This is a genomic window from Burkholderia seminalis DSM 23518 (assembly GCF_902832885.1).
Lineage (GTDB): Bacteria > Pseudomonadota > Gammaproteobacteria > Burkholderiales > Burkholderiaceae > Burkholderia > Burkholderia seminalis.
Genome location: NZ_CADFDK010000010.1, coordinates 107,654 through 164,767, shown reverse-complemented (window position 1 = coordinate 164,767; position 57,114 = coordinate 107,654). Strand labels below are relative to the sequence as shown.

At 68.8% G+C, this 57,114-nt stretch carries 49 protein-coding genes and 1 pseudogene (2 of these 50 only partly in view); 28 read left to right on the top strand and 22 right to left on the bottom strand.

Annotation, left to right across the window (positions count from 1 at the left end; translation table 11 throughout):
* The 8 genes from HWX00_RS26710 to HWX00_RS26675 all read right to left on the bottom strand — a co-directional run.
* A protein-coding gene (locus HWX00_RS26710) for a DUF4118 domain-containing protein (protein ID WP_034190775.1) crosses the window boundary here: on the bottom strand, positions 1-1,027 show its beginning. Its footprint begins 1,817 nt before the window's first position; only the first 1,027 of its 2,844 coding nucleotides appear in the window; the start codon lies at positions 1,025-1,027; its stop codon lies beyond the left edge, outside the window.
* Between the two features lie 152 nt (positions 1,028-1,179).
* Positions 1,180-1,761, bottom strand: coding sequence for a potassium-transporting ATPase subunit KdpC (gene kdpC / locus HWX00_RS26705; RefSeq protein WP_049036776.1), 582 nt, complete (start codon positions 1,759-1,761; stop codon positions 1,180-1,182).
* A 25-nt stretch (positions 1,762-1,786) separates the two neighbouring features.
* Positions 1,787-3,871, bottom strand: coding sequence for a potassium-transporting ATPase subunit KdpB (gene kdpB / locus HWX00_RS26700; RefSeq protein WP_175028912.1), 2,085 nt, complete (start codon positions 3,869-3,871; stop codon positions 1,787-1,789).
* A gap of 46 nt (positions 3,872-3,917) precedes the next feature.
* Positions 3,918-5,723 carry a potassium-transporting ATPase subunit KdpA gene (gene kdpA, locus HWX00_RS26695; protein ID WP_124609483.1) on the bottom strand — a complete coding sequence of 602 codons (1,806 nt, stop codon included), beginning with the start codon at positions 5,721-5,723 and terminating at the stop codon, positions 3,918-3,920.
* Complete coding sequence (gene kdpF / locus HWX00_RS26690) at positions 5,720-5,812, bottom strand: K(+)-transporting ATPase subunit F (protein ID WP_006752209.1); 93 nt, start codon at positions 5,810-5,812, stop codon at positions 5,720-5,722. Before kdpF ends, kdpA begins: the two co-directional genes overlap by 4 nt.
* Before the next feature lie 300 nt (positions 5,813-6,112).
* Positions 6,113-7,087, bottom strand: a complete 975-nt coding sequence (locus HWX00_RS26685; RefSeq protein WP_069705567.1) for a quinone oxidoreductase family protein — start codon at positions 7,085-7,087, stop codon at positions 6,113-6,115.
* A 177-nt stretch (positions 7,088-7,264) separates the two neighbouring features.
* Positions 7,265-7,657, bottom strand: coding sequence for a methylglyoxal synthase (locus tag HWX00_RS26680; RefSeq protein ID WP_034190770.1), 393 nt, complete (start codon positions 7,655-7,657; stop codon positions 7,265-7,267).
* A 56-nt stretch (positions 7,658-7,713) separates the two neighbouring features.
* On the bottom strand, positions 7,714-8,493 hold the full coding sequence (locus HWX00_RS26675) for an SDR family oxidoreductase (protein ID WP_034190769.1): 780 nt from the start codon (positions 8,491-8,493) through the stop codon (positions 7,714-7,716).
* 207 nt (positions 8,494-8,700) lie between these two features.
* Here HWX00_RS26675 and upp point away from each other — a divergent pair, with 207 nt between their 5' ends.
* The 13 genes from upp (at position 8,701) to HWX00_RS26610 (ending at position 20,131) form a co-directional block, all read left to right on the top strand.
* The gene (upp, locus tag HWX00_RS26670) at positions 8,701-9,351 is read left to right on the top strand and encodes a uracil phosphoribosyltransferase (RefSeq protein ID WP_006478229.1); all 651 of its coding nucleotides are present in this window, start codon (positions 8,701-8,703) and stop codon (positions 9,349-9,351) included.
* A 217-nt stretch (positions 9,352-9,568) separates the two neighbouring features.
* Entirely contained in the window at positions 9,569-10,297 is a 729-nt protein-coding gene (locus tag HWX00_RS26665) for a YebC/PmpR family DNA-binding transcriptional regulator (protein WP_034190768.1), read from the top strand.
* Between the two features lie 105 nt (positions 10,298-10,402).
* Complete coding sequence (purD, locus tag HWX00_RS26660) at positions 10,403-11,683, top strand: phosphoribosylamine--glycine ligase (RefSeq protein ID WP_034190767.1); 1,281 nt, start codon at positions 10,403-10,405, stop codon at positions 11,681-11,683.
* A 119-nt stretch (positions 11,684-11,802) separates the two neighbouring features.
* On the top strand, positions 11,803-12,726 hold the full coding sequence (gene hemF / locus HWX00_RS26655; protein WP_034190766.1) for an oxygen-dependent coproporphyrinogen oxidase: 924 nt from the start codon (positions 11,803-11,805) through the stop codon (positions 12,724-12,726).
* The gene (locus HWX00_RS26650; protein ID WP_376698793.1) at positions 12,717-13,466 is read left to right on the top strand and encodes a nicotinate-nucleotide adenylyltransferase; all 750 of its coding nucleotides are present in this window, start codon (positions 12,717-12,719) and stop codon (positions 13,464-13,466) included. The genes hemF and HWX00_RS26650 overlap by 10 nt, the downstream gene beginning before the upstream one ends.
* A 4-nt stretch (positions 13,467-13,470) precedes the next feature.
* Complete coding sequence (rsfS, locus tag HWX00_RS26645) at positions 13,471-13,920, top strand: ribosome silencing factor (RefSeq protein ID WP_034190765.1); 450 nt, start codon at positions 13,471-13,473, stop codon at positions 13,918-13,920.
* Between the two features lie 18 nt (positions 13,921-13,938).
* The gene (gene rlmH / locus HWX00_RS26640; protein WP_006484265.1) at positions 13,939-14,409 is read left to right on the top strand and encodes a 23S rRNA (pseudouridine(1915)-N(3))-methyltransferase RlmH; all 471 of its coding nucleotides are present in this window, start codon (positions 13,939-13,941) and stop codon (positions 14,407-14,409) included.
* A gap of 51 nt (positions 14,410-14,460) precedes the next feature.
* On the top strand, positions 14,461-15,093 hold the full coding sequence (locus tag HWX00_RS26635; protein ID WP_034190764.1) for a Maf family protein: 633 nt from the start codon (positions 14,461-14,463) through the stop codon (positions 15,091-15,093).
* 8 nt (positions 15,094-15,101) lie between these two features.
* The gene (gene rng / locus HWX00_RS26630) at positions 15,102-16,571 is read left to right on the top strand and encodes a ribonuclease G (protein WP_034190763.1); all 1,470 of its coding nucleotides are present in this window, start codon (positions 15,102-15,104) and stop codon (positions 16,569-16,571) included.
* A gap of 127 nt (positions 16,572-16,698) precedes the next feature.
* Positions 16,699-17,034, top strand: a complete 336-nt coding sequence (locus tag HWX00_RS26625; RefSeq protein ID WP_034190762.1) for a YggL 50S ribosome-binding family protein — start codon at positions 16,699-16,701, stop codon at positions 17,032-17,034.
* Positions 17,035-17,301: 267 nt separating this feature from the next.
* Complete coding sequence (locus HWX00_RS26620; protein ID WP_034190761.1) at positions 17,302-18,264, top strand: PRC-barrel domain-containing protein; 963 nt, start codon at positions 17,302-17,304, stop codon at positions 18,262-18,264.
* Positions 18,261-19,523, top strand: a complete 1,263-nt coding sequence (locus HWX00_RS26615) for an MFS transporter (RefSeq protein ID WP_175028911.1) — start codon at positions 18,261-18,263, stop codon at positions 19,521-19,523. The genes HWX00_RS26620 and HWX00_RS26615 overlap by 4 nt, the downstream gene beginning before the upstream one ends.
* Positions 19,524-19,564: 41 nt before the next feature.
* The gene (locus HWX00_RS26610; RefSeq protein ID WP_034190759.1) at positions 19,565-20,131 is read left to right on the top strand and encodes an FUSC family protein; all 567 of its coding nucleotides are present in this window, start codon (positions 19,565-19,567) and stop codon (positions 20,129-20,131) included.
* A 56-nt stretch (positions 20,132-20,187) separates the two neighbouring features.
* Here HWX00_RS26610 and HWX00_RS26605 read toward each other — a convergent pair whose 3' ends face one another.
* Entirely contained in the window at positions 20,188-20,568 is a 381-nt protein-coding gene (locus HWX00_RS26605; protein ID WP_034190758.1) for an RcnB family protein, read from the bottom strand.
* A 93-nt stretch (positions 20,569-20,661) separates the two neighbouring features.
* Positions 20,662-22,413: a lipid A export permease/ATP-binding protein MsbA gene (gene msbA, locus HWX00_RS26600; protein ID WP_034190757.1), complete on the bottom strand. Its 1,752-nt coding sequence runs from the start codon at positions 22,411-22,413 to the stop codon at positions 20,662-20,664.
* 225 nt (positions 22,414-22,638) lie between these two features.
* Here msbA and HWX00_RS26595 point away from each other — a divergent pair, with 225 nt between their 5' ends.
* From HWX00_RS26595 to HWX00_RS26585, 3 genes are all read left to right on the top strand, one after another.
* Positions 22,639-23,391 carry a glycosyltransferase family 2 protein gene (locus tag HWX00_RS26595; RefSeq protein ID WP_034190756.1) on the top strand — a complete coding sequence of 251 codons (753 nt, stop codon included), beginning with the start codon at positions 22,639-22,641 and terminating at the stop codon, positions 23,389-23,391.
* Between the two features lie 123 nt (positions 23,392-23,514).
* A complete protein-coding gene (locus HWX00_RS26590) occupies positions 23,515-24,357 on the top strand; it encodes a glycosyltransferase family 2 protein (protein WP_034190755.1) in 843 nt (280 codons plus the stop codon).
* Between the two features lie 136 nt (positions 24,358-24,493).
* Positions 24,494-25,774, top strand: coding sequence for an O-antigen ligase family protein (locus HWX00_RS26585; RefSeq protein WP_034190754.1), 1,281 nt, complete (start codon positions 24,494-24,496; stop codon positions 25,772-25,774).
* Between the two features lie 133 nt (positions 25,775-25,907).
* On the opposite strand, the gene HWX00_RS26580 is transcribed toward HWX00_RS26585, so the two are convergent.
* From HWX00_RS26580 to dnaE, 3 genes are all read right to left on the bottom strand, one after another.
* The gene (locus HWX00_RS26580) at positions 25,908-27,086 is read right to left on the bottom strand and encodes a glycosyltransferase family 9 protein (protein ID WP_175029269.1); all 1,179 of its coding nucleotides are present in this window, start codon (positions 27,084-27,086) and stop codon (positions 25,908-25,910) included.
* 163 nt (positions 27,087-27,249) lie between these two features.
* Entirely contained in the window at positions 27,250-28,335 is a 1,086-nt protein-coding gene (locus HWX00_RS26575) for a glycosyltransferase family 9 protein (protein WP_069705572.1), read from the bottom strand.
* Between the two features lie 307 nt (positions 28,336-28,642).
* Complete coding sequence (gene dnaE, locus HWX00_RS26570; protein ID WP_175029268.1) at positions 28,643-32,176, bottom strand: DNA polymerase III subunit alpha; 3,534 nt, start codon at positions 32,174-32,176, stop codon at positions 28,643-28,645.
* Between the two features lie 216 nt (positions 32,177-32,392).
* Between dnaE and HWX00_RS26565 the strand changes: the two genes are divergently transcribed.
* Positions 32,393-33,247 (top strand): sulfurtransferase, encoded by an 855-nt coding sequence (locus tag HWX00_RS26565; protein ID WP_034190750.1) that lies wholly within the window; start codon positions 32,393-32,395, stop codon positions 33,245-33,247.
* Positions 33,248-33,266: 19 nt separating this feature from the next.
* Positions 33,267-34,160, top strand: a complete 894-nt coding sequence (gene gluQRS / locus HWX00_RS26560; RefSeq protein WP_175029267.1) for a tRNA glutamyl-Q(34) synthetase GluQRS — start codon at positions 33,267-33,269, stop codon at positions 34,158-34,160.
* 174 nt (positions 34,161-34,334) lie between these two features.
* Here the strand turns inward: gluQRS and HWX00_RS26555 are convergent, their stop codons facing one another.
* From HWX00_RS26555 to purT, 4 genes are all read right to left on the bottom strand, one after another.
* Positions 34,335-35,840 (bottom strand): DEAD/DEAH box helicase, encoded by a 1,506-nt coding sequence (locus HWX00_RS26555; RefSeq protein ID WP_462477492.1) that lies wholly within the window; start codon positions 35,838-35,840, stop codon positions 34,335-34,337.
* A 465-nt stretch (positions 35,841-36,305) separates the two neighbouring features.
* Positions 36,306-36,686, bottom strand: coding sequence for an MliC family protein (locus HWX00_RS26550; RefSeq protein WP_034190747.1), 381 nt, complete (start codon positions 36,684-36,686; stop codon positions 36,306-36,308).
* A gap of 86 nt (positions 36,687-36,772) precedes the next feature.
* The gene (locus HWX00_RS26545; RefSeq protein ID WP_006497052.1) at positions 36,773-36,958 is read right to left on the bottom strand and encodes a DUF6726 family protein; all 186 of its coding nucleotides are present in this window, start codon (positions 36,956-36,958) and stop codon (positions 36,773-36,775) included.
* Positions 36,959-36,976: 18 nt separating this feature from the next.
* Positions 36,977-38,191: a formate-dependent phosphoribosylglycinamide formyltransferase gene (gene purT / locus HWX00_RS26540; RefSeq protein WP_175029266.1), complete on the bottom strand. Its 1,215-nt coding sequence runs from the start codon at positions 38,189-38,191 to the stop codon at positions 36,977-36,979.
* Positions 38,192-38,404: 213 nt separating this feature from the next.
* Here purT and HWX00_RS26535 point away from each other — a divergent pair, with 213 nt between their 5' ends.
* Positions 38,405-38,950, top strand: a complete 546-nt coding sequence (locus tag HWX00_RS26535; protein ID WP_034190745.1) for an META domain-containing protein — start codon at positions 38,405-38,407, stop codon at positions 38,948-38,950.
* Between the two features lie 3,087 nt (positions 38,951-42,037).
* A pseudogene (locus tag HWX00_RS37420) lies at positions 42,038-43,582 on the top strand (DNA translocase FtsK); the annotation flags it as partial.
* A gap of 110 nt (positions 43,583-43,692) precedes the next feature.
* Here HWX00_RS37420 and HWX00_RS26525 read toward each other — a convergent pair.
* Positions 43,693-44,943 carry a lactonase family protein gene (locus HWX00_RS26525; protein WP_175029354.1) on the bottom strand — a complete coding sequence of 417 codons (1,251 nt, stop codon included), beginning with the start codon at positions 44,941-44,943 and terminating at the stop codon, positions 43,693-43,695.
* Positions 44,944-45,107: 164 nt separating this feature from the next.
* Here HWX00_RS26525 and HWX00_RS26520 point away from each other — a divergent pair, with 164 nt between their 5' ends.
* Together HWX00_RS26520 and HWX00_RS26515 are read left to right on the top strand one after the other, a co-directional pair.
* The gene (locus HWX00_RS26520) at positions 45,108-46,937 is read left to right on the top strand and encodes a glycoside hydrolase family 15 protein (protein ID WP_034190742.1); all 1,830 of its coding nucleotides are present in this window, start codon (positions 45,108-45,110) and stop codon (positions 46,935-46,937) included.
* Between the two features lie 233 nt (positions 46,938-47,170).
* Positions 47,171-48,643, top strand: a complete 1,473-nt coding sequence (locus HWX00_RS26515) for a polyhydroxyalkanoate depolymerase (RefSeq protein WP_034190741.1) — start codon at positions 47,171-47,173, stop codon at positions 48,641-48,643.
* Between the two features lie 81 nt (positions 48,644-48,724).
* On the opposite strand, the gene HWX00_RS26510 is transcribed toward HWX00_RS26515, so the two are convergent.
* Positions 48,725-49,357 carry a TetR/AcrR family transcriptional regulator gene (locus tag HWX00_RS26510; protein ID WP_049031880.1) on the bottom strand — a complete coding sequence of 211 codons (633 nt, stop codon included), beginning with the start codon at positions 49,355-49,357 and terminating at the stop codon, positions 48,725-48,727.
* A 156-nt stretch (positions 49,358-49,513) separates the two neighbouring features.
* On the opposite strand from HWX00_RS26510, the gene rsxB reads away from it, so the two are divergent.
* On the top strand, positions 49,514-50,515 hold the full coding sequence (gene rsxB / locus HWX00_RS26505; RefSeq protein ID WP_175868154.1) for an electron transport complex subunit RsxB: 1,002 nt from the start codon (positions 49,514-49,516) through the stop codon (positions 50,513-50,515).
* Complete coding sequence (gene nth, locus HWX00_RS26500; RefSeq protein ID WP_034190738.1) at positions 50,512-51,156, top strand: endonuclease III; 645 nt, start codon at positions 50,512-50,514, stop codon at positions 51,154-51,156. Before rsxB ends, nth begins: the two co-directional genes overlap by 4 nt.
* 80 nt (positions 51,157-51,236) lie before the next feature.
* On the opposite strand, the gene HWX00_RS26495 is transcribed toward nth, so the two are convergent.
* Positions 51,237-52,166, bottom strand: a complete 930-nt coding sequence (locus HWX00_RS26495) for a DMT family transporter (RefSeq protein WP_175027527.1) — start codon at positions 52,164-52,166, stop codon at positions 51,237-51,239.
* Between the two features lie 177 nt (positions 52,167-52,343).
* On the opposite strand from HWX00_RS26495, the gene HWX00_RS26490 reads away from it, so the two are divergent.
* Positions 52,344-52,811, top strand: a complete 468-nt coding sequence (locus HWX00_RS26490; RefSeq protein WP_376698792.1) for a DUF1841 family protein — start codon at positions 52,344-52,346, stop codon at positions 52,809-52,811.
* Positions 52,812-52,898: 87 nt separating this feature from the next.
* On the opposite strand, the gene HWX00_RS26485 is transcribed toward HWX00_RS26490, so the two are convergent.
* Positions 52,899-53,258, bottom strand: a complete 360-nt coding sequence (locus HWX00_RS26485; RefSeq protein WP_034190735.1) for a c-type cytochrome — start codon at positions 53,256-53,258, stop codon at positions 52,899-52,901.
* 40 nt (positions 53,259-53,298) lie between these two features.
* Entirely contained in the window at positions 53,299-53,658 is a 360-nt protein-coding gene (locus HWX00_RS26480) for a c-type cytochrome (RefSeq protein ID WP_011885616.1), read from the bottom strand.
* A 244-nt stretch (positions 53,659-53,902) separates the two neighbouring features.
* Here HWX00_RS26480 and HWX00_RS26475 point away from each other — a divergent pair, with 244 nt between their 5' ends.
* The 3 genes in view from HWX00_RS26475 to HWX00_RS26465 are tightly spaced (at most 58 nt apart) and all read left to right on the top strand, a layout consistent with a single transcriptional unit that may run on beyond the window.
* The gene (locus tag HWX00_RS26475) at positions 53,903-54,745 is read left to right on the top strand and encodes an AAA family ATPase (protein WP_021158556.1); all 843 of its coding nucleotides are present in this window, start codon (positions 53,903-53,905) and stop codon (positions 54,743-54,745) included.
* A 25-nt stretch (positions 54,746-54,770) separates the two neighbouring features.
* Entirely contained in the window at positions 54,771-55,946 is a 1,176-nt protein-coding gene (locus tag HWX00_RS26470) for a vWA domain-containing protein (RefSeq protein WP_034190734.1), read from the top strand.
* 58 nt (positions 55,947-56,004) lie between these two features.
* A protein-coding gene (locus tag HWX00_RS26465) for a benzoate/H(+) symporter BenE family transporter (RefSeq protein WP_034190733.1) crosses the window boundary here: on the top strand, positions 56,005-57,114 show its 5' portion. The gene runs 102 nt beyond the window's last position; only the first 1,110 of its 1,212 coding nucleotides appear in the window; the start codon lies at positions 56,005-56,007; its stop codon lies off the right edge, out of view.

Below are 57,114 nucleotides of genomic sequence, written 5' to 3'. Positions count from 1 at the left end.
CCGCGACGATCTTCGACACGTTGCGCACCTTCGCATAGCCGATCAGCGCGGCCACCGCGTCGGCGCCCGCGAGCGTGGCCGTTTCCGCGCCGAGCTCGGCGGCGAGCTTCAGCGCATCGAGCGTGCGCTGCCGCCGCGCGTCGGGCAGCCGCTGCAGGCGCGGCGTCTCCACGTACACGGCAAGCCAGTCGGCCTTCAGGCTCGCGGCGAGCCGCGCGGCCGCGCGCACGAGCGTCGGCGCTTCGGCGCCCGGCCCGACGCACACGAGCAGCCGCTCGCGCGCCTGCCAGATGCGCTGGATCGAACGGTCGGCGCGGTATTCGCGCATTTGCGCATCGACCCGATCCGCCGTGCGGCGCAGCGCGAGTTCACGCAGCGCGATCAGGTTGCCCTTGCGGAAGAAGTTGCGCACCGCGCGCTCGGCCTGCTGCGCGAGATAGACCTTGCCGTCGCGCATCCGCTCGAGCAGCTCCTCGGCCGGCAGGTCGACGAGCGTGACCTCGTCGGCCGCGTCGAACACGCGGTCGGGCACGGTCTCCCACACGCGGATGCCGGTGATCGCGCCGACCACGTCGTTCAGGCTTTCGAGATGCTGGACGTTGACGGTCGTATAGACGTCGATGCCCGCGTCGAGCAGTTCGTAGACGTCCTGCCAGCGCTTCAGGTGCCGCGCGCCCTGCACGTTCGAATGCGCGAGTTCGTCGACGAGGATCAGTTGCGGCTGGCGGGCAAGCGCACCGTCGAGGTCGAATTCGGCGAGCGTGCGGCCGCGATAGTCGATGCGCGCGAGCGGCAATACGTCGAGGCCGTCGAGCAGCGCGGCGGTCTCGCCACGGCCGTGGGTCTCGACGATGCCGACGACGACGTCGACGCCTTCCTGCAGGCGCTGGCGCGCGGCCTGCAGCATCGCGTAGGTCTTGCCGACACCGGCCGACGCGCCGAAGAAGATCTTGAGCTGGCCGCGCCGCTGCTTTTCTTCGTCTCGCTGCAGCTTGTCGAGGAGTTGGTCTGGATCGGGACGGTTCATGCGTCAGGAAAGCGGAGCGCCCGGATGCGCGCGAGTACGAGCATTGTTGTGCCAAATCGCCGCAAAAGGCAAAGACGGCGCATGCGCCGTCGGGAATGAATGCGTCCGGCGCGGGTCATGCCGCGCCGGACGCCGGTCGTCGGGTACCCGAATCAGTGCGCGGCCTGCGCCGCGTCGAGCGCGAGGTTCAGCTTCAGCACGTTCACGCGCGGCTCGCCGAGCACGCCGAACTGGCGGCCCGTCGTGTTCGCGGCGACCAGCTGCGCGACCGCGTCCGGCGTCAGGTTGCGCGCCTTTGCAACGCGTTCGACCTGGTATGCGGCCGCAGCCGGCGTGATCTCCGGATCGAGACCGCTCGCCGACGCCGTCACGAGGTCGACCGGCACAGGCTTCGACATGTCGGTCCCGGCGTCGCGCAGCGCGGCGATGCGCCCCTTCACCTGGTCGGCGAGCGACGGATTCAGCGGGCCGAGGTTCGAGCCGCCGGAGCCGGTCGCGTTGTACGGCATCGGCGCGGTGGCCGACAGCCGGCCCCAGAAATACTTCGGCGCATCGAACGACTGGCCGATCAGCGCGGAGCCGACCGCCTGGCCGTTCTTCTCGATCAGGCTGCCGTTCGCCTGCGACGGGAACACGGCCTGGCCGAACACGGTCATCACGGCCGGGTAGGCCAGGCCCGTCACGGCGGTCAGGACCACAAAGAGCACGACGAGCGGGCGAATCAACGTTTTCATGATGTTTCCTTCAAGGACGGCCGGCTCAGGCCCAGCCGAGTGCGGCGAGCGCCATGTCGATCAGCTTGATGAACGGGAACGGCAGCAGCACGCCGCCGAGACCGTAGACCAGCAGGTTGCGGCGCAGCAGCGACGCGGCACCGAGCGGCCGGTACGTGACGCCCTTCAGAGCGAGCGGGATCAGCGCGACGATGATCAGCGCGTTGAAGATCACCGCCGACAGGATCGCGGACGCCGGCGACGTCAGGTGCATGATGTCGAGCACGCGCAATTGCGGGTAGGTCGTCACGAACGCGGCCGGGATGATCGCGAAGTACTTCGCGATGTCGTTCGCGATCGAGAACGTCGTCAGCGAGCCGCGCGTCATCAGCATCTGCTTGCCGATCTCGACGATCTCGATCAGCTTCGTCGGGTTCGAGTCGAGGTCGACCATGTTGCCGGCTTCCTTCGCGGCCTGCGTGCCCGTATTCATCGCGACGGCCACGTCGGCCTGCGCGAGCGCCGGCGCGTCGTTCGTGCCGTCGCCCGTCATCGCGACGAGCCGCCCGGCCGCCTGGTGCTCGCGGATCGTCGCGAGCTTGGTTTCCGGCGTCGCTTCCGCGAGGAAGTCGTCGACGCCCGCTTCCGCCGCGATCGCCGCGGCCGTCAGCCGGTTGTCGCCCGTCACCATCACGGTCTTGATGCCCATCTTGCGCAGCTCCGCGAAGCGCTCCTTGATGCCGCCCTTCACGATGTCCTTCAGCTCGATCACGCCGAGCACGCGCGCCGCCCCTTCGTGCAGGTCGGCCACGACGAGCGGCGTGCTGCCGCGGCGCGCGACGTCGTCCACCGCGCGGCGCACGTCTTCCGGGAAGCGGCTGCCATGCGCCTCGACGTAGCGGCGGATCGCGTCGGCCGCGCCCTTGCGGATCTCGCGGCCCGGCAGGTCGACGCCGCTCATCCTCGTCTGCGCGGAAAAGCCGAGGAACGTCGCGTGCAGTTGCGCCATGTCGCGCTGGCGGATGTTGAAGCGCTCCTTCGCGAGCACGACGATGCTGCGGCCTTCCGGCGTTTCGTCGGCGAGCGACGACAGTTGCGCGGCGTCGGCCAGCGCTTCCTCGGTCACGCCCAGCGCCGGCACGAACGTCGACGCCTGGCGGTTGCCGAGCGTGATCGTGCCGGTCTTGTCGAGCAGCAGCACGTCGACGTCGCCGGCCGCTTCCACCGCGCGGCCCGACGTCGCGATCACGTTCGCCTGCATCATCCGGCTCATCCCCGCCACGCCGATCGCGGACAGCAAGCCGCCGATCGTCGTCGGGATCAGGCACACGAGCAGCGCGACGAGCGCGGTGATCGTCACCACGTGGCCGGCCTTCATCGCATCGACCGAGAACATCGAGAACGGCAGCAGCGTCGCCGTGGCGAGCAGCATCACGATCGTCAGCGCGACCAGCAGGATCGTCAGCGCGATCTCGTTCGGCGTCTTCTTGCGCTTCGCGCCTTCGACCATCGCGATCATCCGGTCGAGGAACGCCTCGCCCGGGTTCGCGGTGACCTTGACGACGATCCAGTCGGACAGCACGCGCGTGCCGCCCGTCACCGACGAGAAGTCGCCGCCCGATTCGCGGATCACCGGCGCGGATTCGCCGGTGATCGCCGATTCGTCGACCGACGCGACGCCGTCGACGACCTCGCCGTCGGCCGGGATCACGTCGCCGGCCTCGACCAGCACGACGTCGCCCTTACGCAGATCCGACGCGGTCGTGACGCGGATCGGCGACTTCGGATGCGGCTCGTTGAGCTTCTTCGCCATCACGTCCTTCTTCGCGCTGCGCAGCGACGCGGCCTGCGCTTTCGAGCGCCCTTCGGCAAGCGCCTCGGCGAAGTTCGCGAACAGCACGGTGAACCACAGCCACAGCGCGATCGCGAGGATGAAGCCCGCGGGCGCCTCGGCCTGGCCGGCGAGCGCCGCGATCCACAGGATCGTGGTCAGGATGCTGCCGACGTACACGCAGAACATCACCGGGTTGCGGAACTGCGTGCGCGGCGTGAGTTTCTTGAACGAGTCCACGATCGCCGGGCGCAGCAGCGCCGGATCGAACATGGACCGTGTTGCGGAATGTTGAGTCATTGCGATCTCTTCAATCTCTTCAGTCTTTTCAACGTGTCGCCGCGCGTCATGCGCCCAGCCACATCATCAGGTGCTCGACGCCCGGGCCGAGCGCGAGCGCCGGCACGTAGGTCAGCGCGCCCACCAGCAGCACGGTGCCCAGCAGCAGCACGACGAACAGCGGACCGTGCGTCGGCAGCGTGCCGCTCGTCACCGCGATGCGCTTCTTCGCGGCGAGCGAACCGGCGATCGCCAGCACCGGCACGATCGTGCCGAAGCGGCCGAACCACATCGCGATCGCGGTCATCCAGTTGTAGAACGGCGTGCCGACCGTCAGGCCCGCGAACGCGCTGCCGTTGTTGTTCGCGGCCGAGCTGAACGCGTACAGGATTTCCGAGAAGCCGTGCGGGCCGGGATTCGCGATGCCGGCCTTGCCCGCATCGGCGAGCACGGCGATCGACGTGCCGACCAGCACGAGCAGCGGCGTGAGCAATACGACGATCGACACCATCTTCATCTCGTACGCCTCGATCTTCTTGCCGACGTACTCCGGCGTGCGGCCGATCATCAGGCCCGCGACGAACACCGCGAGCAGCGCGAACACGAGCATCCCGTAGAGGCCCGAACCGACCCCGCCGTAGACCACCTCGCCCAGCTGCATCAGCAGCATCGGCACGAGGCCGCCGAGCGGCGTCAGCGAATCGTGCATCGTGTCGACCGCGCCGCACGACGCGGCCGTCGTCGCGACCGTGAAGATGCCGGTCTGCGCGATGCCGAAGCGCGTTTCCTTGCCTTCCATGTTGCCGCCCGGCTGCAGCGCGCTTGCCGACTGATCGACGTGCAGCGCGGCGAGCGTCGGGTTGCCGCCCTGCTCGGCATTCACCTCGACGCCGATCGCGATCACGAACGCGACCGTCATCGCCGCGAGCACCGCGATGCCCTGCCGGCGGTCGCCGATCATGCGGCCGAACACGAGACACAGCGCGGCAGGAATGATCAGGATCGCGAAGATCTGGATGAAGTTCGCGAACGGCGTCGGGTTCTCGTACGGATGGGCGGAGTTCGCGTTGAAGAATCCGCCGCCGTTGGTGCCGAGCATCTTGATCGCTTCCTGCGACGCGACCGGACCCATCGCGAGCGTCTGCCTGGTCAGCGGCGTCGGCACCGTGACCGCATTCCCCTTGTCGTCCTTCACCGGATTGCCCTGCGCGTCGAGCTTCGGCGCCGCGTAGGTGCTCGTCTGCAGCACCGGCACGTCCTGGTAGGCCTTCATGTTCTGGATCACGCCCTGGCTCATCAGCAGCGCGGCGATCACGACCGACATCGGCACGAGCACGTACATCGTCACGCGCGTCAGGTCGACCCAGAAGTTGCCGATCGTCTGCGCGGTGTGACGTGCGAAGCCGCGGATCAGCGCGATCACGACGACGATGCCGGTCGCCGCCGACAGGAAGTTCTGCACGGTCAGGCCGAGCATCTGCGTCAGGTAGCTGACGGTCTGCTCGGGCGTGTAGTCCTGCCAGTTCGTGTTGGTGACGAAGCTGACGGCCGTGTTGAACGCGCCGTCGACCGTCATCGCGCCGAATTGCTGCGGGTTGCCGGGCAGGAGGCCCTGCAGGCGCAACAGGCCGTAGAGGAACAGCGCGCCGAGCGCGTTGAACGCGATCGTCGCGATCGCGTACTGTTTCCAGTTCATCTCGCTGCCGGCATCGACGCCGGCAATGCGGTACAGCGCGCGTTCGAGCGGCCCGAACACGCGCACGACGCGCGAGCTGCCGTCCATCACCGCGCTCAGGTAGCGCGCGACCGGCACGGCCGCCGCGAGCAGCACGACGATGAACAGCAGCGTCTGCAACAGGTTGTTCGCGTTCATTCGATGTCCTCCGCGCGCAGCAGCGCAAAGACGAGATACGCGAACAGCAGGGCCGTCGAGGCGCCCGCCAGCCAAAGCATCCAGGTCATGCCCGCCCCCCGCGACCGTATTGCACGAGCTTGTCGCAACCGGCAACCAAGCCGAGGATCAGCGTGGTGAAGAGCACCAGAGCGCCGATGAAAACCCCATCCATTTTTGTGTTCTCCGTCGTCGAAATCAGACGACTAGAACCTTATGGGAACGCACGTAAAGGACGGGTCAAAGGTATCGGGGCGGATATAAAAAACGTGTAAACACGCGGACGAAGCGAACCGGAAGGCGGGACGGGCGGCGCCGGGGCGCCGCCCGCGAGGGCGCGTGCCGGCGCGGCGCCGGCACGGAGAATCGGGTCAGGGAACGAGGATCGTCGAGCCGGTGGTCTTGCGCGCTTCGAGCTCGGCATGCGCGCGGCCGACTTCCGCGAGCGGATAACGCTGGTTGATGCTGGTCTTCACCTTGCCCGACAGGATCACGTCGAACAGCTCGGCGGCCGCGGATTCGAGATCGGCGCGCTTCGCGATGTACGAGAACAGCGTCGGTCGCGTGAAGAACAGCGACCCGCGCGACGAGAACTCCTTCGAATCGATCGGCGGCAGCGGGCCCGACGCGTTGCCGAAGCTGACGAAATAACCGAGCGGCGCGAGGCAGTCGAGCGAGCCGATGTAGGTGTCCTTGCCGATCGAATCGTAGACGACCGGCACGCCCGCGCCGTGCGTGATCTCCTTCACGCGCTGCGTGAAGTTCTCGCGCGTGTAGACGATCGGGTGATCGCAGCCGTGCGCCTTCGCGAGCGCGGCCTTTTCGTCGGAACCGACCGTCCCGATCACGGTCGCGCCGAGCGCCTTCGCCCACTGGCACACGAGCAGGCCGACGCCGCCGGCCGCCGCGTGGATCAGGATCGTGTCGCCGGCCTTCACCGGGTACGTGCGACGCAGCAGGTAGTGCGCGGTCAGGCCCTGCAGCATCACCGATGCCGCATCGTCGTAGCCGATGCCGTCCGGCAGCTTCACGAGCCGCCCGACCGGCATCACGCGCTCCTGCGCATACGCGCCGGGCGGCTGCCCGACATACGCCACGCGGTCGCCGACCTTGAACGCGGTCACGCCGTCGCCGACGGCCGTCACCTCGCCCGCCGCCTCCATCCCGAGGCCGCCGGGCAGCGGTTGCGGATAAAGGCCGGTGCGGAAATACACGTCGATGTAGTTGAGCCCGACCGCGTGCTGCCGGATGCGGACTTCGCCCGCCTGCGGCTCGCCGACCTCGACATCGACCCACTTCATCACCTCCGGGCCGCCCGGCTGGTCGTATCGGATTGCTTTCGGCATCGTTTCGCTCCTCGTCTGTCTATCGGTCAGGAAAAAATCCGGGTCGCCGATGCGCGGGCCGGCCGGTTCATCCAGGAACCGGGCTGCGGGTGCGCATCGAGACGCACGATTCTCGCGCGTTGCCGCCGTGCGTGCATGGCCCTGCCGCCGGCAGGGGCAATCGGGCGCGGCCCGCGCCTAGCACACGTCCTGCATGGTGCGCGCCAGGTCGTCGAGCAGCATCCGCGCGGTGGCGACGTTGGTCGCGACCGGCACGTCGTGCACGTCGCACGCGCGCACGAGCGCGGTGATGTCGGGATCGTGCGGCTGCGCGGTCATCGGATCGCGCAGGAACACGACGATGTCGACGCGGCCCTCGGCCAGTTCCGCGCCGATCTGCAGGTCGCCGCCGAGCGGGCCCGACAGCTTGCGCTCGACCTCGAGCCCGTGCGCGGCCGCGATGCGGCCGCCCGTCGTGCCCGTCCCGACCAGCCGGCATTGCGCGAGCGTCGCGCGGTATTCGCCCGCGAGCGCGACGATCTCGTCCTTCTTCGCGTCGTGCGCAATCAATGCGATGCGGGGTTTGCTCATCTCCAGTTCCTTCGTCGTCCGGTTGTTGTCGTGATCGTGAATCGAAAAGCCGCGCGTCAGAACGTGCCCGGATACGCGCCGCCGTCGAGCAGCCAGTTCTGCCCGGTGATGTAGCCGGCATGCACGCTGCACAGGAACGCGCATGCCGCGCCGAATTCGGCGCGCGTGCCGAGGCGGCCGGCCGGGATGTCCTTCGTGCGCCGCGCGCGCAGGTCGTCGACCGTCACGCCCTGCGCCCGCGCCGAGGCGGCGAGCGTGGTCGCGATCCGGTCGGTGTCGAACAGCCCCGGCAGCAGGTTGTTGATCGTCACGCCCTGGCCCGCGACCTTGCGCGACAGCCCCGCGACGAAGCCGGTCAGCCCCGAGCGCGCGCCGTTCGACAGCGCGAGCACGTCGATCGGCGCCTTCACGGCGGAACTGGTGATGTTGACGATGCGGCCGAAGCGGCGCGCGATCATCCCGTCGAGGGTCGCGCGGATCAGCTCGATCGGCGTCAGCATGTTCGACTCGAGCGCGCGGATCCAGTCGTCGTGCGAGAAGTCGCGGAAGTCGCCGGGCGGCGGGCCGCCGGCATTGTTCACGAGAATGTCCGGTTGCGGGCACGCGGCGAGCGCGGCCGCGCGGCCTTCCGGCGTCGTGATGTCGCACGCGACCGGGGTGATCGACACGTTCGACGCCGCGCGGATCTCCTCCGCGGTTTCCTCCAGCGTGTCGCGCGTGCGCGCGACGATCACGAGGTTCACGCCCTCGGCGGCCAGCGCTTCCGCGCAGCCGCGACCGAGCCCCTTGCTCGCCGCGCATACGAGCGCGGTCTTTCCTTCGATACCGAGATCCATCGTCGACTCCCTGGTGGCGACGCGCGCCGGGACGGCCCCGCCGCGCCGGTGGACGGGCGAACGGGCGGGCGCGGCGCGCGGATTGTCGTGAGACGTCGATAATATCCGGATCATGCGGCGCGCCTTGGTAAAATTGCGGCCATAAGCGGCGGCCGGCGTTCGCCCGCCGCCGCCCCGATCCCCTTTTGCCGCCAAGGCGCCTCCGTCATGAAACAGGACAGCCGTTTCCCGAACCTCTTCATCACCGATCACCCGCTGATCCAGCACAAGCTCACGCACATGCGCGACAAGGACACGTCCACGCGCACGTTCCGCGAACTGCTGCGCGAGATCACGCTGCTGATGGGCTACGAGATCACCCGCAACCTGCCGATCACGACCAAACGGGTCGAAACCCCGCTGGTGGCAGTCGACGCGCCCGTGATCGCGGGCAAGAAACTCGCGATCGTGCCCGTGCTGCGCGCGGGCATCGGGATGTCGGACGGCCTGCTCGACCTGGTGCCGTCCGCACGCGTCGGCCACATCGGCGTGTATCGCGCCGAGGACCACCGCCCGGTCGAATACCTGGTGCGCCTGCCGGACCTCGAAGACCGCATCTTCATCCTGTGCGACCCGATGGTCGCGACCGGCTATTCGGCCGTGCATGCGGTCGACGTGCTCAAGCGCCGCAACGTGCCGGCCGCGAACATCATGTTCGTCGCGCTGGTCGCCGCGCCCGAGGGCGTCCAGGTGTTCCAGGACGCGCACCCGGACGTGAAGCTGTTCGTCGCGTCGCTCGATTCGCACCTGAACGAGCACGCGTACATCGTGCCGGGCCTCGGCGACGCGGGCGACCGCCTGTTCGGCACCAAGAACTGAGTGCCCGCACGGCCGCGCGGCGCGCGGTCCGGTCCGCGACGGCCTGCCCGGCCGTTCGGCCAGGCGCGGCGGCCCCGAACCGGCGGTCGCCGCGTGATAAAATCACGATCCACTCGATACGCGCGGCCCCGCGGCTTCATGCCCGCCGACACGGCCGCCGACTCAACGACACACTGAAACAATCGCCCGCGCCGCGCGCCCGGGCACGGAGAAAGGTATGGCTGGTCATTCGAAATGGGCCAACATCAAGCATAAGAAGGCAGCGGCCGACGCGAAGCGCGGCAAGATCTGGACCCGCCTGATCAAGGAAATCCAGGTCGCGGCGCGCCTCGGCGGCGGCGACGTCAACTCGAACCCGCGCCTGCGCCTCGCGGTCGACAAGGCGGCCGACGCGAACATGCCGAAGGACAACGTCAAGCGCGCGATCGATCGCGGCGTCGGCGGCGCGGACGGCGCGAACTACGAAGAGATCCGTTACGAAGGCTACGGCATCAGCGGCGCGGCGATCATCGTCGACACGCTGACCGACAACCGCACGCGGACGGTCGCGGAAGTTCGCCACGCGTTCTCGAAGTTCGGCGGCAACATGGGCACCGACGGCTCGGTCGCGTTCATGTTCGATCACGTCGGCCAGTTCCTGTTCGCGCCCGGCACGTCGGAAGACGCGCTGATGGAAGCCGCGCTCGAAGCCGGCGCGAACGACGTGAACACGAACGACGACGGCTCGATCGAAGTGCTGTGCGACTGGCAGGAATTCTCGAAGGTGAAGGACGCGCTCGAAGCCGGCGGCTTCAAGGCCGAACTCGCCGAAGTGACGATGAAGCCGCAGAACGAAGTCGAATTCACCGGCGACGACGCGGCGAAGATGCAGAAGCTCCTGGACGCGCTCGAGAACCTCGACGACGTGCAGGACGTGTACACGAACGCCGTCATCGTCGAGGAATGAGATGCCGGCCGCCGCTCGCCTGTCGCGGGCGGCGGCCCGACCGATTCCGCGGCCGGCGCGCCTGAGCGTGCCGGCCGCCCTGTTTTCTAGTCTGCGGGGAATCCCATGAAACTACTCGTCGTCGGTTCCGGCGGCCGCGAACATGCGCTGGCGTGGAAGCTCGCGCAGTCGCCGCGCGTCCAGATGGTCTACGTCGCGCCCGGCAATGGCGGCACGGCGCAGGACGAGCGTCTGAAGAACGTCGATATCACGTCGCTCGACGCACTCGCCGATTTCGCGGAAAGCGAAGGCGTCGCGTTCACGCTCGTCGGGCCGGAAGCACCGCTCGCGGCCGGCATCGTCAACCTGTTCCGCGCACGCGGCCTGAAGGTCTTCGGCCCGACCCGCGAAGCCGCGCAGCTCGAAAGCTCGAAGGATTTCGCGAAGGCGTTCATGAAGCGCCACGGCATCCCGACGGCCGACTACGAAACCTTCGCCGACGCGGCCGCCGCCCACGCGTACATCGACGCGAAGGGTGCGCCGATCGTCGTGAAGGCCGACGGCCTCGCGGCCGGCAAGGGCGTCGTGGTCGCGATGACGCTGGAAGAAGCGCACGCCGCCGTCGACATGATGCTGTCGGGCAACAAGCTCGGCGATGCCGGCGCGCGCGTCGTGATCGAGGAATTCCTCGACGGCGAGGAAGCGAGCTTCATCGTGATGGTCGACGGCAAGCACGCGCTGGCGCTGGCTTCGAGCCAGGACCACAAGCGCCTGCTCGACGAAGACCGCGGCCCGAACACCGGCGGCATGGGCGCGTATTCGCCCGCGCCGATCGTCACGCCGCAGATGCACGCACGCGTGATGCGCGAGATCATCATGCCGACCGTGCGCGGGATGGAGAAGGACGGCATCCGCTTCACGGGCTTCCTGTACGCGGGCCTGATGATCGACAAGGACGGCAATCCGCGCACGCTCGAGTTCAACTGCCGGATGGGCGACCCGGAAACGCAGCCGATCATGGCGCGCCTGAAGAGCGATTTCTCGAAGGTCGTCGAGCAGGCGATCGCGGGCACGCTCGACACGGTCGAGCTCGACTGGGACCGTCGCACCGCGCTCGGCGTCGTGCTGGCCGCGCACGGTTATCCGGACGCGCCGCGCAAGGGCGACCGCATCAACGGGATCCCGGCCGAGACCGAGCAGGCCGTGACGTTCCATGCGGGCACCACGCTCGGCGACGGCGACAAGCTCGTGACGTCCGGCGGCCGCGTGCTGTGCGTGGTCGGCCTTGCCGATTCCGTGCGCGAAGCGCAGCAGCATGCGTACGACACGATCAACCAGATCAATTTCGAAGGCATGCAGTACCGCCGCGACATCGGCTTCCGCGCGCTCAACCGCAAGAGCGCGTGACGTCGCAATCGCCGCCCCGCCCCCGCGCGGCGGCGGCTCCTCTGCCGGGGTTCGATAGAATGCCCGGCAGAGGCCTTTTTTTACGGCCCCCGCTTCGGGCGGGGGCGCCCAGTCCAGACATGACCGATTCGACCTACGACGTGGCGCGCGTGCGCACGTACCTCCAGGGCCTGCAAACACGCATCGCCGACGCGCTCGGTGCGCTCGACGGCACGCCGCTCGCGACCGACACGTGGCAGCGCGGGCCGGCCGAACGCCTGCGCGGCGGCGGCTGCACGCGGATTCTCGAAGGCGGCCGCGTGTTCGAACGCGCGGGGATCGGCTTTTCCGACGTCGCGGGCGACGCGCTGCCGCCGTCGGCGAGCGCGGCGCGCCCGCAGCTCGCGGGCCGCGGCTTCGAGGCGCTCGGCGTGTCGCTGGTACTGCACCCGCGCAATCCGTACTGCCCGACCGTCCACATGAACGTGCGGATGCTGATCGCGACGAAACCGGGCGAGGCGCCCGTGTTCTGGTTCGGCGGCGGCATGGATCTGACACCCGTTTACGGTTTCGAGGACGACGCGCGGCATTTCCACCAGACCTGCAAGGATGCGCTCGACCCGTTCGGCGCCGAACTCTACCCGCGCTTCAAGAAATGGTGCGACGAGTATTTCTTCCTGAAGCACCGCAACGAAATGCGCGGCATCGGCGGGATCTTCTTCGACGATTTCTCCGAGCCCGGTTTCGAACGCTCGTTTGACCTGATGCAAAGCGTCGGCGATGCGTTCCTGCAGGCCTACCTGCCGATCGTCGAGCGCCGCGCCGGGCTGCCGTACGGCGAGCGCGAGCGCGACTTCCAGGCGTATCGCCGCGGCCGTTACGTCGAATTCAACCTCGTGTTCGACCGCGGCACGCTGTTCGGCCTGCAAAGCGGCGGCCGGACCGAGTCGATCCTGATGTCGATGCCGCCGGTCGCGAACTGGCGCTACAACTGGCAGCCCGAGCCGGGAACGCCCGAAGCGCGCCTGTACAGCGACTTCATCGTGCCGCGCGACTGGGTGTGAGCCCGCGCGCCCCGCTGCCCCAAGGAAAGGACGCGTTTCTGGACACCACCGCCCGCCCCGCCCCGCTGCCGCGTCGTATCGGCTTGCTGGGCGGTACTTTCGACCCGATCCACGACGGCCATCTCGCGCTCGCGCGCCGGTTCGCCGAGTTGCTCGGCCTGACCGAACTCGTGCTGCTGCCCGCCGGGCAGCCGTACCAGAAGCGCGACGTGTCGGCCGCCGAGCACCGGCTCGCGATGACGCGCGCGGCCGCCGGCTCGCTGTCCCTGCCGGGCGTGACCGTGACCGTCGCCACCGACGAGATCGAGCACGCCGGCCCGACCTACACGGTCGAGACGCTCGCGCGCTGGCGTGAGCGCATCGGTGCGGATGCCTCGCTGTCGCTGCTGATCGGCGCCGACCAGCTCGTGCGGCTCGACACGTGGCGCGACTGGCGCAAGCTGTTCGACTTCGCGCACATCTGCGTGTCGACGCGCCCGGGTTTCGACCTGGGCACCGCGCCGCCGGACGTCGCGCGGGAAATCGCCGCGCGGCAGGCCGGCGCCGACGTGCTGAAGGCCACGCCGGCCGGCCACCTGCTGATCGATACGACCCTTTCGTTCGACATCGCCGCGACCGACATCCGCGCGCACCTGCGCGAATGCATCGCGCGCCATGCGCAAATGCCCGATGCGTCGGCCGAGCATGTGCCGGCCGCCGTATGGGCCTATATTCTTCAACATCGCCTCTACCATTCCTGAATCCATGGATATTCGCAAACTGCAGCGCGTGATCGTCGACGCCCTCGAAGACGTCAAGGCGCAAGACATCAAGGTGTTCAACACCAGCCACCTGACCGAACTGTTCGACCGCGTGGTCGTCGCATCGGGCACGTCCAACCGCCAGACCAAGGCACTCGCCTCGAGCGTGCGCGACAAGGTCAAGGAAGCCGGCGGCGACATCGTCAGCTCCGAAGGCGAAGACACCGGCGAATGGGTGCTGGTCGATTGCGGCGACGCGGTCGTGCACATCCTGCAGCCGGCCCTGCGCCAGTACTACAACCTCGAGGAAATCTGGGGCGACAAGCCCGTGCGGATGAAGCTCGGCGGCGACAAGGGCCCGAACGGCTTTGCCACGGCCAGCGAAGGCGACGAGGACGACGAGGAAGCCGCGCCCGCACGCCCGGCGCGCAAGACGGCCGCCCGCCGCCGTTAAGCCGTCACGCGTGTTCCGATGAAGCTTTTCATCCTCGCGGTCGGCCACAAGATGCCGGGCTGGATCGCATCCGGCTTCGACGAATACACGAAGCGGATGCCGCCCGAGCTGCGCATCGAGTTGCGCGAAATCAAGCCCGAACTGCGTTCGGGCGGCCGCAGCGCCGAAAGCGTGATGGCGGCCGAGCGGCAGAAGATCGAAGCCGCGCTGCCGAAGGGCGCGCGCCTCGTCGCGCTCGACGAGCGCGGCCGCGACTGGACCACGATGCAGCTCGCGCAGGCGCTGCCCGGCTGGCAGCAGGACGGCCGCGACGTCGCGTTCGTGATCGGCGGCGCCGACGGGCTCGATCCGGAACTGAAAGCGCGCGCCGACGTGCTGCTGCGCATCTCGAGCATGACGCTGCCGCACGGGATGGTGCGCGTGCTGCTCGCCGAACAGCTTTACCGGGCGTGGAGCATCACGCAGAATCACCCCTACCACCGCGCATGACGTGTCGTCCTCGAGACGCGCGCCGCGCGCGCACACCGAGATAACGACACCATGCCGTCCAGCACGTCCCCCGCGCTTTTCCCGATCCTTTACCTCGCTTCGCAAAGCCCGCGCCGCCAGGAGCTGCTGCAGCAGATCGGCGTTCGCTTCGAACTGCTGCTGCCGCGCCCCGACGAAGATGCCGAAGCGCTCGAGGCCGAGCTGCCCGGCGAAGCCGCCGACGCCTACGTGCGGCGCGTGACCATCGCGAAGGCCGAGGCCGCGCGTGCGCGCCTCGTCGCGAGCGGCAAGCCGGCCGCGCCGGTGCTGGTCGCCGACACGACCGTGACGATCGACGGCGCGATCCTCGGCAAGCCGGCCGACGCGAACGACGCGCTCGCGATGCTCATGCGCCTCGCGGGCCGCGAACACGCGGTGCTGACCGCCGTCGCCGTGATCGATGCCGGCGGCGAACTGCTGCCGCCCGCGCTGTCGCGCTCGTCGGTGCGTTTCGCGGCCGCGTCGCGCGACGCCTACGCGCGTTACGTCGAAACCGGCGAGCCGTTCGGCAAGGCCGGCGCGTATGCGATCCAGGGACGCGCCGCCGAATTCATCGAGCGGATCGACGGTTCCCATTCGGGTATCATGGGTCTGCCCCTTTTTGAGACCGCGGCGCTGTTGCGCACCGCGCGTGTCGCCTTCTGAAGCCCACCATGAACGAAGAAATCCTGATCAACCTCACGCCGCAGGAAACGCGGGTCGCACTCGTGCAGCAAGGCGCGGTGCAGGAGCTTCACGTCGAGCGCACGCTGTCGCGCGGGCGGGTCGGCAACATCTATCTCGGCAAGGTCGTGCGCGTGCTGCCGGGCATGCAGTCGGCGTTCATCGACATCGGCCTCGAGCGCGCGGCATTCCTGCACGTCGCCGATATCTGGCATCCGCGCCTCGCCGGCGAACCGCAGTCGGGCACGCCGCACCAGCCGATCGAGAAGATCGTGTTCGAAGGCCAGACGTTGATGGTCCAGGTGATCAAGGATCCGATCGGCACGAAGGGCGCGCGGCTGTCGACGCAGGTCAGTATCGCGGGCCGCACGCTCGTCTACCTGCCGCAGGAGCCGCATATCGGCATCTCGCAGAAGATCGAGAGCGAAGCCGAGCGCGAGGCCGTGCGTGCGCGCCTGACGGCCGTGATCCCGCCGGACGAGAAAGGCGGCTACATCGTGCGCACGATCGCCGAGGATGCGACCTCCGACGAACTGGCCGGCGACGTCACGTACCTGCGCAAGACGTGGGCGACGATCGTCGCGCAGGCGCAGCGCTTGCCGGCGACGAGCCTGCTGTACCAGGATCTCGATCTCGCGCAGCGCGTGCTGCGCGATTTCGCGAACGACGACACGACGCGCATCCAGGTCGATTCGCGCGAGACGTACCAGCGCCTCGCGGAATTCGCGGGCGAGTTCACGCCGGCCGTGAGCCCGAAGCTGCACCACTACACCGGCGAGCGGCCGCTGTTCGACCTGTACAACATCGAGACGGAGATCCAGCGTGCGCTGTCGCGCCGCGTCGACCTGAAGTCGGGCGGCTACCTGATGATCGACCAGACCGAGGCGATGACGACGATCGACGTGAACACGGGCGGCTACGTCGGCGCGCGCAACTTCGACGACACGATCTTCAAGACCAATCTCGAGGCCGCGCATACGATCGCGCGCCAGCTGCGGCTGCGCAATCTCGGCGGGATCATCATCATCGACTTCATCGACATGGAGAACGCCGAGCATCGCGACGCGGTGCTGTCGGAGTTGAAGAAGGCGCTGTCGCGCGACCGCACGCGCGTGACGGTCAACGGCTTCTCGCAGCTCGGGCTCGTCGAGATGACGCGCAAGCGCACGCGCGAATCGCTCGCGCACGTGCTGTGCGAGCCGTGCCCGACCTGCCAGGGCAAGGGCCAGGTCAAGACGTCGCGCACCGTGTGCTACGACATCCTGCGCGAGATCCTGCGCGAGTCGCGGCAGTTCAATCCGCGTGAATTCCGCGTGATCGCCGCGCAGCAGGTGATCGACCTGTTCCTCGACGAAGAGTCGCAGCATCTCGCGATGCTGATCGACTTCATCGGCAAGCCGGTATCGCTGCAGGTCGAGTCGAATTTGAGTCAGGAGCAGTACGATATCGTGCTGATGTAGCGCTCCGCCCCTGCGCCGCCGGCATCGCCGCGCGGCGTCCGGATGCGGTGCCCGGGCCGCTCGCGCCTGTCGCGCCGGCGCCCGCCGCCGCCCTTTCATTCACCCCTTTTCGCATTCATCACCCACCATGAGCCAAGGCCACAACCGCCGCCAGCGCAAGAAACTCCATATCGGCGAGTTCCAGGAACTCGCGTTCAACGCCACCGCGCACTACCGCAACGACATGACCGATCTCGCGCGCGGCGAACTGATCGACGCGTTCATCGACTTCGTCGAGGCGAACGGGCTGATGACCGTCGCATCCGCGGACGAAGGCATCGGCGCCTACGTGATCTCCGGCGCGCCGCGCGGCACGACGACCGACGCCGATCGCGAGCTCGTGCGCGGCTGGCTGGCCGCCCGTCCGGAACTGACGGACGTCAAGGTCAGCGATTTCACCGACGCGTGGTATCCGGACGCCTGACCTTCCGGTTTCCTGCGCCGCGCATCGGGCCATGCGCGGCGCCCGCATCGTCGCCGATGACCGGGCGCCGCGGCGCCGCGCTTCGCTTCACCTCGCCCGCCACCGATCCCTTCCTTTTCCCGACGGTCAGCCTGCGACAAGCCGTCGAAATCGGTCCTGAAAGCAAGACACGTTAAACTCTCACCTCGCGTGGTGCGCCGCCCGCACCCGCCATCCATCGCCAGCCGCGTGCCCTCGGGCCGCCCCCGACCCATGGAGTGAGTGTCAATGAGCGGCGGACTTCCGTTTCCCGCATCCCGCAAGTCGTTGCCGTCCTCGACGGTCTTCCTGATTCTCGCCGCCGTCGCGCTGCTGTCCGGCTGCGGGCTGCTGCCGGTCCAGAACCCGCCCGCGCCGATCAGCGAGGCGCTCGTCGAGCCCATCGAGGAAACCGCCGGCGAGCCGCTGACGATGCCGCCCGTGCCGGCGCCGACGCAACCCGAGGCACCGGAAGCACCGAAGAAGCCGCACCGCGAAGTGACGCGGCCGAAGCCCGTGCAGCGGCCCGAATCGCCGACACCGCCACCGCCGCCGCCCCCGCCGATCGTCGCGACGCGCCCGCTCGACCGCACCCAGATCCACGCGCTGCTCGACAGCGAAGTCGCGCGCCGCAACGGCAAGGTGGTCGGTCGCGCGGTCGACATGGTGGTGGACGGAAGCGGCAAGCCGCGCGAGATGATCGTCAACCTGCAGGGCTTCATGGGCGTCGGCGACCGCAAGGTCGTCTTCCCGTGGAACGTGTTCCGCTTCACGCCGGGCGGCAAACAGGAGCCGATCGTGCTCGACGTGCCGTCGGGCGACCTGCCGCCGGCCGCGCGGCCGAAGGCCGTGCCGCTGTCGGGTTCGGCCGCGGCGTCGCCCGCGACGCGGCTGCCGATGCTCGACAGCGACGTCGAGCGCCCGAACGGCACGAAGATCGGCCGCATCGTCGACGTGCTGATCGACCGCGCCGCGCAGCCGCAGGCGGTCGTGCTCGACCTCGGCGGCCTCGTCAACACCGACCGCCGCTCGATCGCCGCGAGCTGGGGCGCGCTGCGCTTCGTCACGCGCGACAAGGCGCTGCACCCGCAGCTCGACCTGAACGACGCGCAGATCAAGGCGTCGCCGCCCTACGCGGCCGACAAGCCGGTCGTCGCGGTCTACCCGCCCGTCGCGCCGGCCCCGGCTTCCTCTGCGAGTGCTGCCCGATGACGATCAAGCATTCCGTCAGCGTACGCAGTCTGCGGTCCCTCGACTGGCTCAACTTCTTCGTTGCAAACGTTCAAACCGGCTTCGGCCCGTTCATCGCGTCCTACCTCGCATCGCACAAGTGGACGCAGGGCGAAATCGGCATGGTGCTGTCGATCGGCACGATCAGCGCGATGGTCAGCCAGGTGCCGGGCGGCGCGGCCGTCGATGCGCTGAAGAACAAGAAAGGCGCGGCCGCCTGGGCGATCGCGGCCATCATCCTGTCGGCGGTGCTGCTCGCGTCGAGCCCGACGATCGTGCCGGTGATCGCCGCCGAGGTATTCCACGGTTTCGCGAGCTGCATGCTCGTGCCGGCGATGGCCGCGATCTCGTTCTCGCTCGTCGGCCGCGCCGACCTCGGCGACCGGCTCGGCCGCAACGCGCGCTGGGCATCGATCGGCAGTGCGGTCGCGGCAGGCCTGATGGGGCTCACCGGCGAATACTTCTCCGCGCGCGCGGTGTTCTGGCTGACCGCCGTGCTGGCGCTGCCCGCGCTGTTCGCGCTCGCGATGATCCAGCCGACCCACGAAGTGATCCCGCAATCGTCGAAGCCCGACGATCACCACGACGAAACCGGCGAACGCGAAACGCTGCTCGAACTGCTGCGCGACCGCCGGATGCTGATCTTCGCGGCGTGCGTCGTGCTGTTCCACCTGTCGAACGCGGCGATGCTGAACCTCGCGGCCGGCGAAGTCACGGCCGGGATGGGCGAAAACGTGCAGCTCGTGATCGCCGCGCGCATCATCGTGCCGCAGGCGATCGTCGCGATGCTGTCGCCGTGGGTCGGCCGCTCCGCGCAACGCTGGGGGCGCCGGCCGATCCTGCTGCTCGGCTTCTCCGCGCTGCCCGTGCGCGCGCTGCTGTTCGCCGGCGTGAGCAGCCCGTACCTGCTCGTGCCGGTGCAGATGCTCGACGGCATCAGCGCCGCCGTGTTCGGCGTGATGCTGCCGCTGATCGCGGCCGACGTCGCGGGCGGCAAGGGCCGCTACAACCTGTGCATCGGGCTGTTCGGGCTCGCGGCCGGAATCGGCGCGACCCTCAGCACGGCCGCGGCCGGCTACGTCGCCGATCACTTCGGCAACGCGGTCAGCTTCTTCGGGCTCGCGGGCGCCGGCGCGCTCGCGGTGCTGCTGGTCTGGCTCGTGATGCCCGAAACGCGTGTCGCAAACGGCGAGGCGGCAACCGACGAGCCGGCTGCCGCCTCGCCCGAACAGGCGCACTGAACGCGGCGCGCCGCCGTTACCCGCTTCTTGGCCGACTCACGATGGATACGATCAGGACACTCAACGAAGCCCGCCAGCAGATCCAGCAGTCGATCTTCGATCTGTTCAAGGGGCTGTCATTCAGCGAACGGCTCGCGCAAGGCGGGCTGATGGCGCTCCAGGCCGTCTGCGGCGCGTGCCTCGCGTATGCGATCGGCCGCGCGATGCATACCGAGCAGGCCGTATGGGCGGCGATCACCGCGATCGCCGTCACGCAGCACAACTACTCGGACACGATGTCGCTGTCGCGCGACCAGTTCATCGGCGCAATGGTCGGCGGCATGCTGGGCTTCGCCGGTGCGGCGGTCGGCGGCGATCGCCTCGTCACGTATGCGATCACGGTCGCGGTCGTGATCGTCTGCTGCTGGTGCCTGAACGTCGGCAGCGCGGCACGGCTCGGCGGCGTGACCGCGACGATCGTGATGCTGTTCCCGGGCAACGGCCCGCTGTGGGACATCCCGCTGGTGCGGCTCGGCGAAGTGACGCTCGGCACCGTCTGTGCGCTGGGCGTGTGCTGGGTGATGTCGAGAATCGAGCGGCGCTGGTTCCGCCGCGCGCAAGCGAAGTGACGCGGCTGCCCGGCGCGCATCGCGGCATCGCGATACGTGCCGGGCGCTCGGCAAGGTCAGTCGCCGATCCGCAGCACGATGCCGGAACCGATCTGCACCAGCAGGTGATCCCCGCCGACGCCAACCCATTGATAGCCGCGCGGCGGCGGGCTCAGGCGATAGCCGCGCCAGTCGTCGATCACGTACTGGCGATCGCGGAATTCGGGGGGAAGCCGGTCGCCCTTGTGCCACTCGCGGCGCGGCTGGTCGGCCCAGCGCGGCGGCACGTCGTCCTCATGGCGCATCTGGCCGGGCGGCATGTGTTTCGGGCCGTGGCCATGCTGCATGCCGTGGCCGCCCCGGTCGTCGTGGTTGCCGTGGTCCTGCGCCATCGCGGCCGGCGCGGCGCAACCCGCCGCGATCATCGCGGCCAGCATCATCCCGTGCATCTTCCTCATCGCGCTCCCCTCCGTGTCGTCACGTCGAACGAAACCACTCGAACTGCCCGATGAAGACTAGCACACGGCACCGCGCGGCCGCATGACCGCGCGTTACGCGGCCTGCTGCTGGTACTGGATCCGGTGCAGGTGCGCGTAGAGGCCGCCGTGGCGCAGCAGTTCGTCATGGCTGCCCTCCTCGACGATCTTGCCTGCCTCGAGCACGAGGATGCGGTCCGCACGCTCGATCGTCGACAGCCGGTGCGCGATCACGAGCGTCGTGCGGCCTTCCATCAGCCGTTCGAGCGCGGCCTGCACGTGGCGCTCCGATTCCGAGTCGAGCGCCGACGTCGCTTCGTCGAGGATCAGGATCGGCGCGTCCTTGTAGATCGCGCGCGCGATCGCGAGCCGCTGGCGCTGGCCGCCGGACAGCCGCATCCCGTTGCCGCCGACGAGCGTGTCGAGGCCCTCGGGCATCGCGGCGACCGCATCGGCGAGGTTGGCGGCCTCGAGTGCGGCCTGCACGCGCGCGCGATCGGGCGTCTGCCCGTACGCGACGTTCGCGGCGATCGTGTCGTTGAACAGCACGACGTCCTGGCTGACCATCGCCATCTGGCCGCGCAGCGCATGGAGGTCGTAGTCGGAAACCGGCACGCCGTCGACCAGGATCGCACCGTCGGTCGGGTCGAAGAAGCGCGGCAGCAGGTTCACGAGCGTCGTCTTGCCGCTGCCGGACGGGCCGGCCAGCGCGATCATCTCGCCCGGCGCGACCTTGAACGAGATGCGGTCGAGCGTCGGCCGTTCGGCCGCGCCGTAGTCGAACGACACGTTGCGGAATTCGATCTCGCCGCGCGCGTGCGCCAGCGGCCGGCCGCCGCCCTGCGGTTCGGCCGGCTCGTCGATCAGCCCGAAGATCAGCTCGGCGGCCGTCATCCCGCGCTGCAGCGGCTGGTTGACGTCGATCAGGTGCTTGAGCGGCGAGATCACCAGCAGCATCGACGTGACGAACGCGACGAAACCGCCGACCGTCGTCTGGTCGTTCGACGACTGCACGACCGCGATCGTGATCACGACCGCGAGCGCGATCGACGCGAGGAACTGCGTGAGCGGCTGCGCGAGGCCGCCCGAGATCGTCATGCGCATCGCGTAGCCGCGCAGGCGCTTGCTCATCGTCGTGAAGCGGTCCATCTCGTACGCTTCGCCGTTGTGCACCTTGACGACCTTGTAGCCGCCGACCGTCTCCTCGACGATGTACGACAACTCGTTGGTGAGCGTCTGGTGCTCGCGGTTCAGGCGGCGCAGGCGGCGGTTGATCTTGCTGACGAGCCAGCCGATGCCGGGCAGGATCACCGCGACGATCAGCGTGAGCCGCCAGTTCAGGTAGAACAGATAGCCGAGCAGGAAGATCACGGTCAGCGAATCGCGCACGAGCGTGACCATCACGCCGGTCAGCACCGACAGGATCTGGTTGACCTCGAACACGATCGCGTTGATCACCGTGCTGGCGGTTTCGCGCTGGAAGAACGACGCGCCGGTGTGGAGCATCCGCTGGAACATCTCGAGCCGTAGTTGCAGCAGGATGCGGTTCGATACGTAGTTGAGCAGGTAATTCGACGTGTACTGCGACACGCCGCGCACGAGCGCGAGGCCGATCACCGCGATCGGCACGTACCATTTCGCGTTGTCGCTGCCGTGCGCGCCGAAACCGTGGTCGAGCAGCGGCTTGAGCAGCGCCGGGATACCGGCCTCGGTGGCCGCGACGACGCCCATCGTCATCACGGCGAGCACCACGATGCCGATCAGCGGCCGGATGTACGGCCACAGGCGCTTGAGGACCGTGACCGGCGAGGTGCCGGTGCCGTCCATCGGTTTGCGAAGTGTGTTCTGGGTTTCCAAGGCAATCCTTCTTGAGCCGCGATGCGGCGCCCGGCGCGTGGCCGCCCGGGCGTTCGCCCCTGTCGGGCGGGTGCCTAAAAGGGCTCAACATTATAGCCGCACCGCCCCCGCCGGCACGGGCAGGGACGATGCGGCCCGCGGCCGGGCCGCGGGTATACTGCCGCTCACCGTTTTCACCGCCTTTCCGACGATTTCATGGCTGAACCCTCCCTCGGCGTCGCCCTCATCGCCCTCAACGCGTCCGCGCGGCTCGCGCAGTGCCTCGGCGCGCTGTCGTTCGCCGACGACGTCGTCGTCATCGACGGCGGCAGCACCGACGATACCGTCGCGATCGCGCAGGCGCACGGCGCGCGCGTGATCGTCGAGCGCGACTGGCCGGGCTTCGGCCCGCAGAAGAACCGCGCGCTCGACGCGCTCGGCACCGACTGGATCCTGTCGCTCGACACCGACGAAGTCGTCACGCCGGAACTCGCCCGGTCGATTCGCGACGCGATCCGCGCGCCGGCCGCGCAGGTCTATGCGGTCGACCGGCTGTCGAGCTTCTGCGGCCAGTGGATCCATCACAGCGGCTGGTATCCGGACTGGGTGCCGCGCCTGTTCCGGCGCGGCACCGCGCGGTTCTCGGACGACCTCGTGCACGAGCGCCTCGTGTTCGACGGCGCCGCGCAGCGCCTGGCCGGCAAGCTGATGCACTATTCGTACGAGGACTTCGAGACCGTCGTGCGCAAGCTCGACGCGTATTCGACGGCCGGCGCGCGCCAGCGCCGCGCGGCCGGCCAGCGCGGCGGCTTCGGCAAGGCGCTCGCGCGCGGCGCGTGGGCGTTCGTGCGCACCTACGTGCTGCGGCGCGGGTTCCTCGACGGTCGCGCCGGCTTCATGATCGCCGTATTCAACGCGGAAACCGTGTATTACCGCTTCCTGAAGCTCGGCCACGAAGCCGCGCGCTGAGCGCCCGCCCCGCACACCGCCGGCGTGCGGGCGGCCCGGCGTTACAATGCCGGGCTGCCCGCGCCGCGCGTGCCCGCCCGAAGGCGCCGCCGCCCGCCACGACGACCACCGAATCCGACCGCCATGTTCTCCATCATCATTCCGACCTGGAACAACCTGCCGTACCTCAAGCTCGTCGTCGACAGCCTGCGCCGCCACTCCGCGTACGATCACCAGATCATCGTGCACGTGAACGACGGCTCGGACGGCACGCTCGACTGGGTGCGCGGCGAAGGCATCGAACACACCGCGTCACCGGCCAATATCGGCATCTGCCATGCGGTGAACCTGGCCGCCGCCCGGGCGACGCGCGATTACGTCGTCTACATGAACGACGACATGTTCTGCTGCCCCGGCTGGGACACGGCCCTCGTGCGCCGTATCGAGCAGATGCCGACCGATCTCTTCATGCTGTCGGGCACGATGGTCGAGCCGGTCGACACGCGCAACCCGTGCGTCGTCGTCAGCAATTTCGGCCGTGACGCCGAGCAATTCGACGCGGCGGGCCTCGTCGCCGCGACGCCGAAGCTCGCCCGCGCGGACTGGCTCGGGTCGACCTGGCCGCCGACGCTCGTGCACCGCGACTGGTGGAACCGCATTGGCGGCTACAGCAGCGAACTGTCGCCCGGCATGAGCAGCGACAACGACTTCTCGATGAAATTCTGGGACGCCGGCTGCCGGATCTTCCTCGGCGTCGGCGACAGCCTCGTCTATCACTTCCAGCAGAAAAGCACGGGCAAGATCGTCAAGAACGACGGCCGCCGCCAGTTTCTCAATAAATGGGGCATGACCCAGGCGACGTTCGACCGCTACTACCTGCATCGCGGCGAGCCCGCCGGCCCGAACATCACGCTCGACACGCCGGCCGTGGAAGGCCGCCTGAAGCGCGCGCTGCTGCGCTCGCGGATCAAGCGCGCCTTCAGCTGATCGGGCCCCGAAAACGGCACGGAAACCCGTCCCGCTTCGCGTATACTTTGCGGTTCGTCCCGAATCTCCCGTCGGGACGCGCGGCGACGTGCAGCAGGATGTCCGCCAGCCGCATTCGTCCATTCGACAGGTTCCGATGCTTTCGTTTTCCGCTCCCGCCTCGCGGCGCCTGACCGCCGCACGCGCATTCGCCGTTGCCGCGCTCTGCATGGTGCCCGTCTCGACCGCGCTGACCAATGTGTTCTGCGGGCTGTTCGCCGCCGCGCTCGTGATCTCTCCCGAATTCTGGCGCAACCTGCGCTCGTTCTTCACCGATCCGGCTTCGCTCGCGGCACTGCTGATCCTCGCGGCGCTCGCCGTCAGCGTCACGTATACGATCGCGCCGCACAACAAGGCATGGAACTGGGTCGCGAAGTACGACAAGCTGCTGTTGCTGCCATTTGCCGTGCTCGCGTTCCGTCATTCGAACTGGGCGCCGATCGTGCAGCGCTGCTGGTTCGGCACGCTGTGCGTCATCCTGTTGCTGTCGACGACCAACTATCTCGGGTTGACCGCGATCGGGCCCGCGTATGCGTCCGCGCTGCCGGTATCGCGCGCGTGGGTGTTCAAGAACCACATCGCCGCCGGCATGTTCGGCGCACTGCTGTTCTACCAGGCTGCGGATCTCGCGCTGGCGGCTCGCACGGCGCTGTCGCGCATTGCCTATGCGGTTGTCGCCGCATGGACGCTCGTCAACGTGTTCGTGATGCTGCAGGGACGCACGGGGCAGGTCATCGCGCTACTGCTGATTCTCGTTGTCGCGGTGCGTTTCGTGCTGTTGCTGCGTCGGCAGTCGGCGCTGCGCGCCGGGCTGGCCGCCGGCGTGCTCGTCCTGTCCGGCATTGCACTGGTCGTCGCAGCGTGTACGGTTCACAACGGCCGGCTCGCGGAGGTCGTGACGGAAGTGCAGCAATATCGGCAGAGCGATGCCGTCACGTCATCCGGCCTGCGCCTCGAATGGTACAAGAGAGGGCTCGAGCTGTTCAGCCAGCGCCCCGTGATCGGCTACGGTGCGGGCGGCCTCGAGGTCGAGTTCCAGAAGCTCTCGGCCGGCAAGACGGCGGCCGAAGGCCAGCTCACGTCGAACCCGCACAACGAATACCTGCTGATGGCCGTCCAGCTCGGCTCGGTCGGCCTGCTGCTGTTCGTCAACCTGATCGTGCAGATCGCGCGCGGCAGCCGCGCGCTCGATCCGCGCTCGCGGCACCTGCTGCTCGGGTGGCTCGCGATCTTCGCGATCGGCAGTCTCGCGAACTCGCTGCTGCTCGATTTCGCCGAAGGGCACCTGATCGTGCTGCTGGCCGGCATCCTGCTCGGTTGCGGCGAACGCAGCGAGGCGTTGCCGCGCGAAACGTCGGCGATCCGGCGCAGCGCGTAACGCATGACGAAACGGGTTCCGCTGCCGGCCCGCTCCGGCGGCAGCGCCCGCACATCACGCCGACGCGAGCGGGCTGCGCCGCCTCGGCACGGCGCCCCTTCGAAAGCGGAAAAGCGCGCGCCTCGCGCGCGCGTCAGTCGGACCCGGCGCGAGGCAGTCGCGACGTGTCGACGATCGCGTGGGCCACACCCGGCGGATTCAGCCCGAGCATCTCGGCCGCCGCGGCCTTCACGCGCTGCGCGCCGAGATTGGCGAGGCAGTCGCTGCGGCTGTCGACCTTGCGCTCGCAGCCTTCGTGCCGGCACGGCACGCAATCGCCCTCCCCCTGCAGCAGCCATACATTCCCGTGCCGTCCCGAGCCGCGCAACGGCCAGGGATTCTCGGTCGCGGGCCAGTGCTGCGGCCACGGCCCCCAGCGCACCGGATCGGACGGGCCGAACAGCGCGATCGTGTCGGTGCCCGTCGCGGCCGCCACGTGGGTCGCGCCAGTGTCGGGCCCGATGAAGAGCCGCGCGCGCCGCACGAGCTCCGCGCTCTCGCCGAACGTCAGCCGGCCGACCAGGTTCAGCACGTCGCCGCCCGCTTCGGCCGCGACCTGCTCCGCATACTCGCGTTCGCTGTCCGCCGGCCCGCCCGACAGCGCGACCGCGAAGCCGTGCTCGCGCAGCCAGCCGATCATCTCGACCCAGCCGTCGAGCCGCCATTGCTTGTAGCGGAACATCGGATACGGATGCAGGACGACCAGCGGCTGGCCGGCGCGAATCGCCGGCGACTCCGCGAGCCGCGCGTCGAAGCGCGCGCGCCGCGCGGGATCGTCGCCGATGCCGGGCGCAACGACCTCGGACACCGGCTCGATGCCGATCACCGGCGCGAGTGCGAGCGTGCTGACGACCGTATGCGCGGATGCGTGATGATTGATCGCGATCCCGTTCAGCATCATTCGCGTGAGCCATGTGACACGATCCGGATCGACGAGGCCGACCCGCTTGCGGCCGGCGAACCAGCTGTAGAAACGCGGCCGGTCGGAACTCAGCGCCGCGCACGCGAGATCGTAGCGGCGCCACATCGACAACGCGTCGCGCAGCCGCTCGCGGAATCCCGCTCGCTGCGCGACGACGATCACGCGGCGTACGTCGGGATTGTGCTCGAGCACCCCCTCGGTGCCGCGAAATACCAGCATGTCGATCTGCGCATCCGGCCAGCGGGCCTTCAGCGAACGGACGAGCGGCGTCGTCAGCAGGACGTCGCCGATCCGGCGCGGCGCGGCAACGAGGATGGTTCTGGGCGGGCGGGCAGAAGAAAACAGGGCCACGGCGATCGATCTGTCTAGCTGGCTGAACAAGGCTGGCAATGTACAGGATTTTGCCGCAGCCGGCGCAGCGTGGCGCACCGGCCGTGCATGCCGTCCTGAAACGGCCCTGATGCGGCCCCGCCGGCGGGCCGCGCCCACCGTCAGCGCCGTACGGGTGCGCCCGCTACGACGCGATCGTCGCGATCGCGGGCGCGGCGGCAGCCGGCTGCTCGTGTCCCGCAGCAGCCACCGGCTCGTCGCGATGGCCGGCCCGCGGCAGCAGATGGCGCACCGCCCGCTCGACCGCGTCGACGCCGATCGCGTCGACGGTCGCGCCGGCGCGCAGGATCACATGCGGCACGCCGAGCGGGTGCCAGCGCAGGTATTTCTCGGGGCGGTCCTCGAACAGCGCGGCGACCGGCACGCCGAGCGCCGACGCGAGATGCACGGGCGCGCTGTCGGCCGACACGATCACGTCGAGCAGGCTCGCGGCAGCCATCAGTTCGGCAACCGACGACGGCGCCACGTGCCGCGCATTCACGTCGCGCCACGCATCGTCCTCGCCGCACGTGCCGATCGCCGGGTCGCGGAACACGATCACGTCGGCGCACGGTGCAAGCCGCAGGCCGAGGTCGCGCCAGCGGTCCGCGGGCCAGCGGCGCTCGACCGCCTTGTTCGACACGAACAATCCGACGCGCGGCTTCGTGCGCGCGCCGAGCAGGCGGTACCACGTGTCCTGCAGCGTACGGTCGGGATGAACCGACAGTTCGAGGCGGTCGAGATCGGCACGGCCCAGTTCGGGCACCAGCCGGAAACCCGACAGCGCCTCGTGACACATCTGCCGCTGCGCAACGTGCTCGGGCTTGCGATCGTCGAATTCGCTGTCGGCATCGTGCCAGCGGCAATCCTTCGCGCGAAGCTGGCGCGCGAACTGCATGCTGCTGCGATGCATGCCGCCGTTCGGGACGACCACGAGGTCGAACCGCAGGCGACGCAGGCGGCGCACGAGCCGCAGCCGGTCGAAGAATGCGCGCATCCGCCCGGGACGGTCGTTGCGCTCGCACTGGCGGCTGTACACGTAGGTGTGGACCGCGTGCACGTCCGGGTTGCCGGCCAGCGCGGCCGCGTTGTAGCGGTTCGCGACCACATGGAGCTCCGCACCGGGCCAACGCGCCTTCAGCGCGCCGAGAAATGCCGTTGTACACAGCATGTCGCCGAGAAAATCGATCCGGATCACGAGGATCCGCCGCGTCGGGTTCCGATTGGCCATGGTCATGTGGTGACAGTCAGTTTTTTATCGTCGCGACGGGCCGTTCCACGGCATCCCGATCCAGGGTGATCCTGTCGCGCGTCCCGCAGACCGCCCCCGTGCATGCACACGACACACGACGGCGGTGCCGTTCGCCGCGCGAACCCGCGGCAGGCGCCGCATACATGCGGCCAGCGCGCGATTGTATAGCGTCCGGATGACCGGCCCAAGGCCCGATTACCCTCGGATGAAAGAAAACGGCCCGCCGCACCGCGCGATGGCGATGCGCCGGGCCGTCTGTCGCGACAGCCGTCTAAACAGGACGCGATCAGTACGTGATTTCGACGACGCTGCCGTCGAACGCCGCGCGCAGTTCCGCGAGCAGCACGTCGCTCGGCTTCACGCGCCACGCGTCGCCCAGACGCATTTCGCCTTGCGCCCGCGCATTGCTGTACTGGATCTGGACCGCGAGCCCGTTCGGCAGCGGCGCCTGCGGGCGACGGCCGCCATCGCGCCCGCCGCCGCGCGGCGCCGGCGCTTCGACCGCGGTCGCGGCCGCCGGATCGTCCTTCGACACGTGCGGCTCGAGCACGCGGCGCAGCGCGACCGCGTCGGCGTTGCCGTTCATCGTCAGCCGCACGGCCTGCGCATAACGGCTGCGTGCGCGTTCGAGATCCATCACGGTATCGGCCGTGAAGCGGATGCCGCCGGTGAACGCGTCATTGCGCGCCTGCCCCTGCACGATCAGCAGTTCGTCTTCCTTGAACAGCGCCTTGTTGGCCTCGAACTGTTCGTTGAAGATCGTGATCTCGCACTGGCCCGACCCGTCGTCGAGCAGCGCGATCAGCATCTTGCCGCGCTGGGTCATCTGCGTGCGCAGCGACGCGATGATGCCCGCGACGAGCTTGTCGCGCCCTTCCTTCAGGTCGCCGACCTTCTGCCGCACGAAGCGGCGCACTTCGTCACGATATGCGTCGAACAGGTGGCCGGACAGGTAGAAGCCGAGCGCCCCCTTTTCCTCCTGCAGGCGGCGCTTGTCGTCCCAGGCGGGCTCGTCGACGAGCGCATGCGCGTGCGGCGACTCGGCGCCCATGTCGAACAGGCCGGCCTGCATCGCGTTCGCCGCGGCCTGGTCGGCCGCTTCCATCGCGAGCGGCACCGACGCGATCAGCTGCGCGCGGTTCGCATTCAGCGAGTCGAACGCGCCGGCGCGGATCAGCGCCTCGACCGTGCGGCGATTGACGACGCGACGGTCGATCCGTTCGCAGAAGTCGAACAGGTCGGTGAACGCCTTCTCCTCGCGAGCGCGCAGGATTTCCTCGATCGCGTTCTGGCCGCTGCCCTTCACCGCGCCGAGGCCGTAGCGGATCGTGCGCGAACGCTTGCCGTCGGCTTCGGCGACCGGCTCGAACCGGTAATGCGACTGGTTGATGTCGGGCGGCAGCACGGCGAGGTTGTTCACGACGCAGTCGTCGAACAGGATCTTCACCTTGTCGGTGTCGTCCATCGCGAGCGTCATGTTGGCCGCCATGAATTCGGCCGGATGGTGCGCCTTCAGCCACGCGGTGTAATACGCGAGCAGTGCGTAGGCAGCCGCGTGCGACTTGTTGAAGCCGTAGCCCGCGAACTTCTCCATCAGGTCGAAGATCTCGTCGGACTTCTCGCGCGAGAGGCCGTTCTTCGCCGCACCCTCGGCGAAGATCTCGCGGTGCTTGACCATCTCCTCGGGCTTCTTCTTGCCCATCGCGCGACGCAGCAAGTCGGCGCCGCCGAGCGAGTAGCCGCCGATGATCTGCGCCATCTGCATCACCTGCTCCTGATAGACCATGATGCCGTAGGTCTCTTTCAGGACAGGTTCGACGCGCGGATCCGGATACTCGACCTTCTCGCGGCCGTGCTTCCGTGCGCAGAAACTCGGGATCAGGTCCATCGGGCCCGGACGGTACAACGACACGAGCGCGATGATGTCCTCGAAGCGGTCGGGCTGCGCATCCTTCAGCATGCCCTGCATCCCGCGGCTTTCCAGCTGGAACACCGCGACCGTGTTGGCCTTCTTCAGGATCTGGAACGAAGCCGGATCGTCGAGCGGCACCTGCGCGAGCGACCAGTCGGCCTTCGACGGATCGAGGCGGCGAATGTAGCGCTCGGCCCAGTCGAGGATCGTCAGCGTCGTGAGACCCAGAAAGTCGAACTTCACGAGGCCGACGGCTTCGACGTCGTCCTTGTCGTACTGGCTGACGACACCGCCTTCGTCGCCCTGCGTGTACAGCGGGCAGAAATCGGTCAGCTTGCCGGGCGCGATCAGCACGCCGCCCGCGTGCATCCCGACGTTACGCGTGAGGCCCTCGACGCGCTGCGCGAGATCGAGCAGTTGGTGGACTTCGTCCTCGTGGTCGTAGCGCTCCTGAAGCTGCGGCTCTTCCTTCATCGCGTCGGCGATGGTCACGTGCTTGCCCGGCTTGAACGGGATCAGCTTCGCGACGCCGTCGGTGAACATGTAGCCGAGGTCGAGCACGCGGCCGATGTCGCGCACGGCCGCCTTCGCGGCCATCGTGCCGAAGGTGGCGATCTGCGACACGGCGTCCGCGCCGTATTTTTCCTTCACGTACTGGATCACGCGATCGCGGCCGTGCTGGCAGAAGTCGATGTCGAAGTCGGGCATCGACACGCGTTCCGGATTCAGGAAGCGCTCGAACAGCAGGTTGTAGCGCAGCGGATCGAGATCGGTAATGCCGAGCGCATACGCGACCAGCGAACCGGCGCCCGAGCCGCGGCCCGGGCCGACCGGCACGCCGTTGTTCTTTGCCCAGTTGATGAAGTCCGCGACGATCAGGAAGTAGCCGGGAAAGCCCATCTTCGTGATGGTCCCGCACTCGAATTCGAGGCGCTTGTAGTAGGTGTCGCGCTGCGCGTCGCGCTCGGCTTCGACCGGATACAGCTGCGCGAGACGGGTCTCGAGCCCTTCCTTCGACAGCTGGACGAGGTAGTCGTCGAGCGACATGCCGTCGGGCGTCGGGAACAGCGGCAGCTTCGGCTTGCCGAGCTCGAGCTTCAGGTTGCAGCGCTTCGCGATCTCGACCGTGTTCGCGACCGCCGACGGCAGGTCGGCGAACAGCGCGACCATGTCGTCCTGCGTGCGGAAGTACTGGTCGGTCGTGAACCGCTTCTGGCGCCGCGGATTCGCGAGGATGTCGCCTTCCGAGATACACACGCGCGCTTCGTGCGCGGTGAAATCGTCGTCGGTCATGAACTGCGTCGGGTGCGTCGCGACGACCGGCAGCTTCAGCGCCGCGGCGAGCGTCGCGGCCTGCTGGATGTACGCCTCCGCGCCCGGCTGGCCGTAACGCTGCAGCTCGATGTAGAAGCCGCCCGGGAATACCTTCGCCCAGCGCTCGGCGTGACGGCGCGCGGCGTCCTCGTTGCCGGCGGCCAGCGCGAGCCCGATGTCGCCCTGCTGCGCGCCCGACAGCGCGAGCAGCCCCTGCGAAAGCGGGCCGTCGAGCCAGCTCGCGTCGAGTTCCGCGCGGCCGCGGTACTGGTTCGTGAGCCATGCCTTCGACAGCAGCTCGCAGAGATTCAGGTAGCCGACCTTGTCCTTGACGAGCAGCAGCAGCCGCGACGGCTTGTCGCGATCGTCGGGATTGGCGATCCAGACGTCGCAGCCGGCGATCGGCTTGATGCCCTTGCCGCGGGCTTCCTGGTAGAAACGGACGAGGCCGAATGCGTTGCCGAGATCGGTGAGCGCGAGCGCGCCCTGACCGTCCGCGGCCGCCGCCTTGACGATGTCGTCAATGCGCACGATGCCGTCGGCAATCGAGAATTCGGAGTGAACGCGAAGATGGACGAAGCGGGGATCTGACATGGGCGCTATTGTAGCCGCCCCGCCGCGCAGGCTGCCCAAAAAATCCCCGCGCCGGCCGTTCGGCCGATGCGCGCGGCGACACGTCGCGCGGCCGGCCGGACAGCCGGGTGCCGATGCCCGCGCGGTTTGCGGGATAATACGGGTTTTCGAATCAACGCCCCGGCTTCGCACCCTATTTTGCGGGCCGCCGTGCGGCCGTTTTCCCGTCGGACCATCATGACCATCGTCAACCTCGCCGCCTACCACTTCGTGTCGCTCGACGCGAACGAACAATGGCGCCCGCTCGTCACCGCCCGCTGCAACGAACTCGGCCTGCGCGGCACGATCCTGCTCGCCCCGGAAGGCATCAACCTGTTCATCGCCGGCACGCGCGACGCCACCGACGCGTTCATCGCGTACCTCCGCCACGATCCGCTGTTCGAAGGCAAGTTCGCGTCGCTGCAGTTCAAGGAAAGCCTGTCCGACTCGCAGCCGTTCCGCCGCATGCTCGTGCGCCTGAAGCGCGAGATCATCACGATGAAGAAACCCGCGATCAAGCCGGAGCTCGGCCGTGCGCCGTTCGTCGACGCGCACACGCTGAAGGCGTGGCTCGACCGCGGCCACGACGACACGGGGCGCCCGGTCGTGATGCTCGACACGCGCAACGCGTTCGAGGTCGACGTCGGCACGTTCGACAACGCGCTCGATTACCGGATCGACAAGTTCAGCGAATTCCCCGAAGTGATCGACGCGAACCGCGCCGACCTCGAAGGCAAGACGGTCGTGTCGTTCTGCACCGGCGGCATCCGCTGCGAGAAGGCCGCGATCCACATGAAGGAAATCGGCATCGAGAACGTGTACCAGCTCGAAGGCGGGATCCTGAAGTACTTCGAGGAAGTCGGCGGCGCGCACTATCACGGCGACTGCTTCGTGTTCGACTACCGCACCGCGCTGAACCCGCAACTCCAGCCGACCGAGAACGTCACCTGCTTCGCGTGCCGCGCGGTCGTCACGCCGGAAGCGCAACAATCGCCGAGCTACGTGCCCGGCAAGTCGTGCCCGGCCTGCGCGCAGGCAGCCAGCGCCGCGTAAGCGCGCAACCGGCGTTCCGATGAACGACTATCGCGGCCGCTTCGCGCCGTCGCCCACCGGCCCGCTGCACTTCGGCTCGCTGGTCGGCGCGCTCGCGAGCTGGCTCGACGCACGCGCGCACGGCGGCGCGTGGCTCGTGCGCATCGAGGATCTCGACGGTCCGCGCACGGTACCCGGCGCGGCCGACGACATCCTCGCGACGCTCGCGCATTTCGGCATGACGCCCGACGAACCGCCCGTGTGGCAAAGCACGCGCGACGCGGCCTACACGGCCGCGCTCGAACAGCTCGTCGCGGCAGGGCTCGTCTATCCGTGCGGCTGCACGCGCAGGGAAATCGCCGATTCGCTGCGTGCCGCGCACGAACGCCACACGACGCTCGCGTACCCGGGCACGTGCCGCACCGGCCTGCACGGCAAGCCCGCGCGCGCGTGGCGGCTGCGCGTGCCGGACGGCGGCGACGCGATCGTCGCGTTCGACGACCGCTGGCAGCACACGCAATCGCAGAACCTCGCGACCGAAGTCGGCGATTTCGTGCTGAAGCGCGCGGATGGCCAATGGGCCTATCAGCTCGCGGTCGTCGTCGACGACGCCGCCGCGCGTATCACGCATGTCGTGCGCGGCGCCGACCTGCTCGATTCGACCGCGCGCCAGATCCATCTGCAACACTGCCTCGGGGTGCCGACGCCACGGTATCTGCACGTGCCCGTCGTCGTCGATGCAAACGGCGAGAAACTCAGCAAGCAGACGGGCGCGACCGCGCTCGAACGCGCAGCCCCGCTGCCCGCGCTGCAGGCCGCGGCAGCGCACCTGGGCCTCGCGCCCGACGGTGCGCTGCCCGGCGCGACGCTGGAGGCGTTCTACGCCGCCGCGACGGCAGCGTGGGCGCGGCGCTTCGGCCCGCCGGCCGGCTGACGCGCGTGCAGCGAGCCGGCTTCGCGGCAATCGCGGCCGGCGCCCCATGACGGATGCGTCGCCTGCCGCGCCACGATCCCCCAGCCGCACCCCCAATGAAAAACGGGCACATGCTTGTCGCATGCACCCGCTCGTCCGGCAGCGCTCGCGCGCCGCCCCTGCCTTCCGCCGACCTTACGCCGACGGCTTGCGCGGCATCCCGAACCCGCCGAGCAGCGCCGCAACCTGACGCTTCGGCCCTTTCTTCTCGGGCTGTTGCGCGGGTTGTGCGTCGTCCGCCTGCTTCGCCGGCGCCGACGGCTCATACGGCTTCAGGAAGAAATCATCGACCGGCGCTTCGTGGCGACGGTGATGACCGCCGCGCTCGGAACCGCCCGACCGGCGCCCCGATGCGCCGCGATGCTCGTCGCGATCGCGACGGCCGCCTCGTTCGCCACCGCGTTCGCTGTTGCGATCGCCGCCACGGTCACCACCGCGCTCGCCGCCGCGGTCGTCGTGACGATGGCGCGCCGGCTTGTCGAGCGTGAGCGTCTGCACGTCGAGCGGACGCTTGATCAGCTTCTCGATATCGGCAAGCTGCTTGCGCTCGTTCGGGCTGCACAGCGACAGCGCATCGCCCGTCGCGCCCGCGCGGCCGGTACGGCCGATCCGGTGCACGTAGTCTTCCGCGCTGAACGGCAGGTCGAAGTTGATCACGGCCGGCAGCTCGGCGATGTCGAGGCCGCGCGCGGCCACGTCGGTCGCGACCAGTGCCTCGATCTCGCCGCGCTTGAACGCGTCGAGTGCCTGCATCCGCTCGATCTGCGTCTTGTCGCCGTGAATCGCCGACGCGACGACACCGTCGCGCTCGAGATTGCGCGCCAGGCGGCTCGCGCCGATCTTGCTGTTGCAGAACACGATCACCTGTTTCAGGCCGCGATCGCGCAGCAACTGCACGACGGCCGCCTGCTTGTCGCCTTCGGCGACGTCGTAGACGATCTGCGTGACGTTCGCGTTCGTCGAGTTGCTGCGCGCGACCTCGATCGTCTGCGGGCTGCGCAGGTAGGTCGACGCGAGCTTCTTGATTTCAGGCGAGAACGTGGCCGAGAACAGCAGCGTCTGGCGCTCCTTCGGCAGCAGGTTCAGGATGCGCTGCAGATCGGGCAGGAAGCCCATGTCGAGCATCCGGTCGGCTTCGTCGAGCACGAGGATCTGCACCTGGCCGAGGTTCGCGGTCTTCTGCTGCACGTGGTCGAGCAGGCGGCCCGGTGTCGCGATCAGGATCTCGACGCCGCGGCGCAGCTCCGCCGACTGCGGGTTCATGTCGACGCCGCCGAACACGACCGCGCTGCGCAGCGGCGTGTGCTTCGCATACGCGTGCACGTTCGCGGCGACCTGGTCGGCGAGTTCGCGGGTCGGCGTGAGGATCAGCGCACGCACGGGGTGGCGCGCCGGTGACGCGCTCGTGTTGGCCTGCGGCAGCAGGCGCTGGATGATCGGCAGCGAGAAGCTCGCGGTCTTGCCGGTGCCCGTTTGCGCGGCGCCCATGACGTCGCGGCCGGCGAGCACGACCGGAATGGCCTGCGCCTGGATCGGCGTCGGCGTCGTATAACCCTGCTCCGCAATGGCTTTCAGGATATCGGCGGCAAGGCCGAATTGGTCGAAGGTTGCGTCGACGGGCTTGGCGACAGAATCGGACATGGTGGCGTTTCGCTCAAAAGGCGCGGCGGGGACATCGTGCGTCAGGCCGGCCGGGCCTGCGCTCATCACAATTCGGAAATAGACGGAGCCGCGGCGCGCCGCGCGGCGCCGCTCTGGCGCTTGGGACCGGTTCAATGCGAACGCTGGACGCCAGGCCGTGCGGACTCCGTTCGGCGCGAATGCCGGCGGAAAGGGCCGTATTGTAGCACTGTGCGGCCGTCTGTCCGTGACAACGCCGCGAACGGCCGCACCGGCGGTTCGCGCGGCCGGCCGGTACAGGCCCGCGCGGGGCGACGGACGGCCCGCGCGGGCTATCCCGATCGGCCGGCGGCAATATCAGGGGACTGATCGCGGAGTGTCGCGTCCGGAGGCCCGCCGCCTGCCCGCGGAACGGGCGAACGGGCGGCCAGGCCCGGCAGCCGGTCGATGCGAGCGGCGCGTACGGTCCGCGACCGCGCCCGGCGCTCAGCCCTTCTTCTTTTTCTTCTCGACCTGCGCGCAATCGCCCAGCAGCGGCGGCGAATTCGGGTCGGCGATCTCGTCGCGCAGCGTCGCTTCCTTGCCCTTCGTCCACCACGTATAGCGGCCGGCCTGGTAGCGCGCGCCCGACGCCGACACGGTGTCGACGAACAGCATCTGCTTCCCGTTGACCGGCACGAGCGCGAAGCTCTGGCCGTTGCCCGCGAGCCAGTACGACACGCGCACGGGCTGCTTCTGGTTCGCGCACTGGTAGACGGCCTGCTGGCGCGCATCGGCATCGATTTCCTCGACGGTCAGCTGCGCGGCGTGCGCGACGGAAACGGCAGTGCCCGCAAGCGCGAGCGCGGCAAGGGTGTGGCGAATCATGCAGGTCCTCTCACGAGACGGGTGGAAGCGCGCCCTCCCGGGGCGCGCGATTACTGTTGACGGGCGAGCGCCCCGGCTGGCGGGGATCAGGGATCGATGACGTCGGCGCACGCGTCGGTCGGCGCCGCCGCGACGTGGCCGACGAGCGGCACGATCTTGAGCCCGGCCGAAGCCACCCGGCACGGCGCGGCCGCGAGGCCGCAACCCGCGAGACTCGCGACGAGCGCCAGCGCGGCGCCCAGCTTGCCGATACGCAACCACCTCGACGCCATCGCCCTCTCCTCGTTCCGTCAGCGGGCCGACACGGGCCGGACGGCCGCGGCGGCGCGCTTCGCGCGTTCGCGGGCTTCGTCGACGGTCGCGCCGGTCGCCAGCGCGACGCCCATGCGCCGCTTCGCAAAACTTTCCGGCTTGCCGAACAGGCGCAGGTCCGCGCCCGGCACCGCGAGCGCGTCGCGTACGCCTTCGAACGCGATCCCGCGCTCGTCGAGCCCGCCGTAGATCACGGCCGACGCGGCCGGGGTCCCGAGCGCCGGATCGACCGGCAGCCCGAGAATCGCGCGCGCATGCAGCTCGAATTCCGACTGGCGCTGCGACGCGAGCGTGACGAGGCCCGTATCGTGCGGCCGCGGGCTCACTTCCGAGAACCACACGTCGTCGCCGCGCACGAACAGCTCGACGCCGAACAGCCCGCGCCCGCCGAGCGCCTCGGTGACCTTGTGCGCGATCTCGCGCGACTTCTCGAGCGCCACCGCGCTCATCGGCTGCGGCTGCCACGATTCGACGTAGTCGCCCGCGACCTGCACGTGGCCGACCGGCTCGCAGAAGTAGGTGCGCGTGGCGAGCGTCGCCGGATCGATCGCGCGCACGGTCAGCTGCGTGATCTCGTAGTCGAAATCGATGAAGCCCTCGACGATCACGCGGCCGTGGTTCACGCGCCCGCCCGCCATCGCGTAGTCCCACGCGGCCTTCACGTCGGCGCCGGTCTTCACGACCGACTGCCCCTTGCCCGACGACGACATCACGGGCTTCACGACGCATGGCATGCCGATCTTCGCGACCGCCGCGCTGAAGGCCTCGAACGAATCCGCGAACGCATACGGCGACGTCGGCAGGCCAAGCTCCTCGGCCGCGAGCCGGCGGATCCCTTCGCGATTCATCGTGAGCTGTGTCGCGCGCGCGGTCGGGATCACCTCGGCAAGACCGGCCGTCTCGATCGCCGCGAGCGCGTCGGTGGCGATCGCCTCGATCTCCGGCACGATCAGGTGCGGACGCTCGGCCTCGACGATCGCACGCAGCGCGGCGGCGTCAGTCATGTCGATCACGTGCGCGCGATGCGCGACCTGATGGCCCGGCGCATCCGGATAGCGGTCGACCGCGATGACTTCGACACCGAGACGCTGCAACGCGATGATGACTTCCTTGCCGAGCTCGCCCGCGCCGAGCAGCATGACGCGCGTGGCCGAGGGTGAAAGCGGCGTACCGAGCCGCTGACCGATCTGCATGTGATTTCCCGCTTCTGGTGGAGGACGAAAACGGCTCCGATGTTAACACGCGCGATGATGCCGGTTGGGGGCGTTTCGACGCGCCGGCGCCCGACCGCGCACGACGCGCAGGCACGCTGCGAACGTTTTCATGCGTGAAGTGTCGGCTCGCCTGCCGCGGGGCGGGTGCGTTACTCTTACGCCTTGATCAGAATCCGATGAGGAACGAGGCTCATGTCCCACCTGTCCGCCGCCGCACGCGCACGCACCGGCCTGCTTCGCCCGTTGCGCGCGCCGCTCTGCGCGTTGACGCTTGCCACGCTTCTCGCCGCCTGCGCGATGCCGACCCATCCCGATTCCGCCGCCCCCGCGCCCGACCCGTACAACCCGGCCGCCGTCCAGCTGCTCGACGACACGAGCTGGGAACTCACCAGCTGGACGAATGCCGACGGCACGCCGCGCGCGATCCCGCACGGCGACAACGGCGAGCCGATCAAGCTCGCGCTGTCGACCGAGTCGGGCATCCGGCGCGCCAGCGGGTTCTCGGGCTGCAACCGCTACACGGGCACCTACGCGATCAAGAACGGCCTGCTGAGCTTCGGGCCGCTCGCCGGCACGCGGATGGCCTGCCCGAATTCGCTCGGCGGCCAGCTCGAGCGCGCGTACCTCGACGCGCTTGCGCACGTCGACAAGACCGGCGTGCAGATGCGCGAGCCGCAGCAATTGCAGATCGTGACCAGCGCCGGCGCAACGCTCGTTTTCACGCACCGGAGCCCTTGATGCATCACGCACGCGAAGGCCGGCCGACCGCCTTCGCGTCGCGTGTCGCGCGCGTGTGCCGACCGCACGCGCCGCACGGCGTGAACCGAATTCACGTCGCCCGGGAATCTTGTTCGCCGGCCGGTTAAACTCGGCGGGTCGCGCCTCGCGCGCCCCTCCCTACTCCTGTTTCAAAGCATGCACACGGTAGTCTTCGGCTGGTTCGGCATCTCCGCCGTCTGGTTCCTCCTTCTCTTCTGGCGTCTCGTGCAGGCGATGCTGCCCGGCGGCGGCGGGCTCGCCGGCCGCGGCTCGATCCGCCTGTGGCTCGGCTTCGTCGCGGTATTCGTCGCGAGCTGCACGCTGACGAGCCCGCTGTCGGGCCCCGACACGAACGCGCTCGGCCATGCGTTCTCGGCGGGCTTCGCACACGTACTCGGTCCGATCGGCACGCCGGTCGCGATGGTCGTCCTGTTCTTCGCCGGGTTGCCCTGGCTGACCGGCATCGGCTGGCGGCAGTTCGCCGCGTGGGTCGACACGTCGTTCGGCGTCAAGCTGTCGCGCGACGGCGGCGACGACGACGCGCGCGGGATCGCCGACCTGCCGCGCAGCGCGCTGCATCGCGACGACGACCTCGTGCAGCCAACCACCGCGCATACCGTCAACTCGATGGCGCCGCGCCAGAACGGCCGGTATTCACGCCCGACGCTGTGGAAACCCGATCCGCAGGCGCGGCCGAAGCCGCGCGGCAAGATGCCGCCGCGGCCGCACACGGAACCCGTCGCGCCGTCGGGCTGGCTGAAGCCGACCGTGCCGCAGCGCACGCCGGTGGCGCCCGCCGCGCCGATTCCGGCCGGCGCGATGCCGCCGCCGACGACCGGCAGCACCGCGAGCCTCGCGCGCGCGGCAGCCAACTCGCAAGTGCCGCGCCCCGATCCGGCCCCGCTTCCTGTCGGATTCGAACCCGTCCGGCCGCGGCCGACTGCCGTGCGACCGGCCACCGCCGCGCTGAAACAGACGCCACCGCGTGCGACGGTCACGCCGCGCCCGGCCGCCGCGCCACCGCAGCGTCCGCCGGCACGCCCGGTCGCGGGAACGGCCGCAGCCGGCGTGTCGCCGGACACGACGCGACGCCGTCCGGTGCCGTCGACGCCGGCGCGCGCGCCGCTCTATGCCTGGACTGAAAAACCCGCGACGCCGATCACGCCGGCGCCGAGCGTTCACGACACGCTGCGTTCGATCGAAGCCAGCACCGCGCAATGGGCCACACTCGGCGGCGCACAGTCGACCGATGCGACGCACGCCGCGACGGCCGCCGCAGCCGCGGCTGGAATGGCTGCGACAGCAGGCAGCGTCGCCGCGCCGGCAGCGGCGGCCGTGTCGAACGCATTCGTTTCGGCAACGCACGGTATCGCGGCCCGTGACACTGGTGCTCGGGTCCAGCACGATGCCGCGCCCGCACGCGACGACAGCGCGCCGATCGTACTGGATGCGTTCATGCCGGCGGAGCCCGGCATCCCCGCGACGATTGCCGATTGGGCCACCCCGGCGCTCAACGGCGCCGCACCGCACGCGCTGCCGAATGCTGACACGGGCGCCGGCAGCGACGATGCCGTGTCGTCGCATCAAACCGACGATGACATCCGTCACGTCGACGCTGCGCCCGCCGCACACGCACCTGCACCTGCACCTGCACATGGGATCCCGCCGGCGCCGTCGTTCGACGCCCCGGTCAATCTCGCGCCGTGGGAGGACCTCGGCCGCCCGTCGGTTTCCGCGTTCGAAGCATCGCCCGCGCATCCGATCGCTGAATCACCGGCAGACGCAACGCAACCGGAGCCGGCCCACGCCGCCTTCGCGCAACAAGCTGACGAAGCAGCGGTCGACGAAGCCCCCGCACGCAATCCGGCAGCATTCTCCGATACCGCCGCCCCGGCGATCGAACGCCCTGCATCGGCTTACCTGCCACCGGGTGTCGATGGCGCACATGACGACCTGAAGCCCGCCGGTGGCATCGCGCCGTTCGCGGCGCTCCCCTCTTCGTCGATCGCTGCGACATCGGCACGCGCCATGACCGGAACGACGCCGATTACGGCAACGTCGGCACGCCCTGCATCGAACCTCGTTCCGGAGGCCGCCCAACCGGCAGGGGCGGAGCGTAGTGCATCGCTGTCGGCCATCGCTGAAGGCGGCACGCCCGTCACGCATTGGGCGCCGCCGGTGCAACCCGCAACGACACCTGCGGCGGCTTCCGCGGAATTGCCTGAATCGCCGACGATTCAACCGTTTGCCGCGACACCGACCGCTTCTGCCGCGGCTGCGTCGCCGTTCGTCGGCACGGCCCTCGGTTCGACCGCACCGGTACCTGCCTCCGCTCCGGGTGTTGCGCCCGTCGCCGCCATACCCGCCGCGACACCATCGACGGCCGGCATGACCGGCACGGCATCGGTTTCGCCGTCGCAACCGGCCGTATCGGCATCGACCGGCGCCTCCGTTGCGCCGGCAGCGCCGATCGGTGTCCCGGACATGAGCTACGGTGCGTTCGGCCGCGCATCGATGCCCGAGACAACCGCCACGCCCGCCGCGGCACCGTCGACGACCGGCGCGCCGGGTTCGGCCGCGCAAGCGCCCGCGGCACCGGCGCCCGTGAGTTTCACGTCCGCCCCGCTTGCGGCACAACCGTCCGTGCCGACACCGGCGCTCCAGGCCGGCACGGCAACCTCGTCGAGCGGCACGGCAATCGACGGATCCGGCTCGTTCGGCGCAACCGCCGCGCAACCGGCAACCCGCCTTCCCGTGCCGCCGGCCGCTTCCGCTGCGGTCGGATCGCTCGCCTCCATCGGTGCAGCGGCCGCGTCGCCGACTCCGTCGGTCGCTGCCACGCCGGCCGCCACCACGACGTTCACGACGGCGCCCGCCCCCGCCGCGTCGCCGGCAAGCTGGTCCGTGCCGAACGACGTGTCCGCGGCGCCGCAACCGGCCGCCCCGCTCCCGGGCGCAAGCCTGTCAGTGCCGGCAGCGATCGTTGCTGCGCCGGCGCTCCCGGTTGCCCCGCCGACCGGCGCAACCGCCGCCGTGACGGCCGAGCCGGCCGCAACCGACACCGCAGCCCCCGACGCCCCCGTGCGCCAGCCGCGCCCGAACGCGTTCGAATTCCACGCACCCGCGTCGTTCAGCGTCGAACTGCCGACGCTCGACCTGCTCGAGCCCGCATCCGACGACGTCGAAACGATCACCGAGGAACATCTCGCGCAAACGGCCCAGGTGATCGAACAGCGGCTGCAGGAATTCAAGGTGCCGGTGACGGTGGTCGGCGCCTCGGCCGGCCCCGTGATCACGCGCTTCGAGATCGAGCCGGCGCTCGGCGTGCGCGGCAGCCAGATCGTCGGGCTGATGAAGGATCTGTCGCGCGGCCTCGGCCTCACGTCGATCCGCGTCGTCGAGACGATTCCCGGCAAGACCTGCATGGGCCTCGAGCTGCCGAACGCGAAGCGCCAGATGATCCGCCTGTCGGAAATCCTCGCGTCGCGCGAGTATCAGCATTCGCAATCGCAACTGACGATCGCGATGGGCAAGGACATCACGGGCCGCCCGGTCGTCACGGATCTCGCGAAGGCGCCGCACATGCTCGTCGCCGGCACGACGGGTTCGGGCAAGTCGGTCGCGATCAACGCGATGATCCTGTCGCTGCTGTACAAGGCGACGCCGGAAGACGTACGGCTCATCATGATCGACCCGAAGATGCTGGAGCTGTCCGTCTACGAAGGCATCCCGCACCTGCTCGCGCCGGTCGTCACCGACATGAAGCTCGCGGCGAACGCGCTGAACTGGTGCGTCGGCGAAATGGAGAAGCGCTACCGGCTGATGTCGGCTGTCGGCGTGCGCAACCTCGCGGGTTTCAACCAGAAGATCCGCGATGCGGAAGCGAAGGAGAAGAAGATCGGCAACCCGTTCTCGCTGACGCCCGAGGATCCCGAGCCGCTGTCGAAGCTGCCGCTGATCGTCGTCGTCATCGACGAGCTGGCCGACCTGATGATGGTCGCCGGCAAGAAGATCGAGGAGCTGATCGCACGCCTCGCGCAGAAGGCGCGCGCGGCCGGCATCCACCTGATCCTCGCGACGCAGCGTCCGTCCGTCGACGTGATCACGGGCCTGATCAAGGCGAACATCCCGACGCGCGTCGCGTTCCAGGTGTCGTCGAAGATCGACTCGCGCACGATCCTCGACCAGATGGGCGCGGAGTCGCTGCTCGGGATGGGCGACATGCTGTTCCTGCCGCCGGGCACCGGTTATCCGCAGCGCGTGCACGGCGCGTTCGTCGCCGACGAGGAAGTGCACCGGATCGTTGAGTATCTGAAGCAGTTCGGCGAGCCGCAGTACGAGGAAGGCATCCTCGACGGCCCGGCCGCCGACGGCGCGACGCAGGACCTGTTCGGCGAAGCGCCGGACGCGGAAGCCGATCCGCTGTACGACGAAGCCGTCGCGTTCGTCGTGCGCACGCGGCGCGCGTCGATCTCGTCGGTGCAGCGGCAGTTGCGCATCGGCTACAACCGCGCGGCACGCCTCGTCGAGCAGATGGAAGCGGCCGGGCTCGTGTCGGCGATGGGCATCAACGGCAGCCGCGAGGTGCTGGTGCCGGCCGCGGCCGACTGAGCGCGGCGGCGGCCGAACGGCCGCCGTCGACCGATACGGGCGCACCGGGAAACCGGGCGCACCGAAAAAAACGGGCGCTGCATCCGCAGCGCCCGTTTCATTTACCGCATTTACATCGACTGCACCGGCACCAGTTTGAAATCGACCGGCTTGCCGACCGCGACCTTCTGCGGATTCGCGCCGAGCTGCCCCGTTTCGACATCGCGGCTGAACACGTAGAACGTGTCGCTGTCCTGGTTGCCGACGATCAGCCACTTGCCGGTCGGATCGATCAGGAACTCGCGCGGCGTCTTGCCGAGGCTCGACTGGCGGCCGACCTGCTTGAGCCGGCCGTCGGCCTGGTTCACCGAGTAGATCACGAGGTCGTTCGCGTCGCCGCGGTTGCTCGCGTACAGGAAGCGGCCGTCCGGCGACAGGTGGATCGCGCCGCCGCCGACCTTGCCCTTGAAGCCCGGCGCCGTCATCGACACCGTCTGGACCGGCGTCAGCTTGCCGTCGTGATAACCGAGCACCTCGACCGACGCGTTGAGCTCGCTCGTCACGTACGCGAACCGGCCGTCGGCGCCGAACACCATGTGACGCGGGCCCGAGCCGGCCTTCACCGGCGTGTAGCGCGTGTCGGTCGGGCTGATCAGCCCGCGGCTGCCGTCCACCGTGTAGCGGTAGCCGTAGATCTTGTCCGCGCCGAGATCCTGCACGAACAGGTAGCGGCCGTCCGGCGAAAACACCGTCGAATGCACGTGCGCGCCGTCCTGACGGCCCTTCACGGGCCCGGTGCCTTCGTGGTGCACGGCCAGCACGGCCTCGCCGAGCGCACCGTCGTCGCGCAGCGGAAACACCGCGAAGCTGCCGCCCGGATCCTTCGCGACCGAGTAGTTGGCCGTCACGAGATACTTGCCGTCCGGCGACAGCGCGAGATAGCAAGGATCGTTCCCTTCCGACGACACGCGGTCGATGAAGCTCAGCGCGCCCGTCTTCGCGTCGAAGCGGAACGCGCTGACGCCCCCGCGCTGCGACGCCGGCCCGTCGTCGCCGGGCAGTTCGTTGACCGCGTAGACGGTGCGACCGTCGCGGCTCGGCAACAGATACGACGGATTCACGGTCTTCGCCGACGATACGGGCGCAACGCTGCCATTTTTAGTATCGAAGCGGTAAACATAGATCCCGTCGCTGCCGCCGCCCGTGTAGGTGCCGACCAGCAGGTTGTAGACGCCGTCGGCCGGTGCGGGCGATTGCTGCGCAAATGCATGGGTCGCGGACAGGGAAAGCACGATCGCGAAACCTTTCATCCAGTGAGCGAGCCTAAGCGGGAACCCTCGTGTCGAAGCGTGTGCGTCACGCTCGCGTAAACGGTTGGGCATTGAATCCTCCTTGCATCGAGTCGCTTCAAGTGTTGAGATAGGACGAAACGCCGGCCGTTCATGCGCTCCGCCGCCCGGCCGAGTATACGGGGCGCGACGCCCGGGCGTGAAGCCCGGCCGCCGCCGTCCGCATTGTGAACTCGATACCCAAGGACCGCCTGCCCATGCCTGCCCTGATCGAAGACTACGCCCTCGTCGGCGACGGCCACACGGCCGCGCTGATCTCGAAAGACGGCTCCGTCGACTGGCTGTGCTGGCCCCGCTTCGATTCGGGCGCCTGCTTCGCGGCACTTCTCGGCACCCCCGAGCACGGCCGCTGGCTGCTTGCGCCTGCCGCCGACGCCGCAGTCACGCACACCACGCGCCGCTATCGCGGCGACACGCTGATTCTCGAAACGGATTACGAAAGCGCCGACGGCGCCGTCACCGTGATCGACTTCATGCCGCCCGGCAACGGCTGGTCCGAACTCGTGCGGATCGTCGTCGGCCGTCACGGCACGATGAAGATGCGCATGGAGCTCGTGTTGCGCTTCGACTACGGTTTCTCGATCCCGTGGGTCACGCAACTGACTCGCGAGGACGGCATGAAGGCGATCGCGGGCCCCGACACCGTCGTGCTGCGCACGCCGGTGCCGCTCACCGGCAAGAATCTCCATACGCTCGCGGAATTCACGGTCGGCGCCGACCAGCGCGTGCCGTTCTCGCTCAGCTACGCGGCCTCGCACATGCGGCTGCCGCCCGCGCGCGATCCGCTGTCGATGCTCGCACGAACCGAGAACTACTGGCTCGAGTGGTCGGGCCGCTGCCAGGTGCAGGGCCGCTACGCGGCGGCCGTGCGCCGCTCGCTGATCACGCTGAAGGCGCTCGCGTACGAGCCGACCGGCGGCATCGTCGCGGCGCCGACCACGTCGCTGCCCGAAAAGATCGGCGGCAACCGCAACTGGGACTACCGCTACTGCTGGCTGCGCGACGCGACGATCACGCTGCTCGCGCTGATGCGCGGCGGCTACTACGACGAGGCGCGCGCATGGCGCACATGGCTCGGCCGCGTGATGGCCGGCTCGCCCGAGCAGATCCAGATCATGTACGGGATCGCCGGCGAGCGCCGGCTGCCGGAAATGGAGCTCGACTGGCTGCCCGGCTACCAGGATTCGAAACCGGTCCGCGTCGGCAACGGCGCCGCGAACCAGCTCCAGCTCGACGTGTTCGGCGAGGTGATGGCCGCGCTGCACCTCGCGCGCGTGGGCGGCCTGCAGGCCGACGACACGGTCTGGTCCGTGCAGTGCGCGCTGCTCGACCATCTCGAGAAGATCTGGCAGGAACCCGACGAAGGGATCTGGGAAACGCGCGGCGGCCGCCTGCATTTCACGTTCTCGAAGGTGATGGCATGGGTCGCGTTCGACCGCGCGATCAAGTCTGCGGAAATGTTCCGGCTGCCCGGCTCGCTCGACCGCTGGCGCGCGCTGCGCGAGCGGATCCATGCCGACGTCTGCGCCAACGCCTGGCACGCGGGCAAACAGGCGTTCGCGCAGAGCTACGGCAGCGACGAGCTCGACGCGAGCGTGCTGCTGATGCCGCTGCTCGGTTTCCTGCCGCCGGAAGACCCGCGCATCGTCGGCACGGTCGAGGCGATCGAGCGCGAACTGCTGCACGACGGGCTCGTGATGCGCTACCGGACGACCGAGTACGACGACGGCCTGCCGCCCGGCGAAGGCACGTTTCTCGCGTGCAGCTTCTGGCTGGTCGACAACTACGCGCTGCTCGGCCGGATCGACGACGCGCACCGGCTGTTCAGCCGGCTGCTCGCGCTGTCGAACGACCTCGGGCTGCTCGCGGAGGAGTACGACCCGGTCGCCGGGCGGCTCGTCGGCAACTTCCCGCAGGCGTTCTCGCACGTGGCGCTCGTGCATACCGCGATGAACCTGATGCACCACGAGGACGCGATGGCGCGGGCCGCCGGCCAGCCCGCGCCGGCCGTGGCGACCGGGCGTTGACGGACGTTGGCGGGGTGTCGGGCGGCGGCGCGGGCGGCTTGGTCAGAGATCGTCAAATCGCAAAATTTTGATGAAAAATCGGGGAAATGTTGCATTGCACCACCCATCGTTGTCCGATATGATCGACGCGATTGTCCGGCCGCACTGCAATATGGCCGGCCGCTGACCCACACGGCACGCCGCGACGCCCCACGCCGCCCTTGCGCTCCGTCCCCCACGCGGGAGTAGTCTGCATGCTTTACCAATTGCACGAATTCCAGCGCGCCATGCTGAGCCCGCTGACGGCCTGGGCCCAGGCCGCGTCCAAATCGTTCGCCAACCCGTCCAGCCCGTTCTCGCTGATGCCCGGCGCGCCGCGCATGGCCGCCGCGTACGAACTGATGTACCGGCTCGGCAAGGATTACGAGAAGCCCGAATTCAACATTCATCAGATCGTCAAGGACGGCCACAACATCCCGATCGTCGAGCAGACGATCGTCGAGAAGCCGTTCTGCCGGCTGCTGCGCTTCAAGCGCTATTCGGACGACGCCGACGCCGTCACGCAACTGAAGGACGAGCCGGTCGTGCTGGTCTGCGCGCCGCTGTCGGGCCACCACTCGACGCTGCTGCGCGACACGGTGCGCACGCTGCTGCAGGACCACAAGGTCTACATCACCGACTGGATCGACGCGCGGATGGTGCCGGTCGAGACGGGTCCGTTCCACCTGCACGACTACATCGCGTACATCCAGGATTTCATCCGTCACATCGGCGCGCGCAACCTGCATGTGATCTCGGTGTGCCAGCCGACGGTGCCGGTGCTCGCGGCGATCTCGCTGATGGCGAGCCGCGGCGAGGATACGCCGCTCACGATGACGATGATGGGCGGCCCGATCGACGCGCGCCGCAGCCCGACGTCGGTGAACTCGCTCGCCACGCAGCACTCGACCGCGTGGTTCGAGAACAACGTGATCCACACGGTGCCCGCGAACTATCCGGGCGAAGGCCGCCAGGTGTATCCGGGCTTCCTGCAGCATACGGGCTTCGTCGCGATGAACCCGGAACGACACGCGCAATCGCATTGGGATTTCTACCAGAGCCTGCTGCGCGGTGACGAGGACGACGCCGAGGCGCACCGCCGCTTCTACGACGAGTACAACGCGGTGCTCGACATGGCCGCCGAGTATTACCTCGAGACGATCCGCGTCGTGTTCCAGGAATTCCGGCTCGCGGAAGGCACGTGGGACGTCGAAGGCGAACGCGTGCGGCCGCAGGACATCAAGCACACCGCGCTGATGACGATCGAGGGCGAACTCGACGACATCTCGGGCAGCGGCCAGACGCACGTCGCGCACGAGCTGTGCACGGGCATCCCGCAAGACGATCGCCGCACCCTGACCGCCGAGAAATGCGGCCACTACGGGATCTTCTCCGGCCGCCGCTGGCGCACGATCATCTACCCGCAACTGCGCGACTTCATCCGCGAGCATGCGCCGGAGCCGAAACACGGCACGACGAAGGATCATCCGGACGCGCCGGCGGCCACGACGCTCGCGGCCGTGCCGGCCGCCAACGCACCGACCGAGGCGACACGCGCCACGGTCGCGAAGCGCACGCGCGCCAAGGCGCCGGCCAAGGCCGCCGCCCCCGCCAAGGCCGCACCGGCCGCGAAGCGGGCCGCCGAAACCCCGCGCGCAAAAACCGTCCGCACGCGCAAGGCAGCCTGACGCGCTGCGTTCCGACGCAAAAACGCCGCCGTTGCCTGCGCACGGCGGCGTTTTTACATGCGGCGCCCGCTCGCCGGCGCGTCAGCGCCGCAGCAGGTACGCGAGCAGCACCTCGGTGTTCATCCGGACCATCTCCGCGCGCTCGTCGGTATCGGTGAAGTCGCGACCGAGCGTCGCGGCGAGCGTGAAGCGGTTCGACACGATGTAGTAACCGAGCCCCGACAGCGTCACGTAGAAGCGCAGCGGATCGACGTCGCCGCGGAACAGCCCGGCCTTCTGGCCGCGCATCAGCACGTTGCCGAGCTTCGCGACGATCGGCGACATCATCTCGCGGATCCGCGTCGACTTGTGCAGGTAGCGCGCTTCGTGCAGGTTCTCGTTGTTGATGAGCCTGAGCAGCTCCGGATGGTCGCGGTAGTAGTCCCAAACGAAATGCGCGAGCCGCGTGACGGCTTCGACCGGCGCGACGCCGTCGAGATCGAGCACGCGCTCGGCCTCGGTCAGCGCGGAGAACGCGTGTTCGAGCACGGCCGTGAACAGCTGTTCCTTGCTGCCGAAGTAGTAATAGAGCATGCGCTCGTTGGTTTCGGCCCGGCGCGCAATCTGGTCGACGCGTGCGCCGAACAGCCCTCCACTCGCGAACTCTTCGGCGGCCGCCATCAAGATGCGGCGGCGCGTACCTTCAGGATCTCTTTTGATTTTTGGCTGATTCATGGTGGCGTTTTGCTATGTGAGCCGCTTGATCCGGACCGGCACCCCCACCGCCTCGGCGCCGGCCGCCCTGGAACGGGCGCGCCGCGTGCGGCCGCCCTCCTGCTGAGCCCCTGCAAAAAAGCGGTTCGATTATGCGCACAGACGGCGTCCAGCGCAATGCGGGAAATCGGCGATAATCGAGCTTTGGCAAACCTTTCCGGCCGCGCCCCGCACGGCCGAGAGCCATTCGGCGCTGCTGCGCCCGTTGTCACCGTGACCGATTCCAAAACCCTCGCGGATCGCATCGAAGATCTGCTGCCCCAGACGCAATGCACGAAGTGCGGCTATAACGGCTGCCGTCCGTACGCCGAGGCGATCGCCGCCGGCGACGCGAACTACAACCAGTGCCCGCCCGGCGGCGCCGAAGGCATCGCGCGCCTCGCGGGCCTGCTCGGCAAGCCGGTGATTCCGCTGAATCCCGTCAATGGCAGCGAACATCCGCGCGCGGTCGCCTTCATCGACGAAAGCCTGTGCATCGGTTGCACGCTGTGCATGCAGGCGTGCCCGGTCGACGCGATCGTCGGCGCGCCGAAGCAGATGCACACGATCATCGAAGCGCAGTGCACCGGTTGCGATCTGTGCGTGCCGCCGTGCCCGGTCGACTGCATCGCGATGCTGCCCGTGACGGGCGAGCGCACCGGCTGGGATGCGTGGTCGCAGGAGCAGGCCGACGCCGCGCGCGAACGCCACGACCTGCGGCTCGCACGCCAGCGCCGCGAACGCGAAGCCGCCGAGGCCCGCGCCGCCGCCCGCCGCGCGGCCAGTGTCGCGAAGCCGGCCGCGGGCCCCCACCCGGCGGCCCCGCCGGACGCCCCGGCCGCCGACGACGCCGAAGCGAAGAAACGCGCGATCATCGCCGCCGCGCTCGAACGCGCGCGCAAGAAGAAGGAAGAACTGTCCGGGCAAGGCGCCGGGCCGAAGAACACCGAAGGCGTGAGCGCAGCCGTCCAGGCCCAGATCGACGCGGCCGAGGCGCGCCGCAAACGGCTCGCCGAACAGCAGGCGCGGCGCGACGCCGACGCCGACGCCGCGGCGGCAAGCGGCAACGATCAACCGAACGACGCAGGCAATGACGACCCAGGCAGCCCATCCGCGCCGCCCGACCAGAACGCCCCATGAACGCCAGCAAACGACGCGCGATCTACGAAACGCTGCAGAGCCTCAATCCGCATCCCACCACCGAACTCGAATACTCGACGCCGTTCGAGTTGCTGATCGCCGTGATGCTGTCCGCGCAGGCGACCGACGTGTCGGTCAACAAGGCGATGCGGAAGATGTTCCCGGTCGCGAACACCCCGCGACAAATCGTCGCGCTTGGCGAGGAAGGCGTCACCGAGTACATCAAGACGATCGGCCTGTACCGGACCAAGGCGAAGAACGTGGTCGCGACGAGCCGGATCCTGCTCGAGCGCTACGACGGTGAGGTGCCGGCCGATCGCGAAGCGCTCGAAGGCTTGCCGGGCGTCGGCCGCAAGACCGCGAACGTCGTGCTGAACACCGCGTTCGGCCAGCCGACGATCGCGGTCGACACGCACATCTTCCGCGTCGCGAACCGCACGGGGCTCGCGCCGGGCAAGGACGTGCGGGCCGTCGAGACCGCACTCGAGAAGTTCACGCCGAAGGAATTCCTGCAGGACGCGCATCACTGGCTGATCCTGCACGGGCGCTATGTGTGCAAGGCCCGCAAGCCCGAATGCTGGCACTGCGCGATCGAGCCGTTGTGCGAATTCCGGCCGAAGACGCCGCCGCCCAACGAGTAAGCGTCAGGCCCGCCGGCGACACGCGATGCGGGCCGGCACCGCAGGCGCCGACGCGGCGCCCGCGTCGCGCCCCTCCCCGACTACGCGTTCGACGTCGCGGTCGCATCGTCGGCGGCCGCGCCGCCTGCGCGCACGAGCGCCAGCACCGCCGCCAGAATCGCGACGCCGCCCGCCCACTGCAGCGGCGACAACGCTTCCCCGAACAGCAGCGCCGCGAGCGCGACCGTCACGACCGGCTCGAGCGTCGACAGCATCGACGTCCGCGCGGCCCCGAGCCGTTCGAGCCCGGAGAAGAACGCGAGCATGGCCGCGACCGTCGACACCAGCGCGATCGCGAGCATCGCCGCCCAGCCGCCGCTCGTCGCGGGCCAGCGCGGTGGCGCGCTGAACGCGGCGGTCCGCACGACGGCGATCACCACGAGCGTGGCGGTCGCCGACAGGCAGATGATCGCCGTCGTCGCGAGCGGATCGACGCCGCGCGTCGCCTTCGTGCCGCCGACGATGTACAGCGAATAGATCACCGCGGCCGCCAGCGCGAGCGCGATCCCGAGCGGCTCGCCATGCCCGCCGCCGACCATCAGCGCGGAACCCGCGACGCACAGCACGAGCGCGACGGCCTTCGCGCGCGTCAGGCGCTCGCCCAGCCACCACGCGGCCAGCAGCGTGACGAACGCCGGATACAGGTACAGCAGCAGCGCGACGAGGCTCGCCTGCGCGTGCTGCAGCGCGCTGAAATAGCAGAACGACTGCCCGACGTAGCCGAGCGCGCCCATCGCGACGAGCGGCACGAGCGCGCGTCCGCGCGGCCAGGCGACGCGACGATGTCGCGCGATCGCGGCCAGCACCGCGCCGCCGATCGCGAAGCGCACGATCAGCAGCCCGAGCACGTCGACACCGGCCGCATACGCGTAGCGGCCGAAAATCGCCATCGCGCCGAACGCGGCCGCGGACAGCGCGACATAAAGCGCGCCCTGCAGGGCGGCGGACGACGGGCGGGCGGTGGCGGTCATGATGAAACGGGCGAGCGAGGCGCCGGGGCGGGAACCGTCGGAGTGTAGCGGCGCGGCGGCCGCCCGCCTAGCCCGCGCTTGCCCGCCGCGCCGCGCGGGGCAGCCGCGACCGGTGCTGGCGGCACCGCCGCGCCGCCAGCGCCGTCCGCCGACCCGGCGTACAATGCCCGACGCGGCATGAGGCCGCCCGAATCACGACGTTTCCCCACCATGTTCAATCCAAGTCGCGACGACGTGCGTCGCTTTTTCACCGAGACCTGGCGCAAGCAGCGCGCGGGCGAGATCCTGACGCCGCTGGAAGCGATGGCCGCCGACTGGATCGTCGAGCATCCCGAATACCACGACGAACTCGCCGACGCCGACGGCGCGGCCGCGCGCAACTACACGCCCGAGGAAGGCCGGACGAACCCGTTCCTGCACCTGTCGATGCACCTCGCGATCAGCGAGCAGTTGTCGATCGACCAGCCGCCCGGCATCCGCGCCGCGCACGACAAGCTGGCCGCGAAGCTCGACTCGACCCACGACGCGCAACACGCGATCATGGAATGCCTCGGCGAGACGATCTGGGAAGCGCAGCGCACGAACACGCCGCCCGATACCGACGCGTACCTGCAGCGCATCCTGCGCCGCGCGTCCCGCGACTGAGCGCCGGGACCGGCCCGATCGCGGACAAAAAAATACCCCGCCGAAGCGGGGCATGCTTGCTGCGCGGGCCGCCGAGGCCCGGCACGCTTACTTCTTGAACACGAGGTCGGTTTCCTTCAGCGACTCGATGTAGGCCGCGATGTCCTTCATGTCGCTGACCGACAGGTTCTGCACCTGGGCCTGCATGATCGCGTTGTTGCGGCCGAGCAGCGGGTTCGTCAGCCCCATCTGGTACTGGCGCATCGACCACACGAGGTAGTCGGCGTGCTGGCCGGCCAGGCGCGGATATTCGGCGTTGATCGGCTTGTTCAGCTGCGCGCCGTGGCAGGCCGCGCAGTTGTGCGACTCGACCAGTTCCTTGCCCTTCGAGATATCCGCTGCGTGCGCGGTACCGATCGCGAGGCCGGCCGCCAGTGCAACCGCCGCCGTCTTGAATGCGTTGTTCATGAATGCTCCTGTCCCGCCGGGAAGATCGGCGGCGCGCGCTTTACTTGTAGGGATTGTCCTTCGTGTCGGCCTTCTGGGCGGCGTAGTAGGCCGCCAGATCCGCGATGTCCTGGTCCGTCAGCGAACCGGCGATCGCATTCATCGACGGGAAGTGACGATCCTTCTTGCGGTAGGCCTTCAGCGCGTTCTCGAGGTATTGCTGGTTCTGGCCGCCCAGGACAGGCACCCGGTAGACCTCCGGATACGCCGCGCGGTAGTCCTGGATGCCGTGGCAACCGATACACATGGCGGCCTTGCTCGCCCCGTCCTTCGGGTTGCCGACCACACCGGCCGCCTGCGCGCTGCCCGCGAGCGCCACGAGCGCTGCGACAACGACGTGTTTGCCGACGAATTTGTTCATAGCTCTTGTAACCTAGCTTGAGGGGAAACTGGCGCCGAAGCGGCAACGGCCCGCGCCGTTTTGCTTGTCGGTCGCCACGCAGGCCAAAAAAAACGGCCAGATTGTACCGCGTCGGCAGGGAACGCGTCCATACGGCGCCCCCGTTCGCCCCGCCACAGCCCCGCAACGATACGCGGGCGCGGCCCAACCGGACAGCCCTTCTGACTTATACTGGGTTTTTTTCCCGATGAAGAAGAGCGCCGCCATGCGTTTCGAAGGGTCCTCGCACTACGTCGCCACCGACGATCTGAAGCTCGCGGTCAATGCCGCGCTGACGCTGCAACGCCCGCTGCTGATCAAGGGCGAGCCCGGCACCGGCAAGACCATGCTCGCCGAGGAAGTGGCCGCCGCGCTCGACATGCCGCTGCTGCAGTGGCACATCAAGTCGACCACCAAGGCGCAGCAGGGCCTGTACGAATACGACGCGGTGTCGCGGCTGCGCGATTCGCAGCTCGGCGACGAGCGCGTGAAGGACATCTCGAACTACATCGTGAAGGGCGTGCTGTGGCAGGCGTTCGACGCCGAGCATCCGAGCGTGCTGCTGATCGACGAGATCGACAAGGCCGACATCGAATTCCCGAACGACCTGCTGCGCGAGCTCGACCGGATGGAATTCCACGTGTACGAGACGCGCGAGACGGTGCGCGCGAAGCACCGCCCGCTCGTGATCATCACGTCGAACAACGAAAAGGAGCTGCCCGACGCGTTCCTGCGCCGCTGCTTCTTCCACTACATCCAGTTTCCCGACCCGTCGACGATGCAGAAGATCGTCGCGGTGCACTTTCCCGACATCCGCGAGGAGCTGCTGCGCGCGGCGCTCGAGAGTTTCTTCGAATTGCGCGGCGTGTCGGGCCTGAAGAAGAAGCCGTCGACGTCCGAGCTGCTCGACTGGCTCAAGCTGCTGCTCGCCGAGAACATCCCGGCCGACGCGCTGCGCGGCGCGGACGCGAAGCAGATCGTGCCGCCGCTCGCGGGCGCGCTGCTGAAGAACGAGCAGGATCTGAGCCTGCTCGAACGGCTCGTCTACATGAACCGGCACAACCGGTAATCCACTCACCCGCGAAGGCCCGGCCATGCTGCTCAATTTCTTCTACGCGCTGCGCGCAGCCAAGCTGCCCGTCTCGGTGAAGGAATACCTGACGCTGCTCGAATCGCTGAAGGCCGGGCTGATCTCGCCGTCGATCGACGCGTTCTACTTCCTCGCGCGGATGACGCTCGTCAAGGACGAGCAGTATTTCGACAAGTTCGACCAGGCGTTCGGCGCGTATTTCCACGGCGTGTCCGCGCTGCCGTCCGAGGCGTTCGACATTCCGCTCGACTGGCTCGAGAAGCGCCTCGAGCGCGAGCTGTCGCCGGAGGAAAAGGCGCAGATCGAGGCGATGGGCGGGCTCGACAAGCTGATGGAGCGGCTGAAGGCGCTGCTCGACGAGCAGAAGGAACGCCACGAAGGCGGCAACAAGTGGATCGGCACGGGCGGCACGTCGCCGTTCGGGCACGGCGGCTACAACCCCGAAGGCGTGCGTATCGGCGGCCCGTCGAACGGCAACCGCACCGCGGTGAAGGTGTGGGAGGCACGCGCCTATCGCGACTACGACGATTCGGTCGAGATCGGCACGCGCAACATCAAGGTCGCGCTGCGGCGGCTGCGCCGCTTCGCGCGCGAAGGCGCGGCGGAAGAGCTCGACCTGCCCGGCACGATCCGCAGCACGGCCGCGAACGCGGGCTGGCTCGACCTGCGGATGGTGCCCGAGCGCCACAACAACGTGAAGGTGCTGATGCTGCTCGACGTCGGCGGCTCGATGGACGACCACATCAAGCGCACCGAAGAGCTGTTCTCGGCCGCGAAGGCCGAATTCAAGCATCTCGAATTCTTCTACTTCCACAACTGCGTGTACGACCACCTGTGGAAGAACAACCGCCGCCGCCACTCGGAGCGCACCGCGACGTGGGACGTGCTGCACAAGTTCACGCCCGACTACAAGCTGATCTTCGTCGGCGACGCGACGATGAGCCCGTACGAAGTGCTGCAGCCCGGCGGCTCGGTCGAATACAACAACCCGGAGGCCGGCGCCGTATGGCTGCGCCGGCTGGCCGACCAGTTCCCCCATCATGCATGGCTGAACCCCGAGCCCGAGCGGCTATGGGAGTACCGGCAGTCGGTCGCGGTGATCCGCGACCTGCTCGGCCATCGCATGTATCCGCTCACGCTCGCGGGCCTCGAAACCGCGATGCGCGCACTCAGCAAGTAACGCCACCCCACTCGCACCAAACAAGCGCCGCGTCCGAGCGGCCTCCCCCGGAGATAGCATGAATCCCTCGCCCACCGCGAGCGCCAGCCGCGCCGGCGGCCGCCGCTTTTTCGCCGATACGTCCGTGTCGGCACTCGTCGCCGGCTTCGTCGCGATGATGACCGGCTACACGAGTTCGCTCGTGCTGATGTTCCAGGCCGGCCGCGCCGCCCACCTCACCGATGCGCAGATCTCGTCGTGGATCTGGGCGCTGTCGATCGGCATGGCGCTGACGACGATCGGCCTGTCGCTGCGGTTTCGCGCGCCCGTCGTCGTCGCGTGGTCGACGCCCGGCGCCGCGCTGCTGATCGCGTCGCTGCCCGGCGTGCCCTACGCCGAGGCGATCGGCGCGTTCGTCGTGTGCGCGCTGCTGCTGACGGCCGTCGGCATGAGCGGCCTGTTCGACACGCTGATGCGCCGGATTCCGGCCGGCATCGCCGCCGCGCTGCTCGCGGGCATCCTGTTCGAGATCGGCATCGAGATCTTTCGCGCCGCGCAGTTCCAGACCGCGCTCGTGCTCGCGATGTTCTTCACCTACCTGATCGTCAAGCGGCTCGCGCCGCGTTATGCGATCGTGACCACGCTGATCGTCGGCACGGCGGTGGCCGGCGGCCTCGGCCTGCTCGACTTCAGCCGCTTCCACATCGCGCTCGCGCAACCGGTGTTCACGATGCCCGCGCTCTCGATCGCGTCGATCGTCAGCATCGGCATTCCGCTGTTCGTCGTCGCGATGGCGTCGCAGAACGTGCCGGGCATCGCGGTGCTGCGCGCGGACGGCTACCCGACACCGTCGTCGCCGCTGATCGCGACGACCGGCCTCGCGTCGCTGCTGCTCGCGCCGTTCGGCTCGCACGGCGTGAACCTCGCGGCGATCACGGCCGCGATCTGTACGGGCCCCGAAGCGCACGAGGATCACGCGAAGCGCTACACGGCCGCCGTGTGGTGCGGCATGTTCTACCTGGTCGCCGGCATCTTCGGCGCGACGATCGCCGCGCTGTTCGCGGCGCTGCCGAAGGCGCTCGTGGTATCGGTCGCCGCGCTCGCGCTGTTCGGCTCGATCATGAGCGGGCTCGCGAACGCGATGCAGGACGTGAAGCAGCGCGAGGCCGCGCTCGTCACGTTCATGGTC

Excerpts from the sequence above, each read along its gene's own strand:
- HWX00_RS26485 (WP_034190735.1), bottom strand. The coding sequence starts at position 53,258 with ATGAACAACGCATTCAAGACGGCGGCGGTTGCACTGGCGGCCGGCCTC.
- HWX00_RS26525 (WP_175029354.1), bottom strand. The coding sequence starts at position 44,943 with ATGCCCAACCGTTTACGCGAGCGTGACGCACACGCTTCGACACGAGGG.
- HWX00_RS26480 (WP_011885616.1), bottom strand. The coding sequence starts at position 53,658 with ATGAACAAATTCGTCGGCAAACACGTCGTTGTCGCAGCGCTCGTGGCG.
- upp (WP_006478229.1), top strand. The coding sequence starts at position 8,701 with ATGAAACAGGACAGCCGTTTCCCGAACCTCTTCATCACCGATCACCCG.
- gluQRS (WP_175029267.1), top strand. The coding sequence starts at position 33,267 with ATGAACGACTATCGCGGCCGCTTCGCGCCGTCGCCCACCGGCCCGCTG.
- HWX00_RS26675 (WP_034190769.1), bottom strand. The coding sequence starts at position 8,493 with ATGGATCTCGGTATCGAAGGAAAGACCGCGCTCGTATGCGCGGCGAGC.
- dnaE (WP_175029268.1), bottom strand. The coding sequence starts at position 32,176 with ATGTCAGATCCCCGCTTCGTCCATCTTCGCGTTCACTCCGAATTCTCG.
- HWX00_RS26590 (WP_034190755.1), top strand. The coding sequence starts at position 23,515 with ATGTTCTCCATCATCATTCCGACCTGGAACAACCTGCCGTACCTCAAG.
- HWX00_RS26490 (WP_376698792.1), top strand. The coding sequence starts at position 52,344 with ATGAGGCCGCCCGAATCACGACGTTTCCCCACCATGTTCAATCCAAGT.
- hemF (WP_034190766.1), top strand. The coding sequence starts at position 11,803 with ATGACCGATTCGACCTACGACGTGGCGCGCGTGCGCACGTACCTCCAG.
- HWX00_RS26585 (WP_034190754.1), top strand. The coding sequence starts at position 24,494 with ATGCTTTCGTTTTCCGCTCCCGCCTCGCGGCGCCTGACCGCCGCACGC.
- msbA (WP_034190757.1), bottom strand. The coding sequence starts at position 22,413 with ATGGACGGCACCGGCACCTCGCCGGTCACGGTCCTCAAGCGCCTGTGG.
- purT (WP_175029266.1), bottom strand. The coding sequence starts at position 38,191 with ATGCAGATCGGTCAGCGGCTCGGTACGCCGCTTTCACCCTCGGCCACG.
- HWX00_RS26625 (WP_034190762.1), top strand. The coding sequence starts at position 16,699 with ATGAGCCAAGGCCACAACCGCCGCCAGCGCAAGAAACTCCATATCGGC.
- rsfS (WP_034190765.1), top strand. The coding sequence starts at position 13,471 with ATGGATATTCGCAAACTGCAGCGCGTGATCGTCGACGCCCTCGAAGAC.
- HWX00_RS26510 (WP_049031880.1), bottom strand. The coding sequence starts at position 49,357 with ATGAATCAGCCAAAAATCAAAAGAGATCCTGAAGGTACGCGCCGCCGC.
- HWX00_RS26495 (WP_175027527.1), bottom strand. The coding sequence starts at position 52,166 with ATGACCGCCACCGCCCGCCCGTCGTCCGCCGCCCTGCAGGGCGCGCTT.
- HWX00_RS26550 (WP_034190747.1), bottom strand. The coding sequence starts at position 36,686 with ATGATTCGCCACACCCTTGCCGCGCTCGCGCTTGCGGGCACTGCCGTT.
- HWX00_RS26515 (WP_034190741.1), top strand. The coding sequence starts at position 47,171 with ATGCTTTACCAATTGCACGAATTCCAGCGCGCCATGCTGAGCCCGCTG.
- HWX00_RS26665 (WP_034190768.1), top strand. The coding sequence starts at position 9,569 with ATGGCTGGTCATTCGAAATGGGCCAACATCAAGCATAAGAAGGCAGCG.
- purD (WP_034190767.1), top strand. The coding sequence starts at position 10,403 with ATGAAACTACTCGTCGTCGGTTCCGGCGGCCGCGAACATGCGCTGGCG.
- rsxB (WP_175868154.1), top strand. The coding sequence starts at position 49,514 with ATGCGGGAAATCGGCGATAATCGAGCTTTGGCAAACCTTTCCGGCCGC.
- kdpF (WP_006752209.1), bottom strand. The coding sequence starts at position 5,812 with ATGACCTGGATGCTTTGGCTGGCGGGCGCCTCGACGGCCCTGCTGTTC.
- kdpA (WP_124609483.1), bottom strand. The coding sequence starts at position 5,723 with ATGAACGCGAACAACCTGTTGCAGACGCTGCTGTTCATCGTCGTGCTG.
- HWX00_RS26605 (WP_034190758.1), bottom strand. The coding sequence starts at position 20,568 with ATGAGGAAGATGCACGGGATGATGCTGGCCGCGATGATCGCGGCGGGT.
- HWX00_RS26565 (WP_034190750.1), top strand. The coding sequence starts at position 32,393 with ATGACCATCGTCAACCTCGCCGCCTACCACTTCGTGTCGCTCGACGCG.
- nth (WP_034190738.1), top strand. The coding sequence starts at position 50,512 with ATGAACGCCAGCAAACGACGCGCGATCTACGAAACGCTGCAGAGCCTC.
- rlmH (WP_006484265.1), top strand. The coding sequence starts at position 13,939 with ATGAAGCTTTTCATCCTCGCGGTCGGCCACAAGATGCCGGGCTGGATC.
- kdpC (WP_049036776.1), bottom strand. The coding sequence starts at position 1,761 with ATGAAAACGTTGATTCGCCCGCTCGTCGTGCTCTTTGTGGTCCTGACC.
- HWX00_RS26545 (WP_006497052.1), bottom strand. The coding sequence starts at position 36,958 with ATGGCGTCGAGGTGGTTGCGTATCGGCAAGCTGGGCGCCGCGCTGGCG.
- HWX00_RS26535 (WP_034190745.1), top strand. The coding sequence starts at position 38,405 with ATGTCCCACCTGTCCGCCGCCGCACGCGCACGCACCGGCCTGCTTCGC.
- rng (WP_034190763.1), top strand. The coding sequence starts at position 15,102 with ATGAACGAAGAAATCCTGATCAACCTCACGCCGCAGGAAACGCGGGTC.
- HWX00_RS26555 (WP_462477492.1), bottom strand. The coding sequence starts at position 35,840 with ATGTCCGATTCTGTCGCCAAGCCCGTCGACGCAACCTTCGACCAATTC.
- HWX00_RS26680 (WP_034190770.1), bottom strand. The coding sequence starts at position 7,657 with ATGAGCAAACCCCGCATCGCATTGATTGCGCACGACGCGAAGAAGGAC.
- HWX00_RS26470 (WP_034190734.1), top strand. The coding sequence starts at position 54,771 with ATGCTGCTCAATTTCTTCTACGCGCTGCGCGCAGCCAAGCTGCCCGTC.
- HWX00_RS26575 (WP_069705572.1), bottom strand. The coding sequence starts at position 28,335 with ATGGCCAATCGGAACCCGACGCGGCGGATCCTCGTGATCCGGATCGAT.
- HWX00_RS26620 (WP_034190761.1), top strand. The coding sequence starts at position 17,302 with ATGAGCGGCGGACTTCCGTTTCCCGCATCCCGCAAGTCGTTGCCGTCC.
- kdpB (WP_175028912.1), bottom strand. The coding sequence starts at position 3,871 with ATGACTCAACATTCCGCAACACGGTCCATGTTCGATCCGGCGCTGCTG.
- HWX00_RS26520 (WP_034190742.1), top strand. The coding sequence starts at position 45,108 with ATGCCTGCCCTGATCGAAGACTACGCCCTCGTCGGCGACGGCCACACG.
- HWX00_RS26685 (WP_069705567.1), bottom strand. The coding sequence starts at position 7,087 with ATGCCGAAAGCAATCCGATACGACCAGCCGGGCGGCCCGGAGGTGATG.
- HWX00_RS26475 (WP_021158556.1), top strand. The coding sequence starts at position 53,903 with ATGCGTTTCGAAGGGTCCTCGCACTACGTCGCCACCGACGATCTGAAG.
- HWX00_RS26635 (WP_034190764.1), top strand. The coding sequence starts at position 14,461 with ATGCCGTCCAGCACGTCCCCCGCGCTTTTCCCGATCCTTTACCTCGCT.
- HWX00_RS26610 (WP_034190759.1), top strand. The coding sequence starts at position 19,565 with ATGGATACGATCAGGACACTCAACGAAGCCCGCCAGCAGATCCAGCAG.
- HWX00_RS26615 (WP_175028911.1), top strand. The coding sequence starts at position 18,261 with ATGACGATCAAGCATTCCGTCAGCGTACGCAGTCTGCGGTCCCTCGAC.
- HWX00_RS26595 (WP_034190756.1), top strand. The coding sequence starts at position 22,639 with ATGGCTGAACCCTCCCTCGGCGTCGCCCTCATCGCCCTCAACGCGTCC.